This window comes from Streptomyces sp. NPDC002817 (assembly GCF_053592055.1).
On sequence record NZ_JBSFUY010000024.1, the window covers coordinates 1 to 56,605 of the forward strand.

The 56,605-nt window shown below is 71.4% G+C and carries 47 protein-coding genes and 2 pseudogenes (1 of these 49 cut by a window edge); 20 read left to right on the forward strand and 29 right to left on the reverse strand.

From position 1 onward, the window contains the following. From ACWD3I_RS33955 to ACWD3I_RS33980, 6 genes and pseudogenes are all read left to right on the forward strand, one after another. Positions 1-171 (forward strand): annotated as a pseudogene (locus ACWD3I_RS33955) (sulfate adenylyltransferase subunit CysD); the annotation flags it as partial. Between the two features lie 2 nt (positions 172-173). After that, complete coding sequence (locus ACWD3I_RS33960; RefSeq protein WP_365397761.1) at positions 174-1,502, forward strand: sulfate adenylyltransferase subunit 1; 1,329 nt, start codon at positions 174-176, stop codon at positions 1,500-1,502. 222 nt (positions 1,503-1,724) lie between these two features. Then, positions 1,725-2,828, forward strand: a complete 1,104-nt coding sequence (locus ACWD3I_RS33965; RefSeq protein WP_365397758.1) for an aliphatic sulfonate ABC transporter substrate-binding protein — start codon at positions 1,725-1,727, stop codon at positions 2,826-2,828. 35 nt (positions 2,829-2,863) lie between these two features. After that, positions 2,864-3,649, forward strand: coding sequence for an ABC transporter ATP-binding protein (locus ACWD3I_RS33970; RefSeq protein WP_365397755.1), 786 nt, complete (start codon positions 2,864-2,866; stop codon positions 3,647-3,649). Beyond that, complete coding sequence (locus ACWD3I_RS33975; RefSeq protein WP_365397752.1) at positions 3,636-4,520, forward strand: ABC transporter permease; 885 nt, start codon at positions 3,636-3,638, stop codon at positions 4,518-4,520. Before ACWD3I_RS33970 ends, ACWD3I_RS33975 begins: the two co-directional genes overlap by 14 nt. A gap of 7 nt (positions 4,521-4,527) precedes the next feature. Then, positions 4,528-5,277: a sirohydrochlorin chelatase gene (locus ACWD3I_RS33980; protein WP_365397749.1), complete on the forward strand. Its 750-nt coding sequence runs from the start codon at positions 4,528-4,530 to the stop codon at positions 5,275-5,277. Between the two features lie 95 nt (positions 5,278-5,372). On the opposite strand, the gene ACWD3I_RS33985 is transcribed toward ACWD3I_RS33980, so the two are convergent. Further along, positions 5,373-6,356, reverse strand: coding sequence for an ArsR family transcriptional regulator (locus tag ACWD3I_RS33985; RefSeq protein WP_365397746.1), 984 nt, complete (start codon positions 6,354-6,356; stop codon positions 5,373-5,375). Positions 6,357-6,412: 56 nt separating this feature from the next. On the opposite strand from ACWD3I_RS33985, the gene ACWD3I_RS33990 reads away from it, so the two are divergent. Next, a complete protein-coding gene (locus ACWD3I_RS33990; RefSeq protein WP_365397743.1) occupies positions 6,413-7,696 on the forward strand; it encodes an MFS transporter in 1,284 nt (427 codons plus the stop codon). A 48-nt stretch (positions 7,697-7,744) separates the two neighbouring features. Here ACWD3I_RS33990 and ACWD3I_RS33995 read toward each other — a convergent pair whose 3' ends face one another. Beyond that, positions 7,745-8,752, reverse strand: coding sequence for a ketopantoate reductase family protein (locus ACWD3I_RS33995; protein WP_365397740.1), 1,008 nt, complete (start codon positions 8,750-8,752; stop codon positions 7,745-7,747). A gap of 57 nt (positions 8,753-8,809) precedes the next feature. On the opposite strand from ACWD3I_RS33995, the gene ACWD3I_RS34000 reads away from it, so the two are divergent. Beyond that, positions 8,810-9,655, forward strand: a complete 846-nt coding sequence (locus tag ACWD3I_RS34000; RefSeq protein WP_365397737.1) for a transglutaminase-like domain-containing protein — start codon at positions 8,810-8,812, stop codon at positions 9,653-9,655. Here the strand turns inward: ACWD3I_RS34000 and ACWD3I_RS34005 are convergent. Beyond that, positions 9,624-10,172, reverse strand: coding sequence for a DUF1697 domain-containing protein (locus ACWD3I_RS34005; RefSeq protein WP_365397734.1), 549 nt, complete (start codon positions 10,170-10,172; stop codon positions 9,624-9,626). The genes ACWD3I_RS34000 and ACWD3I_RS34005 overlap by 32 nt on opposite strands. Before the next feature lie 254 nt (positions 10,173-10,426). Between ACWD3I_RS34005 and ACWD3I_RS34010 the strand changes: the two genes are divergently transcribed. Next, complete coding sequence (locus ACWD3I_RS34010) at positions 10,427-12,691, forward strand: MMPL family transporter (RefSeq protein WP_365397731.1); 2,265 nt, start codon at positions 10,427-10,429, stop codon at positions 12,689-12,691. A 123-nt stretch (positions 12,692-12,814) separates the two neighbouring features. Then, positions 12,815-13,777, forward strand: coding sequence for a hypothetical protein (locus ACWD3I_RS34015; protein ID WP_365397729.1), 963 nt, complete (start codon positions 12,815-12,817; stop codon positions 13,775-13,777). Here the strand turns inward: ACWD3I_RS34015 and mgt are convergent. The 4 genes and pseudogenes from mgt to ACWD3I_RS34035 form a co-directional block, all read right to left on the reverse strand. Next, positions 13,774-15,040, reverse strand: a pseudogene (gene mgt / locus ACWD3I_RS34020) (macrolide-inactivating glycosyltransferase). The gene ACWD3I_RS34015 and the pseudogene mgt overlap by 4 nt on opposite strands. Further along, the gene (locus ACWD3I_RS34025; protein ID WP_365397726.1) at positions 15,030-16,310 is read right to left on the reverse strand and encodes an ABC transporter substrate-binding protein; all 1,281 of its coding nucleotides are present in this window, start codon (positions 16,308-16,310) and stop codon (positions 15,030-15,032) included. The pseudogene mgt and the gene ACWD3I_RS34025 overlap by 11 nt, the downstream one beginning before the upstream one ends. Then, positions 16,310-17,143 carry a carbohydrate ABC transporter permease gene (locus tag ACWD3I_RS34030; RefSeq protein ID WP_365397723.1) on the reverse strand — a complete coding sequence of 278 codons (834 nt, stop codon included), beginning with the start codon at positions 17,141-17,143 and terminating at the stop codon, positions 16,310-16,312. The genes ACWD3I_RS34025 and ACWD3I_RS34030 overlap by 1 nt, the downstream gene beginning before the upstream one ends. Next, the gene (locus ACWD3I_RS34035; protein WP_451084256.1) at positions 17,140-18,069 is read right to left on the reverse strand and encodes a carbohydrate ABC transporter permease; all 930 of its coding nucleotides are present in this window, start codon (positions 18,067-18,069) and stop codon (positions 17,140-17,142) included. The genes ACWD3I_RS34030 and ACWD3I_RS34035 overlap by 4 nt, the downstream gene beginning before the upstream one ends. Before the next feature lie 233 nt (positions 18,070-18,302). Between ACWD3I_RS34035 and ACWD3I_RS34040 the strand changes: the two genes are divergently transcribed. Beyond that, positions 18,303-19,166, forward strand: coding sequence for a phosphotransferase enzyme family protein (locus tag ACWD3I_RS34040; protein ID WP_365397720.1), 864 nt, complete (start codon positions 18,303-18,305; stop codon positions 19,164-19,166). 18 nt (positions 19,167-19,184) lie between these two features. On the opposite strand, the gene ACWD3I_RS34045 is transcribed toward ACWD3I_RS34040, so the two are convergent. The 4 genes from ACWD3I_RS34045 to ACWD3I_RS34060 all read right to left on the reverse strand — a co-directional run bounded on the left by ACWD3I_RS34045 (position 19,185) and on the right by ACWD3I_RS34060 (position 23,556). Further along, complete coding sequence (locus tag ACWD3I_RS34045) at positions 19,185-19,907, reverse strand: 3'-5' exonuclease (protein WP_365397717.1); 723 nt, start codon at positions 19,905-19,907, stop codon at positions 19,185-19,187. A gap of 97 nt (positions 19,908-20,004) precedes the next feature. Further along, a complete protein-coding gene (locus ACWD3I_RS34050) occupies positions 20,005-21,246 on the reverse strand; it encodes an SAV2148 family HEPN domain-containing protein (protein WP_451084265.1) in 1,242 nt (413 codons plus the stop codon). A gap of 103 nt (positions 21,247-21,349) precedes the next feature. After that, complete coding sequence (locus tag ACWD3I_RS34055) at positions 21,350-22,675, reverse strand: copper amine oxidase (RefSeq protein ID WP_365397714.1); 1,326 nt, start codon at positions 22,673-22,675, stop codon at positions 21,350-21,352. Between the two features lie 56 nt (positions 22,676-22,731). Beyond that, positions 22,732-23,556: a Tat pathway signal sequence domain protein gene (locus ACWD3I_RS34060; protein ID WP_266886650.1), complete on the reverse strand. Its 825-nt coding sequence runs from the start codon at positions 23,554-23,556 to the stop codon at positions 22,732-22,734. Positions 23,557-23,736: 180 nt separating this feature from the next. Between ACWD3I_RS34060 and glgX the strand changes: the two genes are divergently transcribed. Continuing rightward, positions 23,737-25,854 carry a glycogen debranching protein GlgX gene (gene glgX, locus ACWD3I_RS34065; RefSeq protein ID WP_365397711.1) on the forward strand — a complete coding sequence of 706 codons (2,118 nt, stop codon included), beginning with the start codon at positions 23,737-23,739 and terminating at the stop codon, positions 25,852-25,854. Between the two features lie 24 nt (positions 25,855-25,878). On the opposite strand, the gene ACWD3I_RS34070 is transcribed toward glgX, so the two are convergent. After that, positions 25,879-27,294 carry an MFS transporter gene (locus ACWD3I_RS34070; RefSeq protein ID WP_365397709.1) on the reverse strand — a complete coding sequence of 472 codons (1,416 nt, stop codon included), beginning with the start codon at positions 27,292-27,294 and terminating at the stop codon, positions 25,879-25,881. An 81-nt stretch (positions 27,295-27,375) separates the two neighbouring features. Between ACWD3I_RS34070 and treY the strand changes: the two genes are divergently transcribed. After that, a complete protein-coding gene (treY, locus tag ACWD3I_RS34075) occupies positions 27,376-29,736 on the forward strand; it encodes a malto-oligosyltrehalose synthase (RefSeq protein WP_365397706.1) in 2,361 nt (786 codons plus the stop codon). A gap of 361 nt (positions 29,737-30,097) precedes the next feature. Next, positions 30,098-31,348, forward strand: coding sequence for a M14 family zinc carboxypeptidase (locus ACWD3I_RS34080; protein WP_365397703.1), 1,251 nt, complete (start codon positions 30,098-30,100; stop codon positions 31,346-31,348). Positions 31,349-31,370: 22 nt separating this feature from the next. On the opposite strand, the gene ACWD3I_RS34085 is transcribed toward ACWD3I_RS34080, so the two are convergent. The 3 genes from ACWD3I_RS34085 to ACWD3I_RS34095 all read right to left on the reverse strand — a co-directional run bounded on the left by ACWD3I_RS34085 (position 31,371) and on the right by ACWD3I_RS34095 (position 33,873). Continuing rightward, positions 31,371-31,799 carry an SSI family serine proteinase inhibitor gene (locus ACWD3I_RS34085; protein ID WP_365397700.1) on the reverse strand — a complete coding sequence of 143 codons (429 nt, stop codon included), beginning with the start codon at positions 31,797-31,799 and terminating at the stop codon, positions 31,371-31,373. Then, complete coding sequence (locus ACWD3I_RS34090; protein ID WP_365397697.1) at positions 31,796-33,160, reverse strand: M14 family zinc carboxypeptidase; 1,365 nt, start codon at positions 33,158-33,160, stop codon at positions 31,796-31,798. Before ACWD3I_RS34090 ends, ACWD3I_RS34085 begins: the two co-directional genes overlap by 4 nt. Positions 33,161-33,321: 161 nt before the next feature. Further along, on the reverse strand, positions 33,322-33,873 hold the full coding sequence (locus ACWD3I_RS34095) for an FHA domain-containing protein (protein WP_046260753.1): 552 nt from the start codon (positions 33,871-33,873) through the stop codon (positions 33,322-33,324). 185 nt (positions 33,874-34,058) lie between these two features. On the opposite strand from ACWD3I_RS34095, the gene treZ reads away from it, so the two are divergent. Beyond that, positions 34,059-35,804: a malto-oligosyltrehalose trehalohydrolase gene (gene treZ / locus ACWD3I_RS34100; RefSeq protein WP_365397693.1), complete on the forward strand. Its 1,746-nt coding sequence runs from the start codon at positions 34,059-34,061 to the stop codon at positions 35,802-35,804. A gap of 47 nt (positions 35,805-35,851) precedes the next feature. Here the strand turns inward: treZ and ACWD3I_RS34105 are convergent, their stop codons facing one another. From ACWD3I_RS34105 to ACWD3I_RS34115, 3 genes are all read right to left on the reverse strand, one after another. Then, positions 35,852-36,787, reverse strand: coding sequence for an aminoglycoside phosphotransferase family protein (locus tag ACWD3I_RS34105; RefSeq protein WP_365397690.1), 936 nt, complete (start codon positions 36,785-36,787; stop codon positions 35,852-35,854). Positions 36,788-36,836: 49 nt separating this feature from the next. After that, positions 36,837-37,964: an aminopeptidase P family protein gene (locus ACWD3I_RS34110; RefSeq protein ID WP_365397687.1), complete on the reverse strand. Its 1,128-nt coding sequence runs from the start codon at positions 37,962-37,964 to the stop codon at positions 36,837-36,839. A 138-nt stretch (positions 37,965-38,102) separates the two neighbouring features. Beyond that, positions 38,103-38,636 (reverse strand): LysE family translocator, encoded by a 534-nt coding sequence (locus ACWD3I_RS34115; protein ID WP_365397684.1) that lies wholly within the window; start codon positions 38,634-38,636, stop codon positions 38,103-38,105. Between the two features lie 137 nt (positions 38,637-38,773). Between ACWD3I_RS34115 and ACWD3I_RS34120 the strand changes: the two genes are divergently transcribed. After that, the gene (locus ACWD3I_RS34120; RefSeq protein ID WP_365397681.1) at positions 38,774-39,517 is read left to right on the forward strand and encodes a phosphodiesterase; all 744 of its coding nucleotides are present in this window, start codon (positions 38,774-38,776) and stop codon (positions 39,515-39,517) included. Here ACWD3I_RS34120 and ACWD3I_RS34125 read toward each other — a convergent pair. Together ACWD3I_RS34125 and ACWD3I_RS34130 are read right to left on the reverse strand one after the other, a co-directional pair. Next, positions 39,510-40,094: a PDZ domain-containing protein gene (locus ACWD3I_RS34125; protein WP_365397679.1), complete on the reverse strand. Its 585-nt coding sequence runs from the start codon at positions 40,092-40,094 to the stop codon at positions 39,510-39,512. The genes ACWD3I_RS34120 and ACWD3I_RS34125 overlap by 8 nt on opposite strands. A 183-nt stretch (positions 40,095-40,277) precedes the next feature. Further along, on the reverse strand, positions 40,278-41,138 hold the full coding sequence (locus tag ACWD3I_RS34130) for a LysR family transcriptional regulator (protein WP_365397676.1): 861 nt from the start codon (positions 41,136-41,138) through the stop codon (positions 40,278-40,280). Positions 41,139-41,224: 86 nt separating this feature from the next. On the opposite strand from ACWD3I_RS34130, the gene ACWD3I_RS34135 reads away from it, so the two are divergent. After that, entirely contained in the window at positions 41,225-41,959 is a 735-nt protein-coding gene (locus ACWD3I_RS34135; protein ID WP_365397673.1) for a CTP synthase C-terminal region-related (seleno)protein, read from the forward strand. Here ACWD3I_RS34135 and phsA read toward each other — a convergent pair. Further along, positions 41,947-43,824 (reverse strand): O-aminophenol oxidase PhsA, encoded by a 1,878-nt coding sequence (gene phsA, locus ACWD3I_RS34140; RefSeq protein ID WP_365397670.1) that lies wholly within the window; start codon positions 43,822-43,824, stop codon positions 41,947-41,949. The genes ACWD3I_RS34135 and phsA overlap by 13 nt on opposite strands. A gap of 165 nt (positions 43,825-43,989) precedes the next feature. On the opposite strand from phsA, the gene ACWD3I_RS34145 reads away from it, so the two are divergent. Then, positions 43,990-44,796: a hypothetical protein gene (locus ACWD3I_RS34145; RefSeq protein ID WP_365397667.1), complete on the forward strand. Its 807-nt coding sequence runs from the start codon at positions 43,990-43,992 to the stop codon at positions 44,794-44,796. A gap of 19 nt (positions 44,797-44,815) precedes the next feature. On the opposite strand, the gene cyc2 is transcribed toward ACWD3I_RS34145, so the two are convergent. Further along, complete coding sequence (gene cyc2 / locus ACWD3I_RS34150) at positions 44,816-46,978, reverse strand: germacradienol/geosmin synthase Cyc2 (protein WP_365397664.1); 2,163 nt, start codon at positions 46,976-46,978, stop codon at positions 44,816-44,818. A 168-nt stretch (positions 46,979-47,146) separates the two neighbouring features. On the opposite strand from cyc2, the gene ACWD3I_RS34155 reads away from it, so the two are divergent. Further along, complete coding sequence (locus tag ACWD3I_RS34155) at positions 47,147-48,382, forward strand: endonuclease/exonuclease/phosphatase family protein (protein ID WP_365397661.1); 1,236 nt, start codon at positions 47,147-47,149, stop codon at positions 48,380-48,382. A gap of 28 nt (positions 48,383-48,410) precedes the next feature. Here ACWD3I_RS34155 and ACWD3I_RS34160 read toward each other — a convergent pair whose 3' ends face one another. The 4 genes from ACWD3I_RS34160 to ACWD3I_RS34175 form a co-directional block, all read right to left on the reverse strand. Further along, on the reverse strand, positions 48,411-49,160 hold the full coding sequence (locus ACWD3I_RS34160) for an ABC transporter ATP-binding protein (RefSeq protein ID WP_365397658.1): 750 nt from the start codon (positions 49,158-49,160) through the stop codon (positions 48,411-48,413). 47 nt (positions 49,161-49,207) lie between these two features. Next, positions 49,208-50,011, reverse strand: a complete 804-nt coding sequence (locus tag ACWD3I_RS34165; protein WP_365397655.1) for an ABC transporter permease — start codon at positions 50,009-50,011, stop codon at positions 49,208-49,210. Between the two features lie 101 nt (positions 50,012-50,112). Beyond that, entirely contained in the window at positions 50,113-50,907 is a 795-nt protein-coding gene (locus ACWD3I_RS34170; RefSeq protein WP_365397652.1) for an ABC transporter permease, read from the reverse strand. Next, positions 50,904-51,878 (reverse strand): ABC transporter substrate-binding protein, encoded by a 975-nt coding sequence (locus ACWD3I_RS34175; protein WP_365397649.1) that lies wholly within the window; start codon positions 51,876-51,878, stop codon positions 50,904-50,906. The genes ACWD3I_RS34170 and ACWD3I_RS34175 overlap by 4 nt, the downstream gene beginning before the upstream one ends. A 123-nt stretch (positions 51,879-52,001) precedes the next feature. Between ACWD3I_RS34175 and ACWD3I_RS34180 the strand changes: the two genes are divergently transcribed. Then, positions 52,002-53,258 (forward strand): cytochrome P450, encoded by a 1,257-nt coding sequence (locus ACWD3I_RS34180; RefSeq protein WP_365397646.1) that lies wholly within the window; start codon positions 52,002-52,004, stop codon positions 53,256-53,258. A 3-nt stretch (positions 53,259-53,261) separates the two neighbouring features. Here the strand turns inward: ACWD3I_RS34180 and ACWD3I_RS34185 are convergent, their stop codons facing one another. The 3 genes from ACWD3I_RS34185 to ACWD3I_RS34195 form a co-directional block, all read right to left on the reverse strand. Next, a complete protein-coding gene (locus ACWD3I_RS34185) occupies positions 53,262-54,428 on the reverse strand; it encodes a damage-control phosphatase ARMT1 family protein (RefSeq protein WP_365397643.1) in 1,167 nt (388 codons plus the stop codon). Positions 54,429-54,450: 22 nt separating this feature from the next. Beyond that, positions 54,451-55,098: a ScbR family autoregulator-binding transcription factor gene (locus ACWD3I_RS34190; RefSeq protein ID WP_365397640.1), complete on the reverse strand. Its 648-nt coding sequence runs from the start codon at positions 55,096-55,098 to the stop codon at positions 54,451-54,453. Between the two features lie 291 nt (positions 55,099-55,389). Continuing rightward, positions 55,390-56,605, reverse strand: partial view of a S8 family peptidase gene (locus ACWD3I_RS34195; RefSeq protein WP_365397637.1) — the 3' portion only. 587 nt of this gene lie beyond the right edge of the window; the window shows 1,216 of its 1,803 coding nt (coding positions 588-1,803); the start codon falls outside the window, past its right edge; the stop codon is at positions 55,390-55,392.

The following is a 56,605-nucleotide window of genomic DNA, read 5'->3' on the forward strand; positions in this document are numbered from 1 at the left end:
ACCGTCGGCGACATGTCCTGCACCGGCGCCGTCGACTCCGACGCGGTGACGCTGGACGACGTCATCGTCGAGATCGCCGCCTCCCGGCTGACCGAGCGGGGCGCGACCCGCGCCGACGACAAGATGTCCGAGGCCGCGATGGAAGACCGCAAGCGCGAGGGGTACTTCTAAGCATGAGCACGACCACGGAACTCTCCGAGACCACGCTCCTGCGGTTCGCCACCGCCGGTTCGGTCGACGACGGCAAGTCCACGCTGGTGGGCCGACTGCTGCACGACTCCAAGTCGGTCCTCACCGACCAGCTGGAGGCGGTGGAGCGCGTCTCCGCCTCGCGCGGCCAGGAAGGCCCGGACCTGGCGCTGCTGACGGATGGTCTGCGCGCCGAGCGCGAGCAGGGCATCACCATCGACGTGGCGTACCGCTACTTCGCCACCGCCAAGCGCCGGTTCATCCTCGCGGACACCCCGGGGCACGTGCAGTACACCCGCAACATGGTGACGGGTGCCTCCACGGCCGAGCTGACGGTGATCCTGATCGACGCCCGCAACGGTGTCGTCGAGCAGACCCGCCGGCACGCCGCCCTCGCGGCGCTGCTGCGGGTGCCGCACGTGGTCCTCGCCGTGAACAAGATGGACCTCGTCGACCACCAGGAGTCCGTGTTCGCCGCGATCGCCGAGGAGTTCACGGCGTACGCGCTCGAACTGGGCGTCCCGGAGGTCACCGCGATCCCGATCTCGGCGCTCGCCGGTGACAACGTGGTGGAGCCGTCCGCGAACATGGACTGGTACGGCGGCCCGACCGTCCTGGAGCACCTGGAGACGGTCCCGGTCACCCACGACCTGAGCCACTGCCACGCGCGCCTTCCCGTGCAGTTCGTGATCCGTCCGCAGACCGCCGAGCACCCCGACTACCGGGGTTACGCGGGCCAGATCGCCGCCGGTTCGTTCCGTGTCGGCGAGGCCGTGACCGTGCTGCCGTCGGGCCGTGGCTCGCGGATCGCCGCCATCGACCTGCTGGGCGAGCCGGTCGACATCGCCTGGACGACGCAGTCGGTGACGGTTCTCCTGGAGGACGACATCGACATCTCGCGCGGCGACCTGATCGTGCCCAGCAAGGACGCCCCGCCGACCACCCAGGACATCGAGGCGACCGTCTGCCATGTGGCCGACGCGCCGCTGACCGTCGGTCACCGGGTGCTGCTCAAGCACGGCACCCGCACGGTGAAGGCGATCGTCAAGGACATCCCGTCCCGTCTCACGCTCGACGACCTGTCCCTGCACCCGCACCCGGGACAGCTCGTCGCCAACGACATCGGCCGTGTGAAGGTCCGCACCGCGGAGCCGCTGCCGGTGGACTCCTACGCCGACTCCCGGCGTACCGGTTCGTTCATCCTGATCGACCCGAACGACGGCACCACGCTCACCGCGGGCATGGTCGGCGAGTCGTTCGCGTCCCCGGAGCCCGTCAAGGACTCGGCCGAGGACGACGGGTGGGACTTCTGACATGAAGGCCACCGACTACTACTCCACGTTCGCGAAGGAGGGCGGCCGCGTCGGCAGCGGTGCGCTCGGCAGCGGGCAGGGCGGAGTGGCGCGATGTGCGCTTTGACGTACGCGCACCGCTTGCGCGCCCTCACCCCCCACCGCCGTAGACGCAGACCTGCCGACCTCCCGGCCACGACCTGAGAGACCGTGACCGCCGGGCCTCCGAGAGGAACACCTCCCGTGCCTGCTACACCCGCTCTTCGTCGCACCCTCGCGGTCATAGCCGCGCTCCCCCTTCTCACCCTCGCCGCCTGCGGCTACGGCTCCGAGTCGAAGGACGAGGGCACCGCCAAGGTCGCCGCCGGGGCCAAGAAGATCGACGGGCTCGACTCCGTCAAGATCGGCTACTTCGGCAACCTCACCCATGCCACCGCGCTGGTCGGCAAGCAGAAGGGCTACTTCCAGAAGGCGCTGGGCGCCACGGAAGCGAAGTACCAGGTGTTCAACGCCGGTCCCTCCGAGATCGAGGCCCTCAACTCGGGCTCCATCGACATCGGCTGGATCGGCCCCTCCCCGGCGATCAACGGCTTCACCAAGTCCAAGGGCACCAACCTGCGCATCATCGGCGGTTCGGCGTCCGGCGGCGTGAAGCTCGTCGTCAACCCGGAGAAGATCAAGTCCCTGAAGGACGTCAAGGGCAAGAAGATCGCCACCCCGCAGCTGGGCAACACGCAGGACGTGGCGTTCCTCAACTGGATCTCGGACCAGGGCTGGAAGGTCGACGCCGAGAGCGGCAAGGGCGACGTGTCGGTGATCCGTACCGACAACAAGGTCACCCCGGACGCCTACAAGTCCGGTTCCATCGACGGCGCCTGGGTGCCGGAGCCGACCGCGTCCAAGCTGGTCGCCGAGGGCGGCAAGGTGCTCCTCGACGAGGCTGACCTGTGGCCGGACAAGAAGTTCGTGATCACGAACATCATCGTGTCGCAGAAGTTCCTCAAGGCGCACCCGAAGGCCGTCGAGGCGGTCCTGAAGGCCTCGGTCGAGGCCAACAAGTGGATCAACGCCAACCCGGACGAGGCCAAGGCCGCGGCGAACAAGCAGCTGGAGGCCGACTCGGGCAAGGCGCTCCCGACGGACGTCCTGGACCCGGCGTGGAAGTCCATCCAGTTCACCAACGACCCGCTGGCCACCACCCTCAACACCGAGGCGGAGCACGCGGTGAAGGCCGGTCTGCTGGAGGACCCGCTGCTGGACGGCATCTACGACCTCACGCTTCTGAACAAGGTCCTCGAGGCCGCGGGTGAGAGCACGGTCGACGACGCCGGTCTCGGCGTCAAGTAAGTCCTGACCCCCTAAGTCCCCAGGAGGTGACGACCATGGCCACCGCGGTTGCCAAGGCCGAGCAGGCCGAGTCAGTCGAGTACGCCGCCCGGATCGAGCATGTCTCGAAGTCCTTCGCGGGTCCCGCCGGGCAGCAGCTCGTCCTCGACGACATCACCCTCGATGTCGCACCGGGCGAGTTCGTCACCCTCCTGGGGGCCTCGGGCTGTGGCAAGTCCACGCTGCTCAACCTGGTCGCGGGTCTCGACGACCCGAGCGCGGGCAGCATCAAGACGGACGGGCGCCCTGCCCTGATGTTCCAGGAACACGCTCTGCTTCCGTGGCTGACGGCGGGCAAGAACATCGAACTCGCCCTCAAGCTCAGGGGAGTTCCGAAGAACGAGCGGCGCGAGAAGGCGGAGTCGCTGCTCGAACTCGTGCGGCTGCAGGGCGCGCACGGCAAGCGGGTGCACGAGCTGTCGGGCGGTATGCGCCAGCGCGCGGCGCTGGCCCGGGCTCTCGGCCAGGAGAGCAGCCTGCTGCTGATGGACGAGCCGTTCTCGGCTCTCGACGCCATCACGCGGGACGTGCTGCACGACGAGCTCACCCGTATCTGGCAGGAGACCGGGGTCTCCGTCCTGTTCGTCACGCACAACGTGCGCGAGGCGGTGCGGCTCGCGCAGCGCGTGATCCTGCTGTCGTCGCGGCCGGGCCGGATCGCCCGCGAGTGGACGGTCGGCATCCCGCAGCCGCGCCGCATCGAGGACGCCCCGGTCGCCGAACTGTCCCTTGAGATCACCGATGTACTGCGTGGGGAGATCCGCCGTCATGGCCAGCACTGACACGACACCGGTCCAGGACACCGGGAGCGTAGAGGCGGGCCTCGACGCGCTGGACACCCAGGTCACGGGCCGGCCGCCGTTCCGGCAGACCTTCCGCGAGAAGATCTTTCCGCCGCTCGTCGCGACCGCCGTGGTCCTGGTGATCTGGCAGGCGCTGATCTCGTTCGACATCGTCACCGACCCGACCAAGCTGCCCTCTCCCGGCGATGTGGCCGCCGAGTTCAAGGACGCCTGGCTGGAGGGCAAGCTCCTCGGCTACATCTGGACCAGCGTCGAGCGCGGTCTGCTCGGCTTCCTGCTGGCGCTGGCGATCGGCACCCCGCTGGGTCTGGTCGTGGCCCGGGTGAAGTTCATCCGTGCGGCGATCGGACCGGTCCTGTCGGGTCTCCAGTCGCTGCCGTCGGTGGCGTGGGTGCCGCCGGCGGTCCTGTGGCTGGGCCTGAACAACTCGATGATGTACGCCGTCATCCTGCTCGGTGCGGTCCCGTCCATCGCCAACGGTCTGGTCTCCGGCATCGACCAGGTGCCGCCGCTGTTCCTGCGGGCCGGCCGCACGATGGGCGCGACCGGATGGAAGGGTGCCTGGCACATCGTCCTGCCTGCCTCGCTGCCCGGCTATCTGGCCGGTCTGAAGCAGGGCTGGGCGTTCTCCTGGCGCTCGCTGATGGCGGCGGAGATCATCGCCTCCTCGCCCGATCTGGGCATCGGTCTCGGCGCGCTGCTGGAGAACGGCCGCAACGCCAGCTCCATGCCGATGATCTTCGAGGCCATCTTCCTGATCCTGTTCGTCGGTATCGCCGTCGACCTGCTGGTCTTCAGCCCTCTGGAGCGGCGGGTGCTGCGCAGTCGCGGTCTGCTGGTGAAGAGCTGAGGTTCGCATGCACGACAAGCCGGTCCGCCCCGTCCTTCTGGTGATCGCCCACGGCAGCCGTGATCCACGGCACGCCGCGACGGTGCACGCCCTCGTCCGCCGGGTGCGCTCCATGCGCCCCGGTGTACGGGTGGAGACCGGCTTCCTGGACTTCAACGTCCCCTCCGTCCAGGGGGTGTTGGAGTCGCTCGCGGCGGAGGGCGTCCGTGATGTGGTCGCCCTCCCGCTGCTGCTGACCCGCGCGTTCCACGCGAAGGCGGACATCCCCGCGGTCCTCAGGGACGCTCCGCCGCAGCTGCGGATCCGCCAGGCGGAGGTGCTGGGCCCGTCCCCGCTCCTGCTGTCGGCGCTGGAACGGCGTTTGTTCGAGGCGGGGTTGACGCCCGCCGACAAGTCCTCGACCGGGGTCGTACTGGCCTCGGCGGGGTCCACGGACCCGGAGGCGATCGCAGTGATCGCAGCAATCGCGCGGGAGTGGCGGCGCACCGGTTGGTGTGCCGTGCGGCCTGCGTTCGCCTCCGCCGCGTTGCCCCGCACGGAGGACGCGGTCCGCGAACTCCGTTCCCTGGGCTGCCCCCGGGTGGCCGTCGCGCCGTACGTCCTCGCTCCCGGCTTCCTGCCGGACCGGATCGCGCGGGGCGCGGCGGAGGCGGATGTGCTCGCCGATGTGCTCGGCCCGTCGCCGGAGGTGGCGCGGGTGTTGTTGGAGCGGTACGACGAGGCTCGGGTGCCGACACTGGCGGTAGTGGGCGCGTAGCCGTCCGCGGGGCGGTGGGGGCTGGTCGCGCCCACGCGGCGGAGCCGCAAATCGATACAGCCCCGCGCCCCTGGGCAGGTGCCGGCGGAGTCCGCTCAACGGCACAGGTCGTCTCCGAGCCTCGTGCGCGCATACCGGACGACCCTCCCGCTGCGTGTCCTGCTGAGCAGTCCCGCGTCGTAGAGCACCGCGAGATGCTGACTGACCGCACCCGGCGTGACGTTCAGGCGGTGGGCCAGTTCGGTCGTCGAGGCGGGTTCCGCGAGGAGCAGCAGGAGTCCGGCCCTGGGGCGGCCCAGCAGACGTGTCAGGGCGTCGTCGGTGACCGGGGGCGGTTCCTCGGAGAGGGTGGCGCGGCCGCGGGCCGGGTAGACGAGGGTCGGCGGGCGGTCGGGGTCGATCAGGGGCTGGGCGCCGCGGGCGAACATGGTCGGCAGCAGTACGAGGCCGCGTCCCGCGATGCTGGTGTCGCCCCATGGCGCCTGCTGCATGAAGTCCTGTGTGGACAGCGTCAGTCGGCCGTCGGTCCAGGAGAGCCGCCGGTCGAGGTCCTCGAACATCGCGCCGGCGCCCTGCTCCGCCAACACCCGCCCGTAGTGGGCGAGATCGGCCTCCAGGATGCTCTGCACGCGCGGCCACCAGTCGGTGACCAGGCAGGTGTGCCAGTAGGCGGCGAGTGCGTCCGCGACCCGGGCGAGGAAGGCCTCCGGTTCGGCGAGGCCCCGGGCCACGACGGGCGGCAGCGCGTCCTCGGTCCGGTAGGCGGCACGGAAGTCGGCCTCCAGGACGTCCCGGGGCGTACGGCGGACCCGGTCCAGTTCGTCCGCGAAGGCGGGGCGGGCCCGTTCGGGGCGCGGGGTGAGGAAGTCCGGCACCCACAGCCAGGGGGTGGTGAGGGCGGTGAGGAGTTCGTGGTCGAGGCCTTCGAGGCGAGGGCGCATCCGGCGCAGCCACGGCCGGTGGTGCGGGTAGCGGGCCGGGTCGTGCAGACAGCGCAGCGAGAACACCGTCTCCTGGAGCGGGGAGTACGCGAAGGAGGTGGTGGCGAGGTCGCCGACCTCGAAGCGGAACTCAATCATTTAGTGCCACGCTAAATCATTGTCGGCGCGGGCCGGCCGCCGGGTGGGATGTCCGCATGACCACGACACCCGCCGCCGTGCCCGCCTCCGCCGGCCGGGAGCTGCGTCCCTCGCGGCTCCCCACCGACCCGACGCTGCGCCGCGCCGCCCTGCTCACCGCCGTCAACTCCCTCGGCAACGGGCTCTACTTCCCGCTCGGCGTCCTGTACTTCACCCGCGTCGTCGGCCTCGACGCCACCTCGGTGGGGCTCGGGATGACGGGCGCGGGCCTGGTCGGGGTGGCGGCCGGGGTGCCGGCGGGGCGGGCCGCGGACCGGTGGGGTGCCCGGCAGGTGGGGGCGTGGCTGTGGGCGGGGACGGGGGTGGCGACGGCCGCGTACGTCCTGGTGCAGTCGTACGTCGGGTTCCTTGTCGCGGCGGTCTGCGCGACGGGGCTGCAGATGGCGAGCCGCGGGGTGCAGGGCGCGATCTACGCCGATGTGCTGCCCGCGGCGACCCGGGTGGAGGCGCGGGCCTATCTGCGGATGGTGACGAACGTCTTCATGGGCGTGGGCGGCGTGTTCGGTGCGATCGCCCTCCAACTCGACACCCGCGGCGCCTATATGACGGTGATCGTGGTCAACGCCCTGTCGTTCGCGGGCCCCGCCCTGCTGCTCCCCCGGCTGCCGCTGGCACCGCACGCCCTGGAGCGGACGGCCCATGCGCCGGGCGCCCCGGCCGCCGACCGCTGGCGGGCGGTGCGCGACCTGCCGTTCCTCGCGGTGACCGTGCTGAACGCGATCCTGGTCGCGCAGTACACGCTGAGCGAGGTCGGGTTGCCGCTGTGGATCGTCGAGCGGACCGAGGCGCCGCGCTGGACGGCGGCCCTGCTGATGATCCTCAACTGTGTGCTGGTGGCACTGCTCCAGGTACGGGTGGCCCGCCGGGCCTCCCAAGTCCCGTCCGCGGTACGGGCGATGGGCTTCTCGGGGCTGCTGCTCTCGGCGGCCTGTGCGGTGTACGCGCTGTCGTCGGGCCTGTCGCCGGTGTGGGCGGTGCTCGCGCTGAGTGTCGGCGCGGTCGTGCAGGTCTTCGCCGAGGTGCTGTCCGCGGCGGGCGGCTGGACGCTCGGCTACGAGCTCGCCGATTCCCGCGCCCACGGGGTGTACCAGGGGGTGTTCGGCGCGGGCATGTCGGCGGGCATGATGGCCGGCCCCGCGCTGGTCACGGTGACCGCGATCCAGCACGGTTCGGCGGGCTGGGTGGTGCTCGGCGTCCTGTTCGCGGCCGCGGGGCTGGCGGTGGCACCCGCCGTCCGCTGGGCGCAGCGCAACGGTGAGTGGCGCGGTGACAAGAGCTGACGTATCCCTCCTGTCGCGGTCGAGGCGCCGGGCGGCACCGCCCGGTCTTCAGCGTTCCGCGTCGTCGGCCAGCCGCATCAGCTCGGCCACCGGCATCGCTCCCGCCGCCCGGCGCTCGCGGGCGAAGGTGTTGGCGAGGCGCTGGAGCAGGTCGTTGAGCGGGGTCGGTAGGCCGTGGAGGCGGCCGAGAAGGGCGATCTCGCCGTTGAGGTAGTCGGCCTCGATGGTGCCGGTGCCGCGGGTGAGGGACTGCCAGGAGGAGCCGCCGCCGCGCGGGGTGCCGTGGAGCGGGACGAGGAAGACCTTGTCGCCGCGGACCGCCTTCTGCTCCTCGGTGTCCGCGTACGGGATCCCGGCGGCTTCGAGGACGGCCGCGCCCTCGGCCTTCACGCGCTCGAAGAGCGCCACCGCCTCCGTGCTCTCCATCGGCCCGGTGACGGCCTCCAGCGCGTTCCCGAGGTTGGCCAGCAGCTTGGCGTACTGCCAGCGCGCCACGTCCGGCGTGACCGGCGCCTCGAAGTGCGACTTCTCCAGGTCGGCGGCTACCAGCCGGGCGGTCTCGTCGGTGCCGTGCGGGTAGCGGCCGAGGTGGAGGATGCCGGTGAGCGGGCTGCCGGCGGCGCTGACGACGCCCGGTTCGATGTAGGTGCAGGGCAGCCAGACGCAGACGCCGTACACGTTCCGGAAGACCCGCAGGGCGAGCCGCTGGCTCTCCACGCCGTTCTGGGCGCACAGGAGCGGCAGCCGCTCGGCCGCCGTACCGCCGCCCGCGACCGGTGCCGGGCCCCAGATCTGGAGGGCGGCCGCGCTGTCCTGGGTCTTCACGGCGAGGACGAGCACGTCGTCGGCGCGCAGCTCACCGAGCCCGGTGGGCTCCTCGACGACCGGCAGCCGGTACGTCAGCTCACCCTCCGGCACCCTGAGCCGCAGCCCGCCCTCCTCCAGCGCCGCACGATGGGCGCCACGCGCGACCAGGACCACCTCGTGCCCCGACCCCGCGAGCCGCCCGCCGATGGTCCCGCCGACCGCCCCTGCTCCGATGATGATGTAACGCATGGGACGAGCCTCGCACGCTTGACCTTGTCCTTGGGTAAAGGCCGAGGCTCCCCGGCCATGGACAGCTACCTGCACCAGACCCCGTACAGCGACCCGGGGAACCTGGACCTCACCGGCCTGCCGCGCGATCCGGCTGAACTCACCCGTCTCGTACGGGATCTGATCATCCATCGGCTGGAAGGCCGGCGCTTCGGGTACACCGTCCCGGAGGAACGGCTGCACGAGGACGCCGAGTCGCGGTACGTCACCGAGATCCTGCGGATCCTGCGCGAACGCCGGGACGCGCCGCTCACCGAGGCCCGCGCGCCGCACGAGCGGTTCGTGGGCACCTGCCGGGACTTCTCCCTGCTGTTGTGCTCGCTGCTGCGGGCGACGGGGACGCCCGCGCGGATCCGCGGCGGCTTCGCGACCTACTTCGTGGCGGGGTTCCACGAGGACCACTGGGTCACCGAGTACCGCCTCCCGGACGGGAGTTGGCGGCTGGTCGACCCGCAGGTCACGCACCCGTCGTACGGCATCCCCTTCGACCCTCTGGACGTACCGCGCGATCGCTTCCTCCTGGCCGCGGACGCCTGGCGGGCGTGCCGCGACGGGGCCGCCGATCCCGCGACGTTCGGGTTCTGGAGCGTCGCGGGGCTGAGGGGGCTGTGGCTCGTCCGGGCCAGGCTCCTCCAGGATCTCGCGGCCCTGAACGGCGTGGAGCCGCTCCCCTGGGACGGCTGGGGCCCGCGGCAGGTCATGGACGACGCGGATCTCACCGCCGACGACCTCGCCCTGATGGACGCGGTCGCCGCGGGCGAGGTGCCCGACGGGATGTCGTCCGTGCCGGACACGGTGACCTCGTACACCGTCCACTCGGGTCCACGACAGGTCACTCTGCGGCGGTCATCTCCACCAGCTTGACGACGGTGTTCCAGTTGCGGGTGGTGGCGATCAGGCCCTTGTTCACGCGTGGCTTGGCGAGCTGTTCGGAGAGTTTGGAGCGGCCCAGGCCGGTCGGCGCGTAGAGATAGAGGGCGCGGTCGCCGAGCCTGAACTCCTCGGGGAGGAAGGCGCCTTGGTCGATGGCGGCGAAGCGGTCCGCGTCGACGGGCCCGGAGAAGTAGGTGACGTGGAGCTGCTTGCCCTCCAGTTCGGCGGCCGGGAAGGGGCAGGCGTCGGCGATCGCGGCGAGATAGGCGTGGTCGCGGACGATCACGTCGACCGAGAAGCCGAAGTGCTTCTCGACCGCGGCCGTGAGCTCGGCGGCGAGGGACTCCTCGTCGCCGTGGCCGGCGGTGAAGACGGCCTGGCCGCTCTGGAGGTAGCTGCGCACGCCGCCGTGGCCCAGGCCCTCGATCAGCGTGCGCAGTTCCACCATCGGGACCTTCTTGGCTCCGCCCACGTTGATCCCGCGCAACAGCGCCGCATACGTCGTCATGGGCACACCCTAGGGCGGCCTCTCCCCGATGGCCTCCCCGCAGAGCCGCCGTTAGGTGTAAGGGTCACCCTCCTCCTCAGTGAGGAGGGTCCGGGGGGTCCGAGCGGACGATCCCGCCCACCTCACTTCACCAGGCAGAACGACGAGATGGCTTTATCCGCGCCATACCTTCGAATCGAACGGTGTGCGGCACGGGTCGCCATCGTCTCGTGGCGGCAGGGGGCCGTCACGTCGATCAAGGGGGCAAGCCCGTCATGGGGAACGGAGAAACACGCGTACGGGGCCTCGCGGCCCGGGCCGGCGGCTGGAGCGCCCGGCATCGCTGGGCAGCGGTCGGCATCTGGGTGCTGTTCGTGGTCCTGGCGATGGGACTCGGTTCGGCGGCGGGCCGGGTCGACGTCGACGAGAGCGAAGGCCTGAAGGGCGAGACGCACACCGCCGCGACGATCATCAAGGACGCCGACATCGAGGAACCGGCCGGTGAGACGGTCCTCGTCCAGGCGAAGGGCAGCGGGCTGAAGGCGACGGACGCCGAGTTCCGGGCCGCCGTGGACGCGGTCGTCAAGGCCGTCGACGCGACCGGGAAGGTCACGGACGTCCAGTCGCCGTACACCGCCGACACGATCTCGAAGGACGGCCGCAGCGCGCTGGTGCAGTTCGACATGCGCGGCGACGCGGAGACCGCGGCCGAGCGGGTCGAGCCGGTGCTGAACGCGGTCGAGAAGGTCCAGCAGGAACACTCCTCGGTGCGGATCGAGGAGATCGGCAGCGCCAGCATGCAGAAGACGTTCGACGACGCGTTCGGCGACGACTTCAAGAAGGCCGAGTACTCCGCCCTGCCCGTGGCCCTCGGCATTCTGCTCGTGGCCTTCGGTGCCCTGGTGGCAGCGCTCGTGCCGGTGCTGCTGGCGATCACCGCGATCATGGCGACGATGGGTCTGATGGGCATCGTCAGCCATGTGATGCCGATGGGCGATGTCGCCAACTCGGTGATGCTGCTGGTCGGTCTGGCCGTCGGTGTCGACTACTGCCTGTTCTATCTGCGCCGTGAGCGCGAGGAGCGCGAGGCCGGCCGGGACGCCCAGACGGCCCTGCGCATAGCCGCCGCCACCAGTGGCCGCGCGATCATCGTCTCCGGTGTCACGGTGTGTGTGGCGATGGCCGGCATGCTCTTCACGGGGATCGCCGACTTCGAGGCGATGGGCCTGGCTTCGCTGATCGTCGTCGCCGTCGCCATGGTCGGCTCGGTGACCGTGCTGCCGGCGGTGCTGTCGCTCCTCGGCCATCGGGTCGAGAAGGGCAAGATCCCCTTCCTGCACCCGGAGAGCCGCCTTCGCCGCAACCGCGGGCGCGTCAACCGGGAGAGCCGGTTCTGGACGGTCGTCCTCGACGGCGTGCTGAAGCGTCCCATGGTCTCGGTCGTCGTCGCGGCCGGTGTGCTGCTCGCGATCGCGGCTCCCGCGGTCGGCATGAAGACCCAGAACCTCACGCTGGACCAGGAGTTCGGCGACTCGCTGCCGATCGTGCAGACCTACGACCGGGTCAACGAGGCCTTCCCGGGCGGCTCGGAGCCCGCCGAGGTGATCGTCAAGGCGGACGACATCAACGCCCCGGAGGTGACGAACGCGCTGGCCGCCTTCAAGCAGGAGGCGATCGCCTCGGGTGCCTCGCGCGGCCCGGTGGAGATCAAGCTGCACGACGCACAGAACCTCGCCTTCGTGTACGTCCCGCTGGTCGGCGGCTCCGACCTCGACAAGGCGGGCGAGAGCCTGGAGAAGCTGCGGGACGAGGTGCGGCCCGCCACGCTCGGCAAGGTGGACGGTCTCGAGGCACCGATCACCGGGCAGGTGGCCGGTTCGAACGACTTCAACGAGCAGCTGACCGGCGCGGTCGTCCCGGTCTTCGCGTTCGTCGTGGTCTTCGCCTTCCTGTTGATGCTGCTGTCGTTCCGCTCGCTGACGATCGCGATCACCTCGATCGTGCTGAACCTGCTGTCGGTGGGTGCGGCGTACGGCATCCTCGTCGCCGTCTTCCAGCACGGCTGGGGCGCGTCCCTGGTGGGCGCGGAGGGTGTGGGCGCCATCATCAGCTGGCTGCCGCTGTTCCTCTTCGTGATCCTGTTCGGGCTGTCGATGGACTACCACGTGTTCGTGGTCTCCCGGATCCGCGAGGCCCGGCTGCGCGGCCGTACGACGAAGGACGCGATCCAGCACGGTGTGGTCACCACCGCCGGTGTCGTCACCAGTGCCGCGGTCATCATGGTCGCCGTGTTCGGGATCTTCGGCACGCTGTCCATGCAGTCCATGAAGCAGATGGGTGTGGGCCTGGCGGCCGCGGTGCTCATCGACGCGACGATCATCCGGGGTGTGCTGCTCCCGGCGGTCATGGCACTGCTCGGTGAGCGCAACTGGTATCTGCCCAAGTGGCTGAACCGGCTGCCGGACCTCACGCACGACGAGGCGCCCGAGGCCGTGGTGGAGTCGGCGCGGGACGACGAGGGCGATCGCGTCCCTGTCTGAGTCCGCCCGTTGACTGAAGGCCCGTTGGTGTCCCGGGGGAACCAACGGGCCTTCGCCTGCCTCTAGTCTCTGGCCGAACACGGGCGTTCGAACACGGGGTCCGATCACGGGGGAGGTCACCACATGGACAGGCGAGGCCTGTTGAAGGGCGTGCTGGCGGGGGCGGTGGCCGGGCCGGCCGTCGGGCTGGCGGGCGCGGGGCCGGCGAGCGCGGCACCGGCACAGTTCGACGTCCTCATCGGGGACGTCAATTCGGGAAAGATCTTTCTCTTCGACCGCAACAAGCCGTTCACCGACGCCAACATCAAGTGGTCGCTGAACCCCGCCGGTTCGGGCCACCCCATGGAGCACCGGTTCCGCGACACGAACGGCGACGGCCGGATCCTGCTGGCCGTGACGGGTACGCCGACCAGCGGCACGGCGAGCATCTACCGCCGCTCGGACAAGAGGAAGCTGTGGGAGGCGAAGGTCCCGAACTACCCGCACGCCATCGAACGTGCCCGTGGCACCGGCGTGGTCGTGGTCGCGGGCCGCAGTCACGGCAGCGGCGGCGGCTCGGCGACGGGCGGCAGCCTGCATGTGTTCCGGCCGACGGACAGCCACAGCGGCTCACTGGTGAAGGCCGGCAGCCCGGTCCCGTTCCACCAGGCGCACGGCCTGCTGTGGGACCCGCAGTCGGAGCGGATGTGGGTGACGGGCGGGAAGCGGCTGACGGCGTACCGGATCGTGACGACGGGCGGCACGGCCAAGCTGGTCGAGGACACCGACCGTCGCCTGGACGCCTTCACCCGCGCCCACGACCTCCAGCCGGACCACCGGAACCCCGGCCGGCTGCTCGTCACGGACACCTACGGCGTGTACGCCGTCGACAAGGCGACCATGACCAAGAGCGCCCCGCTGCACAGCCGCCGGCTGGTGAAGTCGTACGTCCACCACTCGTCCGGCGAGCGGATGTGGACGGGTGCCGTGGAGGGCGGGAACGCCTTCGGCACCCAGTACGTCCACTTCGATGTGAGCGGGGTCGCCCGGGCCCGCAACGGGGCGATCGTCTACAAGGCGCGTCTCGACACGCCGAACTACCTCTAGCGGGTGGGAAGTTCGGCCTCGATGAGGTCGGCGGCCCGCTGGGTGCCGCCCTCGTCGGCCATCCGGGTCTGGATGTCCTTCAGCTTCCGCGCGACCTCGGGGTCGTCCACGAGGGCGAGGGCGGCGGTCCGCAGGGTCTCGGCGGTGGCCTCCTCGGTGGGGATGTGCCGGGCGACGCCGAGCGCCTGGAGCATGTCGGCGTTGCCGAACTGGTCCACGGCCTGCGGTACGGCGATCATCGGCGTGGCGGTGGCCAGCCCCTCCTGGCTGCCGCCGGCGCCGGCGTGGGTGACGAACAGGTCGGCGTGGCGCAGGATCGCCAACTGCGGGACCCAGGCCCGTACTTCGACGTTCGCGGGGATGTCGCCCAGTTCGGCCGGGTCCACGCTCCTGCCGATCTGGAGCACCAGATACCAGCCCGGCAGGTCACCGAAGGCCTTCAGGCACTCCCGGTAGAAGCCGGGCTGCTTGGTGAAGGACGACCCGAGCGACACCAGCGCCACCTTCTCGGCGTCCGCGGGCCGCTGCCAGTCGCCCTCCGCGCCGCGGTCGCCCTGACAGGCGCCGACGAAGCTGTGAACGGTCTCGTCGACCCGGTCGGCGTTGGGCTGCAGCGCCTCGGGGATCAGGACGATGGAGCGAGGAGGGCGGCCGGCGAAGTCGTCGGGGTGCTGGGTGATCCCGTTCTCCTCCAGCCAGGCGTGGAAGCGGGCGTAATAGACCTGTCCACGCTCGGTCTTCTTCGGCTCCGCCCACATCGGCTCGGCGACCTCCTCCTCGTAGCCCTCCCAGGCGACGAGGTTCGGCGAGAGCGAGACGGCGGGCACGCCCCAGCGATGGGCGAGGACGCGGGCCGGGTACGAGGTGATGTCGTGCAGGACGAGATCCGGCTCGTCCCCGTCGTACGCCTCGATCAGCTGCGGGAGCGCCTGGACGGCATCGGCGAGGAACGGCTCCACGTTGTCCAGCAGTGTGCTGCCCCACACCTCCGGGTCGGCGCCGGGGCCGGGCAGGGTGGAGTTCCAGAGCTTGGGCTCGGCGCCGGTCTCGGCGACCTTCTCCGCGAAGACCGGCGGGATGGCGTAGGTGACGCGGTGGCCGCGCGCGACGAGCTCCCGGATCACTTCCAGGCTCGGGTTCACGTGGCCGTGGGCGGCGATGGAGAACATGGCGATGTGTGCGGGAGTGGTCATGGCGTCGACCGTAGGCGAGACGATACGTCTCGTGCAACCTCTTTTCGTGAGCCTCACAGCTAGCGCTGATAGCGGGCGAGCACCAGATTGCCGTCCTTCTCCAGCCGCTCACGCAGCTCGTCGAGTCCGATCGCCCCGCTGTAGTACTCCTGGAAGGCCGGCGTGGCGACCTTGTCCTTCCACTCGGGGTAGCCGCGCACGGACTGGGCGGGTGCCGAGCGCAGCCGGCCGGCGAGCGCGGTCCCCGTGGCCCAGTCGTTCTCGCTCGTGCGCAGGGCCGGGTCTTTCAGAGCCTCGGTGCCGGTGGGCAGCATCCAGTCGCCCAGCGCGAGGCGCACCATGTTCTTCGGCCGGAGCAGGAAGTCGACGAACTCGACCGCCGCCTTCTTGTGCGGGCTGTCCTCGGCGACGGAGAGGGTCTGCGGGCTGACGCCCTGACTGAGCCCGTCGGCGCCGGCCGGGGCGGGCAGCACCTGCCAGTCGAAGCCCTTCGGTGCCTGCTGGACGATCTGCTGGCGGTAGGAGAAGCCGAGCGGGACCATCGCGTACTTGCCACCGAAGAAGCCGGGCAGGGTGTCCGAGCCACCGCTGCCGAGAGTGGTGGGCGAGGCGCTGCGGTCGGTGTTCGCCTGGTCGTGGACGGTGCGCGGCACGACCTCGTCGCCCTCCTCGAACCGGATCGTCACCTTGCCGTCGGAGCCCCGGTGGAAGAGCTGTCCGCCCGCCGACAGGGACAGGTTGAGCGTGGCCGAGACGGGCTCCTTGAGCGGCCAGGCGACGCCGTACTTCCCGTCGCCGCTCAGCTGGTCGGTGATCTGCCGGAACTCCGGCCAGGTCCAGGGGTCGTCGGGGGTCGGGATCCGTACGCCGGACTCCTTCAGCCACTCGGCGTTGGCGATCAGCACCCGCGGCTCCTGGAGGAAGGGCACGCCGTAGACACCGTCACCGAAGGTCGTCGTGTCCCAACTCCGCTGCGGGATGTCCGACGTGAGCCGGGCGGGCAGCAGGTCGGTCAGGTCGGCGAGATAGCCGCCGTACGCGAAGTCCGCCAGGTCGTCGGAGGCGTCATGGATGATGTCCGGCGCCTCGCCGCCCTCGAAGGAGGTGAGGAGCTGGTCGTGGACGCTGTCCCAACTGCCCTGGACGTACTCGACCTTGACGTCCGGGTCGGTCGCGTTCCACTCCTTCACCAGCTGCCGGTTCGCCGCTACGGACTCCTCCTGCCAGGCCAGGGACTGGAAGCGGAGGGTGACGGTGCCGTCGTCGTCGCCTGCACCGCCGCCGGTGCAGGCGGTGAGCAGCAGGGTCAGGCACAGGGCGACGATCCATCGCGTTCGCATCAGCTCTTCACCGCCCCGGTCAGCATGCCGCCCGTGATCCGCCGCTGGATGATCGCGAAGACGACCAGGGAGGGCAGGGTCGCCAGGAACGCGGCGGCGGCCAGCGGGCCCAGGTCGGCGACGCCCTCCGCGCCGATGAAGTGGGTGAGGACGACCGGCAGGGTCTGTTTCTCCGGGGTCTTCAGCAGGACCAGCGCGAAGAAGAACTCGTTCCACGCCGTGATGAACGCGAACAGTGCCGTCGCCACGATCCCCGGCGCGAGCAGTGGCGCGGTCACCGACACCAGGGTCCGCAGCCTCCCGGCCCCGTCGACGGCCGCCGCCTCCTCCAGCTCGACCGGCACCGCCCGGACGTATCCGACGAGCATCCACAGCGCGAACGGCAGCGCCCACACGACGTACACCAGCACCAGTCCGAACAGCGAGTTGATCAGCTGAAGGTTCTTCAGCACCAGGAACAGCGGGATGATCACCAGCACCAGCGGGAACGCCTGGCTGACCACCACCCAGCCGGTCGCCGCCCGCGCGAGCAGCGTGCGGCGCCGGGCCATGACGTACGCCAGCGGGGTCGCGATCAGTACGGCGACGAGGGCGGCGCCGAGCGCGGCGAGCAGGGAGTTGCCCGCGGCGCGCAGCAGCGGCTGTTCGTCGAAGGCCTGCCGGAAGTTGTCGAGGGTGGGGTCCTCGGGGATCCAGGTCGGGTGCAGACTGCCCAGTTCCCGGGGCGACTTGAAGGCGGTGGAGATGAGCCAGAGGAACGGGAACGCGAGGAAGACGAGATACGCGAGCAGGGCGGCGTACTGTCCGACGCGGCCCGTGGTGCTGGTCCTCATGCCTTGTCACCTCCCCTGATCCGGCCCACCAGGAAGACGGCGAGGAGCAGGGAGATCACCGCGACCATCACACATCCCATGGCCGCCGCGTACCCGAACTGCCCGTAGCGGAAGGCCTCCTCGTAGGCGAAGAGCATGGGCAGCCGGGTGCGGCCGCCGGGTCCGCCGCTGGTGAGCACGTAGACCAGGGCGAAGGAGTTGAAGTTCCAGATGAGGTTGAGCGCGATCATGGAGAGGGCGACCGGCCTCAGGGCGGGCCAGGTGACCGTCCGAAAGCGCCGCCAGGCACCGGCTCCGTCGACCGCCGCCGCCTCGTGCAGTTCGCGCGGGGTGTTCTGCAGACCCGCGAGCAGGGCGACCGTGGTGGTCGGCATGCCGGCCCAGATGCCGACGACGATCACCGCGGGCAGGGCGGTGCCCAGACCGCTGAGCCAGTCACGGCCGTCACCGAGTCCGAGGTCGCGCAGGGTCTCGTTGAGGACGCCGGCGTCCGGGTTGTAGACGAGACGCCACATCACACCGACGACGACCTCGGGCATGGCCCACGGGATGATCGCCAGCGCACGGGCCAGCCATCTCAGCCGCAGGTCCTGGTTGAGCAGCAGGGCGAGCCCGAGGGCGAGCAGGAACTGCGGCACGGTCACCCCGACGGCCCACACCAGGCCGATCCGGAACGACTCCCAGAACAGCGTGTCGTGCAGCAGGTCCTGGAAGTTGAGGGTGCCGATCCACTGCGTGGAACGGGTCCGGCCGGACTGGGCGTCCGTGAACGCCAGCAGGATGCCGTACAGCAGCGGGCCGACGCTCAGCACCAGGATGGGGATCAGCGCGGGCAGCACCAGGAACCAGGCCCCGCGGTCCACCACCCGCCGGTCCGCGCCGGCGCGTGGCGCACCCCGCGTCGACCGTTCGGTCACGGTTGTCACGTGATCGGCTCCTTCGCACGGCTCGTGACGGGGACCGGCCAGGCCCCGCCCCCGGTGGGCCTCCGTCATGGTCGTGAAGGGGTTATGGGTCGTCAAGGCACAGCGCACACCGTCCGACCTGTACGAATGCGAGACTGGCCGACGGATGGCGGGAAGTCGACGCCGTGTGCACGAGCACATCGGCATATCCGGGACATCCGGCACGGGCAGGGTCGAGGAGACGGAGGCGGACGATGGACGAGGCACGGGCGCGGGACGTACTGGCCGCGGCGGGAGTGCTCCCCGGGCCGGTCGCCGAGGCACGGCTGCTCGCGCTGGGTGAGAACGCGGTGTTCGCCTCCGGTGACCTGGTCGTCAAGGTCGGCCGGGACGCCGAGCTCCTGGACCGGGCCCGCCGGGAGCTGGACATCGCGGCGTGGCTCGCCGAGGCGGATGTGCCGGCGGTGCGGGCGGCCGAGCCGAAGGCACTGCTCGTCGAGGGACACCCGGTGACGGTGTGGCACCGGCTGCCCGATCCCGTACGGCCCGCCGAGCCCCGGGATTTGGCCGAACTCCTACGGGTGGTCCACGCTCTCCCCTCCCCCGCCTTCACGCTTCCGCCCCGCGAGCTGCTGGGCGGTGTGGAACGCTGGCTGCGTCTCGCGGGCGAGGCGATCGACCCCGCGGACGCGGCGTACCTCCGAGAGCGCCGGGACGGTTTCGCCGCGGCCGCGGCCGCACTCACCCCGCAGCTGCCGCCCGGCCCCATCCACGGCGACGCACTCCCCCGCAATGTGCACATCGGCCCCGACGGCCCGGTCCTGGTGGACCTGGAGACGTTCTCCGCCGACCTGCGCGAGCACGACCTGGTGGTGATGGCCCTGTCCCGCGACCGCTACGGGCTGCCCACCGCGGCCTACGACAACTTCACCGAGGCCTACGGTTGGGATGTGCGCGAGTGGGAGGGCTGTTCGGTCCTCCGGGGCGCCCGCGAGACGGCGAGCTGCGCCTGGGTGGCGCAGCACGCACCCGTCAACCCGGAGGCGCTGACCGAGTTCGAGCGTCGGGTGGCGTCTTTGCGGGACGGGGACGAGACGGTGCGGTGGTATCCGTTCTGAGCCGTTCGCCCCGAGGGGTCAGACCGTTTCGTCCGCCAACTCCCTGAGCGGCCACGTCCCGTCGACCACCGCGTCCGTCTCGCCCTTGCGGCGCAGGAAGCTCTGGAAGTCCGCCGCCCACTCCGCGTACCACTCGATCTGTCGGCGGTGCAGTTCCGCCGGGCCGAGGGAGGCGATCTTGGGGTGGCGGTCGGCTATCGCGTGGGCGAGCCGGGCCGCGGCGAGGGCGTCCGCCGAGGCGTTGTGGGCGGCGTCGAGCGGGACTCCGTACTCCCTGCACACCGCTTCGAGGTTGCGCTTGCCGCGGCGGTAGCGGTCGACGGACCGGTCGATGGTGTACGGGTCGACGACCGGGGCCGGATCGACGCCGCCCAGGCGGTCCCGCAGCGAGGGCAGGCCGTGTCGGCGCAGCTCCGCCGAGAGCAGGGTCAGGTCGAAGGCCGCGTTGTAGGCGACGACCGGGACGCCCGTCTTCCAGTAGGTCGCCAGGACGTCGGCGATGGCGTCCGCGACCTGGTCGGCCGGGCGGCCCTCCGCGGCCGCGCGTTCATTGCTGATCCCGTGGACCGCCACCGCGTCCGCGGGGATCTCCACGCCCGGGTCCGCCAGCCATTCGCGGTGCCCTATGGGCTGTCCCGCCCTGACCTCGATCACGGCCCCCGTGACGATGCGCGCCTCGCGCGGATCGGTTCCGGTCGTCTCCAGGTCGAAGCCGATCAGCAGCTCCTGGTGCCAGCCCATGCGGCGGCCCCCCTTCTTGGTGGTGCTTTCCCCCAGTGGTCTCCACGATCCCATGCGCCACTGACAATCAGAGGACCGCGTTCCACTTAGGGAACTTTCAGGACACCGGTCGTGAATCCACCCAAGACGTCTCGAACTCCTCGCGGTAGGTCGGGAAGAGTCCACTGTCGTCGATCTCGCCCGGCTTGACCACTTTGTTCCCGTTGCGCAGCACCAGCACCGGCGCCTCCATGCCCCGCGACCGCCGCAGATAGGACTGCACGACGGCGACCCCGTCCGCGCCGTCCCCGTCGACGAGGTAGGCGGTGAAGCGCGGTGTCTCGTCGTACACCTGGATCTCGAAGGCGCCCGGGTCGCGCAGCCGGGACCGCACCCGGCGCATGTGCAGGATGTTCATCTCGACGGCACGGCTCAACTCACCGCGCTTGATACCGAGTTCACGCTCGCGCCGTTTGACGGCACTGGACGCCGGGTTCAGGAACAGCAGCCGCGCCCGGCACCCGGCCTCGGCGAGGCGCAGCAGCCGGCGGCCGGAGAAGTTCTGCACGAGCAGGTTGAGGCCGATGCCGACGGCGTCGAGACGGCGGGCGCCGCCGAAGATGTCCTCGGCGGGGAACTGGCGCAGCAGCCGTACCCGGTCGGAGTGGACGGCGACCACGTCCGCGTACCGGTCGCCGACGAGGTCCTCGACCGCGTCCACGGGGAGCCGGCGCGCGGACGGCACGTCGCCGCCGGCGCCGAGTATCTCCAGCAGTTTCGCCGAGGCCCGCTCGGCCTGGCCCAGGACGGCCTCGGACAGGGCCCGGTTGCGCGAGACGACGTTCCGGGTCACTTCCAGTTCGTCCAGGGCGAGTTCGACGTCCCGGCGCTCGTCGAAGTAGGGCTCGAAGCACGGCCAGTGCTGCACCATCAGCTCGCGCAGCTGCGGCAACGTGAGGAAGCTCAGGACGTTGTCGTCGGCCGGGTCGAGCAAGTAGCCCTTGCGGCGGCTGACTTCGCGTACGGCGACCGCGCGCTGCACCCACTCCTGGCCGGCCGGTCCCGCGGCGGCGACCACCCAGTCGTCGCCGTGGACGGGTTCGTAGATGGGACGCAGGACAGCGGCCACGACCGCGCGCAGCCGCTGTTCGACGAGGTTCAGCCAGATGTAGGCCCGGCCGGCTCGCTGGGCGCGCGTACGCACCTCGCGCCAGGCGTCGGCGTCCCAGTCCAGCTCCGGCCCGATGGAGCCGGCGGCGTCCATGGGCCGTGCCAGCGACACCGTGCCGGGCGGGACCTCTGCGGAGTTCCCCTCGTGACCCTCGTCACCAGGGGGCAACTCCAGCCCTCCCGAGCCCACCCGCGCACCGCCTTCCGCTCCCCCGAGCACTGCCCTTGCCAACGATCAAGGAAGGGTACTCCGGGAGCGGTCGGCGGTGCAGCCGGATGGACAGGGTCGTTTCTCAACTACCGCGGTTCCAGTCGCCGTTCTGCCCGGCGAGGGCCGCGGGAGTGAGCGGATTCATAGCCGTGACGTCGCGCGGGGCGATGGAGAAGCCCTGCCAGTGGACCGGCATCGGCTGCTGGTCCTCGTCCCGGGCGATGTGGTGGAAGCCGATGTTCATCCAGACCACGGGGTGGGTGAGGGCCTGTCCGTTCACGAACTTGTCGACGGACGAGCCCGATCCGGTGGCGCAGCCGGGCTGGTTCTCACTGGCGTACTTCTCGCACTTCTTGTACTCGGTGAAGTACACGTCGTGCTTGGTGAAGGGGCGGCCGGAGTACTTGCTGGTGGGTCCGGGGACGAGCTCGTACGAACGCGGATGGCCGTCCTTGTTCTTGCCCGCCGAACTCACCACGCGCCACCAGCGCATGTTCTTGCTGTCGCCCGCCAGTTCCTTGGTCACCGTGGTGCGGGTGGTCTTGGCGGTCGGGCCGTTTCCGGCGCCGGCCGGGGCGGTGACCTTCGAGTCGTACTGCTCGACCTTCGCCTTGGAGGAGCCGTCGAGGGCGAAGTCGAGCTTCCAGAAGACGTTGTGGCTGTGGCTGTCCGCCTTGGCCGCCGCGCCCTTGCCGATCGGCCAGCTGCGGCCGTCACCGGCGTCGTAGTCGTACGGCGAGAGGCTGCCGGTGGCGCCGACGTTCATGTTGACGGTGCCGTCGTCCTGGAAGCGCCACTCGGTGATGTACTCGTACCAGTCGACCTTGTTGACCGTGTAGACGAGCAGGTCCTTGCCCTGTGCCTGGTAGACCGTGTTGTTCTGGTCGTAGTTCATGAGGCGGTAGGCGTGGCCGCGGGTCTTGGTGGTGGTGCACAGGCCCTTGATGTTCGGGTCCTGGTAGTACGAGGTGTTCTTGACCTTGACCGTCTTGATCGTGCCGCCCGGGCACTCCGCGGCGGTCATGTTCATCAGACCGTCGCCGAAGTTGTACGTCGTCAGGTCGTTGTACTCGCTCCTGCCGTCGTCGTACGGCACGTGGATCTGGGCGAGCCTGGCGCTGTTGAGGACCTTGATCGGCTTGGTCTCGCCGGGCGGCTGGTAGGAGATGTCCTCCAGGACGATCCCGGCCTTGCTCTCGAAGCGCCAGCACATCCGCCAGGTCGTGCCGGAGGCGAGCTTCTTCTCTATCTGGTACGCCGTGCTGCAGTCGGCGGCCGCCGCGGCGGGGGCGGCCTTCGGCTGGGCGATGGCCGGGCCCGCACCGGTGGTCACGCCGGCCGCCAGGGCCATGACGGCGACACCCAGGAGCGTCCGCCTGCGGGCACGGCTCATTCTGTTCACACGCATGAAGAAATGACTCCCTTACAGGAGGTGCGAAGGGGAAAAGTGAACGGGCGGGCGGCTCAGCCGCGGACGATCTCGACGACCTTGCGGGTGCTCAGGTCGATGACCAGGTCCCGGGTGTCGATCCACGGTCCGTTCTTGACCTTCGGGGTGAGCGTCGCGCAGCGGTGCTCGCCGCAGGCCGTGAGCGCGGCGGGCCTGATCCCCGGGTTCGCCCTGAAGACCATGCTGTTCAGCTGGAGCTGGTCCGGCGAGGTGAGCTCCTTGCCGGTGGCGTCCTTGTAGTCGCCCTTCAGCCCCGCGGACAGCGGGTCGGCGAGCAGCAGCCGGGCCGCCTCGGCCGTCTCGGCCCGGCTCAGCGGCGGCTGCACGCCGTGGCTGGTGGAGGTCCCCTCGACCTTGCCGGTGTCGAGATTGACGGTCCGGGTGACGAGGGTGTCGTCCTTGTAGTCGTAGTACGTCACGTCGGCGCGCCGCGGCGCGTTCGGGTCGTCCAGCTCGCTCGTCTCGGGGTCGGCGAGGTCGATGCCGAGCTGCTGCGGGCCGCGGTCCCCGTCGACGTCCTCACTGGCGTTGAACAGCTGCCGGTTGAGGGCGAGTTTCGCGACCCGCTCCATCTCGTCGTCGGTCAGCGGGTCGCGGCCCTTGCCCTTGTCGCCCTCGGCGGGGGCTTCCTCGACGACGCCCGGCGCGGCGGCCGAACCCTGCGTCTCCTGGTCCTGCTGCTGCCCGGCGGCCGCCTGCCCGCCCCCCTTGGTCCCTCCCGTTTCGTCGGCCCCGGCCGTGCCCGGCAGGGTGATTCCGACCATCACGGCGGTCGAGGCCACCGCGATGGCCGCACCGGCCACCACCTTGCCAAGGTGGCGGCGCACTATTTCGCGCACGTCTTTCCCCCTACTCCCCCTGGTCACGGGAGTATGTGATTGCCCCACAGGTCTGTGCACACCACGTATGCACCGGTCGATCGGTAAGAGGGGCGTAAGTCATAGGTGGTTCCATCACTTTCGGGGAGACTCAAGTCCAAGGCGCCCCGGCGGCGGGCACGAGCTGAAAGAGTCGTATCCATGCAGGTCTGGCCTGGAGAGGCGTATCCACTCGGTGCCACGTACGACGGCGCCGGCACCAACTTCGCGGTCTTCACCGAGGCCGCGGACCGAGTAGAGCTGTGTCTGCTGCACGACGACGGCTCGGAGACGGCGGTGGAGCTGCGGGAGAGCGACGCGTTCGTCCGGCACGCGTATCTGCCCGGCGTGATGCCGGGCCAGCGCTACGGATTCCGGGTGCACGGCCCGTACACCCCGGAGCGCGGACAGCGCTGCAACTCCGCGAAGCTGCTCCTCGACCCGTACGCGCGCGCGATCAGCGGGGCCATCCAGTGGGGCGAGGAGGTCTACGGCTACCACTTCGACTCGCCCGACAAGCGCAACGACCTCGACTCCGCCCCGCACACCATGAGCTCGGTCGTGGTCAACCCGTACTTCGACTGGGGCGACGACCGCCGTCCGCGCACCGACTACCACCACACGGTGATCTACGAGGCCCATGTGAAGGGCCTCACCATGCGCCACCCCGGCCTGCCCGAGGAACTGCGCGGCACCTACGCCGCCCTCGCGCACCCGGCGGTCATCGAGCACCTGACGGAACTGGGCGTCACCGCGCTGGAGCTGATGCCGGTCCACCAGTTCGTGAACGACCACCGGCTGGTCGACATGGGCCTGAACAACTACTGGGGCTACAACACCATCGGCTTCTTCGCCCCGCACAACGCGTACGCCTCCTGGGGCGACCGCGGCCAGCAGGTCCTGGAGTTCAAGTCGGCGGTCCGGGCGCTGCACGAGGCCAATATCGAGGTCATCCTCGACGTGGTCTACAACCACACCGCCGAGGGCAACCACCTGGGCCCGACGCTGTCCTTCCGCGGCCTGGACAACGCGTCGTACTACCGCCTCACCGACGATCCCCGCTACTACATGGACACCACGGGCACCGGCAACTCCCTGCTGATGCGGTCCCCGCACGTCCTCCAGCTGATCATGGACTCGCTGCGCTACTGGGTCACCGAGATGCATGTCGACGGCTTCCGCTTCGACCTCGCGGCGACCCTGGCCCGGCAGTTCCACGAGGTGGACCGGCTGTCGTCCTTCTTCGACCTGGTGCAGCAGGACCCGGTGGTCTCCCAGGTGAAGCTGATCGCCGAGCCGTGGGACGTCGGCGAGGGCGGCTATCAGGTGGGCAACTTCCCGCCGCTGTGGACCGAGTGGAACGGCAAGTACCGCGACACCGTGCGGGATCTGTGGCGCGGCGAGCGGCGCGCGGTCGCGGAGTTCGCGTCCCGGCTGACGGGCTCCTCCGACCTGTACCAGGACGACGGGCGGCGCCCGTTGGCCTCCATCAACTTCGTGACCTGCCACGACGGGTTCACGATGCACGACCTCGTCTCGTACAACGACAAGCACAACATGGCCAACGGCGAGGAGAACCGGGACGGCGAGAGCCACAACCGGTCCTGGAACTGCGGAGCCGAGGGCGAGACCGACGACCCGGACGTGCTGGAGCTGCGCGCCCGACAGATGCGGAACTTCATCGCCACCCTGATGCTGTCCCAGGGCGTGCCGATGCTCAGCCATGGCGACGAGTTCGCGCGCACGCAGCGCGGCAACAACAACGCCTACTGCCAGGACAGCGAGGTGGCGTGGGTCCGGTGGCCCGAGGAGGGCGAGGTCTTCGGCGATCTGCTGGCCTTCACGCGCGCGATGGTGTGGCTGCGCCGGGACCATCCGGTCTTCCGCAGGCGGCGCTTCTTCCACGGGCGGCTCGTGGAGGGCACCCATGACGAGCTGTCGGACATCGCCTGGTTCACCCACGAGGGCGAGGAGATGACCCAGCGGGACTGGGACCGGGCGCAGGCGTCGGCCATCTCGGTGTTCCTCAACGGCAACGCGATCTCCGAACCGGGCCCGCGCGGGGAGCGCATCGGCGACGACTCGTTCCTGCTGATGTTCAACCCCTCGCACCGGACGCTGGACTTCGTGGTGCCGGTCAACCACGGCCGGCAGTGGGAGGTCGTCGTCGACACCGCCCTCCCCGACGGCGCGCCGCCGGGCACGGGTCCCAAGGTGCGGGCCGGGGACCGGCTGACGCTGGTGGACCGGAGCATGACGGTGTTGCAGCGGCCGGTCTAGGAAGGTCCCGGTCCAGGTCTGGGTCTAGGGACTGCCGGTGGGCACGCGCGCGTGGAGGGTGCTTGCGGTGACTCGGTCGTACGACGTCGGCCTCGCCGTCAGCGCGATCGCGCAGGCGAGCGCGGCCGCCACGCTCGCCGCGCCGAACGCCGCGGCGGGGCCGTACGACTCGGCGAGTCGGCCCGTGCCGGCGATCGCGAGGGCCTGACCGCCGACCAGGGCGCTCGTCGCGAAGGCCATCGCCTCGGCGAGCCGCGTCGGCGGCACCGCCCGCTCGGTGAGCCCGAACACCGTGATGAGGTGCGGGGCGTAGGCGACACCGAGGACGGTGACGACCACGTAGAGGGTGGCCAGGCCGTCCGTCCACAGCAGGGGCAGGGAGAGCGCGAACGCGGCGGCCGTGGCGACCCGCCAGCGGGTCGCGAGCGGTATGCGCGCGGGAACGGCGGCCATGGACAGGCCCGCGACGGCGCTCATCACCCCCATGGCGGCGTACACGAGCCCCGCCTGGTCGGATTGGCCGAGGCGCTCGGTGAGCGCGGTGATGCCGGCCTGGCAGGCACCGAACATGGCGCCCTGGAGGGCGAGGGCGGCGCGCAGGGCGTGGACGGAGCGGGGCATGCGGGGACGGGCCGCGTCGGCGGGGGACGTCGGGACGGGTACGGACCGTTGCGTCGCCGACGTCGGGACGGGTACGGACCGTTGCGCCACCGGCGTCGGGACGGGTACGGACCGTTGCGTCGCCGACGTCGCGACGGGACCGTTTCGTCGTGCTGCGGACGTCGGGACGGAACCGGGGCGTTGAGCCGCGGGCGTATCGACGTGACCGGTCCGTCGCGTCGCCGTCGGATGCAGCGCGAAGCCGCTTCCGCACACGGCCACCGACACCGCGGCGCCGCCCAGTGCGTGGGCCGGGTGGGCCAGGACCGCGGCGAGGCCGACCAGGGCGGGGCCGAGGACGAAGGAGATCTCGTCCAGGGTGCTCTCGAAGGAGAGGGCGGTGGCGACCGTGGTGTCGGGGGCGTCCGCGCGGCGGGCCAGGGCGATCAGGCGGGCGCGGGCCAGGGGCCCGATCAGCGGCACGGTCGCACCCGCCGTCGCGCCGAGGACCGCGAGGAGCGGTGTGGACAGGCCGGCCAGTGCTCCGGCGACCAGCGCCGTGATCGCCAGGGCGTTGACGAGGGAGAGGACGAGCACGACCGTCCGCTGACCGTGCCGGTCGGCGAGCCGGCCCACCAGCGGACCGCAGGCCACCTGACCGAGCGCCAGCGCACCGCCGGTCAGCCCCGCGGCGGTCAGCGAGCCGCTGGTGCGGGCGACGAGCAGCACGCTGCCGAACTGGATGGTGGCCGTCGGCAGTCTGCCCAGGAAGGACACGACCGGCAGCAGTGGCCCGGTCAGACCGATGACCTCACGGTAGGTGCGTCCCAGGGTCCCCATCGCTCGAAGCTAGCCACGCGCGCGAGGGGACGTGCACAGGCCGATGACACGAAAGACGGTGGGGCGGGTACGTAGGTTTGCATGACACCTGAGCGACCCGACCCGGTGGTGCCGACCGCCACGTACCGGCTGCAGCTGCAGCCCGAGTTCCCCTTCGCCGCCGCGGCGGCCGCCGTGCCGTACCTGGCCACGCTCGGCGTCTCGCATCTGCACCTGTCCCCCGTCCTGGAGGCGGTCCCGGGCTCCGCGCACGGCTACGACGTCGTGGACCACGCGCGCGTACGGGCCGAACTGGGCGGCGAGGAGGGCCTGCGCGCGCTGGCCGTCACCGCGCGGGAGCACGGGCTCGGGCTGATCGTGGACATCGTGCCGAACCACATGGCCATGGCCCCGCGCCACAACCGGGCCCTGTGGGAGGTGCTCAGGGAGGGCCCCAAGTCGCCGTACGCGCGATGGTTCGACATCGACTGGGAGGCACAGGGCGGACAGGTGCTGCTGCCGGTCCTGGGCGGCCCGCTCGGCTCGGTCATCGGTGACCTGCGGGTCGACGGCGACGTCCTGCGCTACCACGACCACGCCTTCCCGTTGCGCGAGGGCACCGGGGAACTGCCGCTGCCGCGGCTCCTGGACGCCCAGTGGTACCGCCCGGTGTGGTGGCGGCTGGCCCGCACCGAGCTCAACTACCGGCGCTTCTTCAGCATCTCGGAGCTCATCGGGGTGCGGGTGGAGGACCCGGAGGTCTTCGAGGCCACCCACGCCAAGATCCTCCAGCTGCTCCACGAGGGCGTCGTCGACGGGCTGCGGATCGACCACCCCGACGGTCTCGCCGACCCCGACGCGTATCTGCGCAGGCTGCACGAGGCGACCGGCGGCCGCTGGACGGTGGTGGAGAAGATCCTGGCGGACGGCGAGCCGCTGCCGGCGTCCTGGCCGGTCGCGGGCACCACCGGGTACGACGCCCTGCGGCACATCGACGGCGTGCTCACGGACCCGGCCGGGTTCGGTGAACTCCTCGGCCAGTACCGGCGGTTCGCGGCTCCGCAGACGGACCGGGGCGGACAGTGGGAGGCGACGGTGCGGCGGGCGGCGTACAAGGTGCTCGCGCACGAGCTGGCCGCCGAGACCGAGCGGCTGACCCGGGTGGTGGTCCGGCTGTGCGCCACGTCCCCGGAGCCCGCGCTGCGCGACCGGGCGCCGTGGGCGCTGCGCACCGCCCTGCAGGAGCTGCTGGTCCGCATGGAGGTCTACCGGCCCTACGGCTCCGTCGACGCCGCCTCCGTCGTCACCGAGGAGGCCGCGGAGGAGGCCCGGCAGGCGTTCGTGGTGCCCGAGGAGGCCGGTGCGGTGGACGTGGTCCGCGCTCTGGTGCTGGGGCAGGCGGGTGAGGGGCCCGAGCACGTGGAGTTCGGGACCAGGTTCGCGCAGACCTCGTCGGCGCTGCGGGCCAAGTCCGTGGAGGACACGGCGTTCTACCGCTATGTGCCGCTGCTGTCGGCGACCGAGGTGGGTGGGAATCCGGGCGCACCCGCGGTGTCCCCGGACGACTTCCACGCGTACTGCGCGCGCGTGCAGCGCGACTGGCCGGCGACCGGCACGGCCGTGTCGACGCACGACACCAAGCGCAGCGCCGACGTACGGGCCGCGCTGGCCGTCCTCACCGAGTGCCCGCAGCGCTGGGCCGACGTCCTGGCCGAGGTGACCCGCACCGGCGAGGGGGTACCGGACGCGCAGGTGGCGTGGGCGGCCTGGCAGACGGTGTTCGGGCTCGGCCCGGCGGATGCGGAACGGGTGCAGCAGGCGCTGCTGAAGCATGTGCGTGAGGCCGGGCTGTACACGAGCTGGACGGAGCAGGAGCCGCCGTACGAGGAGGCGGTGGCGGCCTTTGTCGCGGCGGGGCCGTCCGGGGCGCCGGGCGAGCACGTGGCCGCCTTCCGGAGCGCGCTGGGGCCGTCCGTCCGGGCGAACATGCTCGGCACGGCGCTGCTCCACCTGACCATGCCGGGGGTGCCCGACATCTACCAGGGCACGGAGGCCGAGTACCGGGCCCTGGTGGATCCGGACAACCGCCGGCCCGTGCGGTTCCCGCCCGGGAAGCCCGGCGAGAAGGGCGCGCTCACCGCGGCGGCGCTGCACCTGCGCGCACGACGCCCGGCCGCGTTCGGCGACTCGGCGACGTACGCCCCGCTGACCGCCGAGGGCCCGGCGGCGGCCCACTGCCTGGCGTTCGCGCGCTCCAGGGATGTCGTCACCGCCGTGACCCGGCTGTCGCTGCGGCTGGCGGAGGCGGGCGGCTGGCGCGAGACCCGGTTGCCGCTGCCACCGGGCCGATGGGCCGATGTCCTTTCTCCGGGACGGGAGTTCACGGGGCACGTGCGCGTGGCGGAGCTCTTCGAGGGGCTGCCGGTGGCGTTGCTGGAGCGGGTGGAAGCGGAACGCGACTGAACCCGGACCCGCGAACTCACCTTGGGCGCGGGCATCTTCACCGCACGCCGTCGTACGGCCCGGCCCCCGGCTCGTGACCGCGTGCGCTCCCGGAGCCCGGGCCAGGCGTCCGGCGCGCGGTGACGGGCGGCGGCGCGCGCTCGATCGAGGCCGTGAACGGCCACCGGAAAGGGTCCGGACGTGCGCGTCGGCGTCCGGGCACCGCACCGTCCGACCCCGGCACCCCCGCTGGCACCAACGGCTCTTCCAGCTGGCGGTAAATGCATCTGGGCGCCCCCTGGAGGCGCCCCCGTCGCACGCTTGACACTTCACAGAGGGCGTGGGGTACTGCGGATTGCGAAGCCGGGCGGATGTGTCGGGGGTGAGTCTCCTGCCGGAGCTGCGCTACCCCACAGTGTCCGAAGTCATCACGTCCGCAAGGGCGTTGGCCGCTCGTCGGCCCGCTCTCTGCACCCTGCGCCAGATCGGCCGGTCCCGGGCGGGCAGACCCCTGCATCTGCTGTCCGTGGGACATGCCCGGCGTGCCGTGCTCGTCGTCGCGGGCGCCCACTCCAACGAGCCGACCGGCGGTGCGACCCTCCTCGATGTCGCCGAACGTGTGCTGAACGAAAGGGAGTTGAGGCTGGGAACGTCCTGGCACTTCCTGCTGTGCGCGGACCCCGACGGGGCGAGCCTGCACATCACGCCCGCACCGCGCAGCCTGTTCGACTACCACCTCGGCTTCTTCCGGCCCGCCGGCCACGAGCAGCCGGAGTGGTCCCCGGCGGTGCTGCCGCCGGACCGGCTGCCACCGGAGACCCGGGCCCTGACCGGTGTCATCGACGAGTTGCGCCCCTACCTCCAGGTCACCCTGCACGGCACCGACCTGGGCGGCAGCTGGGTGCAGTTGACGAAGGACATCCCGGGTCTCGCGGAGCCGTTCGCCAAGTCCGCGGCGGAGCTGAACATCCCGGTGGAGACGGGCGCCTCGGACGCCGCGGGCTGGCCCGCGTCCGGGCCCGGGGTGCATGTGATGCCCGCGCCGGGCGCGGGGGCGGCGTACCCGAGCATGCCGGACGACGCGCGCAACAGCACCTGGTACCACGCGCATCGGTACGGCGGGCTGACCGCGATCGTCGAGGTGCCGATGTGGGCGAGCGACCTGGTCGACGACCCGGCACCGCATCCGGCCCCGGCCGTGGCGCTGCGGCGCCTGGCGGGGCGGCTGCTGCAGGACGCGCGGCAGGTGGAGCGGGTGCTCGCCGACGCCACGCCGCGTCTGCCGGACGTCGAGGGGCCGCTGCTGCGGGCCTCCAAGTGGGGCCTGGAGCTGGTGCCGGGGCTGGCCGCGGACTGGATGCACACCCCGCCCGCCGACAACACGCGCGCGTACGTGGGCAGCGTGGACGCGTTCGCGCGCCGGCTGCCGCTGCGGGCGGCGTCGATGCTGCTGCGGGTGCTGCTGGAGCACGACGACCGTGCGGCGCCCCGTCTGGAGCGGTTGGTGGCGACCTGGAGCGAGGCCTTCGCGGACCGTTTCCGGGCCCGCTGGGTGCCGTTGGAGCACCAGATCGAGCACCAGTCCCGCACGGTGGTGGCGGCGGCGATCCACGCGCGCGCGAGGGCGGCCTGAGTCCCGCCGCCACCGGCCGGACTCAGGTGGCGAGGCCGTCGAGGGCGAACACCGATCCGGTCCGCCCGGCCATCACACAGCTGTTGGAGAAGGTCTCCGCGTAGTCGACCGGCCGCCCGTTCCACTGCCCCTGCGCGCGTGCGGTGACCGGGGCGTAGTTCATCGGGCAGTAGGTGTTCTTCGTCGGCAGGGCGGCGAGGTCGCCGGTCGCCGTCTCCAGTTCCGCGCAGGCCTCGGCCGCTTTCCCGTGTCCCTGGGGCGGGTCGCACAGCAGCAGGGTGCCGCGGGTGTCGCTGGACCGGGCTTCGCCCTTGGCGACCGTGAGGAAGAGCCAGTTGTCGGTGCGGAAGTCCTCGGGCGCCGCCTGCGCGGGGGCCGTGGTGGCGACGAGCAGGGCGGCCGCGGCGAGCAGAGTGCCTCGTAGCGCCTTCGATGCGGTGCAGTTCTTCATTCCAGATGCATCGGCACGGCGGCCTGGGATCCCCACCCCGACTCACCCGAACGGGAGCTCACGCGCGCGTGCCGCCCGGCCAGTTCGAAAACGGTCTGCACCACCCGCGCCTGGTACTCCACCTGGCGTGCGACGGGGATCCAGCGTGCCCCGCAGCCGTCGCGGTAGTCGGCGCACCACTCGTCGATGAGGCGGTCCAGCTCGGGCAGGGCATCGACCGGATCGGTCCCGGCGGCCCTCACGAGCTGGTGCAGCAGGCCGGCGGTGCGCAGCGTCAGGCGGCGGCCGGAGATCCGCAGGGCGGCCAGGTGTGCGGCGCTGAGGGGCGGCAGCGGATGGGAGCCGTCGTCGACATCGGGATCCCAGGAGTCCGCGATGCCGGGACAGACCAGTAAATAGTCGTCGACCGGTGCGAGCAGCCGCTCCGCGTCCGGGGCGGCGGTGACGAAGGGGCGGACGCGCGCGAAGAGGCGCTCCAGGCGCTGGGTGTCGTGGCGCAGGGTGCGGCTGACGCCGCGCAGTACGGCGGCCGCGTCGGTGGGCGGGGAGCCGTCCTCGACGGCGGTCACGCCCCACATGGGCGCCTCGACGATCGCGGTCACGGTGCCGTACCGGTGCGGGTGGTACCAGGTCGACTCGACGGCGGCCTCGGTGATGGCTGCGGCCAGGTCGCCCCGGCGCGGCGGCGGGATACGGAAGACGGCGGGCCCCAGGGTCGGCCAGTACAGGGTGTCGTACGGGCCGAGTTCGCGCGGGATGCCAAGACGGGCCGCGTGGTGGGCGACGCGGCCCGCGAGGCCCGGCAGGTCATGGGTCAGCTCGACGAAGCCGCCGCCCACGTCGACGCCGTGCAGGGAGCACTGGAGGAAGGGCCGCAGTTCGTCCTGGACGTCGAGCAGGGCGCGGGTCTCCGGCAGGGTGACGGCGTCGGCGCCGTCGGGCAGCCACTCGGGCTGTTCCAGGAAGCCGGGCCGGAAGAAGTTCCGGAAGTGCCGGCCGAGGGTGTACGGACCGTGCAGCCAGCCCTCGTTGCGGCGCAGACCGTCGGGGTCGAGGCTGAGCAGCAGATTCCAGGTGGCGTCGGCGCCCTCGGTGAGCAGGGGGTCGGCGAGGGCGCGTTCGGCGAGCCGCAGGACGGTGCCGCCGCCCACGGGTTCGTTGGCGTGCGGGCCGGCGACCACGAGGGCCTGGCGGGTGCCGTGGCCGACGGACAGCAGCCACAGCGGTGTGCCCGCGCGGGACGTGCCGACCGTGCGGAGTCTGGCGTCGCCGGGGTGGCGGGCGACGAGTGCGGACGCCCGGGCGCCCAACTCGTCGACGGTCGGGTAGCGGAGGAGTGGCGGCAGGGCACACCTCCACAAATATGGTGCCGTCGGTTCACCTGATGTGCATGGTGTACGCACAGTGAGTCACGACTTGTGGGGTACGTCAACACCGCAGTCGGCAAAGGGATCTGAGCTCTCGACAGGACGTAAACCCCAGGCCAGAGCTAAGGTTCGGCTCAGTTCACGGACGCCCCGGCTCAGTCGGCGGAGAGCCGGAACCACATCCGTCCGAAGCCGATCTGGTCGCCCTCACGGACCACCGCGGCCCCGATGACACGCCGCCCGTTCACCGTCGTGCCATTGGTCGAACCGAGGTCCCGCAGCACCCACATGCCGCCCTGCCGGCTCAGCTCGGCGTGCACCCGGGACACCGTCTCGTGGGTCAGCCTCAGTCCGTTGGCGGGGTCGCGGCCGATCCGCAGCGGGTATCCGTTGCCGGGGTGCGGCAGCAGCAACTTGGGCAGCCGCTCGGCCTGCCAGGCGCGGCGCAGCCGCTGGGTGAAGCCGGAGACCGCCTCCACGGAGCCGAACACCAGCCGGGAGAAACGCCCTTCCGAGGGCAAGTCGGCGGTGAGCGCCGCGAGTTCGTCCGAGCGGCGGGCGGCGAGCGCCAGCTCCATGCGCCGGATGAACGTGTCGTGCGACAGCCGACCCATCGCGACGCCGTCACGGAGCACGTTCAGCGCCTTGTCGCGCTCCGCGTCGGAGAGCCGCGCGGGGTACGTGTTGAACTCGAAGGACGACGTCACGTTCGTGATTGTCGGGCAGTGAACGCCGGGTGTCCAGAAAACGTGAGAACAGCCGCCACGCGCGTGCACCTGACGCCACCTGCCACGACACCCGCCGCAAAAGGGAAGATTCAAAAGCGGCTCGGTCCTGTTTGAAGCACCATGGAAGGGCTACATCACGGTGAACAGACGAAGGGGAACCGTCCGTGCAGTTCGAGGTGTGGGCACCGCAGGCCGACCGTGTGACGCTCCAGTGCGACGGCGCCACGCGCGCGTTGGAACGCGATCCGGAACGGACCGGATGGTGGCGAGGTGAGGCGGAGGCGCAGGACGGCTCCCGGTACGGCTTCGCGCTGGACGACGGCCCCGTGCTGCCGGACCCGCGCTCGCGCCGGCAACCCGACGGCCCGGACGGGTTGAGCGCGCTCGTCGACCAGGGGCGGTACACCTGGCGCACGGAGTGGGCCGGACGGCCGCTGCCGGGCGCGGTCCTGTACGAGCTGCACGTGGGCACGTACACGCGTGAGGGCACCCTGGAGGCGGCCGCCGAGCGCCTCGGGCACCTCGTCGAACTCGGCGTCACCCACGTCGAGTTGATGCCCCTGTGCCCCTTCCCCGGCCGGCACGGCTGGGGGTACGAGGGCGTCTCGCTGTGGGCCGTGCACGAGCCGTACGGCGGGCCCGAGGGGCTGAAACGGTTCGTCGACCGGGCGCACGAGCTCGGTCTCGGGGTGGTCCTGGACGTCGTGCACAACCATCTGGGGCCGTCGGGCAATTACCTGCCCGCGTTCGGGCCGTACTTCACCGACACCCACCACACACCGTGGGGTTCCGCGGTGAATCTGGACGCGCCCGGGTCGGACGAGGTGCGGGCGTATCTGCTCGGCAGTGCGCTGGCGTGGCTGCGGGACTACCGGATCGACGGGCTGCGCCTGGACGCGGTGCACGCGCTGGCGGACACGCGCGCGTTCCACTTCCTGGAGGAGCTGTCGACCGCAGTGGACACGCTCGCCGCCGAGGCGGGCCGGCCGCTGTTCCTGATCGCCGAGTCCGACCTGAACGACCCGCGGCTGATCACCTCCCGCGCGGAGGGCGGATTCGGGCTGCACGCGCAGTGGAACGACGACTTCCATCACTGCCTGCACACCGCGCTGACCGGCGAGTCCCAGGGCTACTACGCCGACTTCGGCCGCGCCCCCCTCGCCGCGCTGGCGAAGACGCTCACCGGCGGGTACTTCCACGACGGCACGCACTCGGGTTTCCGGGGCCGCCGGCACGGGCGTCCGCTGGACCGTTCGCGGGTGGCCGGGCACCGGCTGCTCGGCTACAGCCAGACCCACGACCAGGTGGGCAACCGCGCCCAGGGCGACAGGCTCGCGGCGTCCCTCTCCCCCGGTCTGCTGGCCTGCGCGGCGGCGCTGACGCTGACCGCTCCGTTCACGCCGATGCTGTTCATGGGCGAGGAGTGGGCGGCGGGGACGCCCTGGCAGTTCTTCACCGACCACACCGATCCCGAGCTGGCGGAGGCCGTACGGCGGGGCAGGCGGCGGGAGTTCGCCGAACACGGCTGGAAGGAGGAGGACGTGCCCGATCCGCAGGACCCGGCGACCCGGGACCGCTCCTGCCTCGACTGGTCCGAGCCCGCACGCGAGCCCCACGCGCGCGTACTGGACTGGTACCGCCGGCTCCTCGCACTGCGCCACGAACAGGCCGACCTCACCGACCCGGACCTCGCCGACACGAAGGTGGCGTACGACGAGCGGGGGCGCTGGCTGGCCTTCCGGCGCGGGGACGTGCGGGTGGCGGTGAATCTGGCCGAGGAACCCGCCGCGATCCCTCTGGGGCCGCGGCAGGCACGTGTACTGGCCGCCTGGGAGCCCGTGGAGGGGCCCGGCGCGGACGGGGTGCTGCATGTGCCCGGGGAGTCGTGCGTGGTGCTTCTGCAGGAGTGAGGGCCGTGATGGTGAGGGGTCCGGCACGGCTCAGTGGCCCGGCACGGCTACTCCTCCTCGTCGCCCTCCCGCAGCTCCGTCACCCGCTCCAGCAGGATCGCCTCCCAGGCGTGCCGCAGCTGCACCCGTAGCTCCGGGAGCGGTGTGGCGCCGCGGCCCTCCAGGCGTTCGGCGAGGCGGACGACCGCGTCGCAGCGGGCGAGCCACAGACCGCGCAGGCAGGGGCGGGCGCCGTAGCCGGCGAGGGTGGCGGCCCGGACGGCGGCGGGGGAACCGACGGCGAGGGCGAGCCCCGCGATGTCCTCGGCGGGGTCGCCGACGATCGCCTCGGCCCAGCCGAGCACACCGCGTACCCGGCCGTCGGCGCTGACCACGAGGTGGTCGCCGGTGAGCCCGTGGTGGACGAGGACGGCCGTGCCGGGCTGGGCGGCGAGCTGGACGGCGGCCGCCGAGGTGAGCTGGTGGAGGCGACCCGGGTCGAACTCGTCTGCGGCACCGAGGAGTTGGGCGAAGCGTTCGGCGGCTCGGCGCAGTGCCTCCAGGGAGCGCGGGGCGGTGCGCGGAACGCCGAGGGTCTCGGCCTGCCGGACGGGCACCTCGCGCAGACCGGTGAGCAGCGCGGCCAGGTCTGCCTCGCCGACGGCGGAGACGTCGTGCTCGCGCGCCGAGCCGCCGGGGAGCAGGGCGTCGAGCGTGTAGGTCAGCCCTGGCGTCCACTCGCCGTGGGCCACGCTCGTCGGTACGGCGGCCGGGACATGCGGGCGGACGAGGTCGCGCAGCCGCAGTTCGCGGCGCTGGCGCAGGGCGGCCTCGCGGTCGGGGGCCAGGCGCAGCACATGGCGGGTGCCGACCCACCAGGTGGCGGGCTCGGCGCTCTCGGCGACGGGCCGGACCTCGGGTCCGGCGCCGGCCGAGGCGTCCTTGAGGAGGGAACGGATCAGCCGGCGGACGGTGTCCGCGGTGGGTGTCGGTGCCTGGGTCATGGTCGCGCCGTAGTCACTCGGGGGGTGTGCCGGGGCTCCTGATGGCTGCTCAGTCCACTATGACCATGTCGCGGGTCGTGTCGTTGAGGCGGCGGCCGCCGTCCACGGTGACCGTGACGATGTCCTCGATGCGCACCCCGAAGCGTCCCGGCAGATAGACGCCGGGCTCGACGGAGAAGCACATGCCGGGGACGAGGGGCTGCTGTTCGCCCTCGATCATGTACGGCGGTTCGTGGGTGGTGACGCCGATGCCGTGGCCGGTGCGGTGGATGAAGTACTCGCCGTACCCGGCGTCGGCGATGACCTTGCGGGCCGCCCGGTCGACCTCCTGGCAGGCGATGCCGGGGCGCACCGCGCGGAAGCCGGCCTCCTGGGCCTCGCGCACGAGGTCGTGGACCCGGCGTTCCTCGTCGGTGGGTTCGCCGACGTGGACGGTGCGGGAGGTGTCGGAGCCGTAGCCGTCCTTGAGGCCGCCGAAGTCGAGGACGACCATGTCGCCGCGCTCGATGACCCGGTCGCCGACCTCGTGGTGCGGGTTGGCGCCGTTCGGGCCCGAGGCGACGATGGTGAAGTCGACCTGGGAGTGTCCGAAGCGGCGCAGCAGAGCGGCGAGGTCGGCGGCGACCTCGGACTCCCGGCGACCGCCGAAGGGAACCTTGCGGATCTCCTCGAACGTCGCGTCGGCGGCCGCTCCCGCGGCCGCCAGCAGCTCCAGCTCCGCCGTGTCCTTGACGGCCCGCAGCATCGGCAGGGCGTCGGTGAGGGAGGCGTACGAGGTGCCGGGGAGCGTCTTCTGCAGGTTCAGCAGGTGCATCGCCCAGGTGTTGTCGCTGACGCCGAACCGGCCGCCGGAGTCCAGGAGGGCGGCGGTGGCGGCGTAGGGGTCCTTGCCGTCGGTCCAGTCGCGCAGGGTCAGCGCGGGCGCGCCGGTGGCGTGGGCGGCGTCCGGGGCCTCCAGGGCGGGGACGACGAGGACGGGGTCCTGGCCGGCGGCGAGGACCAGCAGGGTGAGCCGTTCGGTGATCGCGGTCGGGGTGTAGCCGGTGAGCCAGACCAGGTCAGGGCCGGGTGCCACGAGGATTCCGGCGAGTCCGGCGTCGGCGGCCGCCCGGGCGGCGCGCTCCATGCGGGCCCGGTAGTCGTCGGCGGTGAAGGGCGCGAGCGTACTGCCGGTCATCCGGGCCTCCCTGGGCGGACGAAGGGACAACGAGGGCTACGGGCAGCATCCTGCCCGGACAGCGGGGGCCGCGCGAGCCGGTTCGCGGTGTTTTCCGAGGATGCGGCGGGTGTGTGCGGGGGCCTGTCGGCCATGGCGTCAGTTCTCCAGGGCCAGGCGGACACCGAGCAGGAGCAGCACGCCTCCGGAGACCTGCTCCAGGCGCCGGCGTACTCCGGCACGGGACAGCACGGTGCGCATCCGGCCGACGAACCACACGTACAGGCCGTAGTAGCCGACCTCGTAGACGGCCCGGAGCGCGGCGAGTCCCACCGTCGTGGGCAGGTGCGGGGCACCTTCCGGCACGAACAGCGGCAGGAAGGACATGGCCAAGACGGCCGCCTTGGGGTTGGCCAGGTTGAGCAGCAGCCCGCCACGGCAGGCGGCCCAGCCGCTCTTCTCACCGCCCGCCCAGCCCTCGTCGGCCCGGCCCGCCGTGCTCCGGCGGGACTGCCGCAGCGCCTGGACGCCGAAGGCGACGAGGACGAACACGCCGGTCTCGTTGCCGAGCACGGTCAGAAAGCCGGAGCGTCTGCTGCGCAGCGACTGCTTGATGATCAGTACGGTGCTCGGTCCGGGTGAGGCCGCGACGAGTGTGCGGGCCCCGAGGAAGGCGATGAGGGTGCTCGGCATGGGGCTCGTCGTGGCCCGCGTCGCGGCAGCCGCCCACTGGTCTTCTCGCCTTAACGGTTATGGATTGCTCAAGCATTAAGCCTAATGCTTAGATTCGCGTACGCCATTAGAGTCGATCTCAGGGGAGGCATCCGACCGTGCTCGTACTCGCGCACATCAGCGATCTGCATCTGGACGGAAGCGAACGGGCCACGGAGCGCGCGGAGCGGGTGCGCGACCGGCTGTGGGACCTGCCGGGGCGGGTGGACGCCCTGCTGGTGACGGGGGACATCGCGGACCACGGCGCGGAGGCGGAGTACGAGGAGGTCGCGCGGATCCTGGGCGACGCACCGTTCCCGGTGCTGACCTGCCCGGGCAACCACGACAGCCGCGCCCCGTACCGCAAGGCCCTCTTGGGGCTGCCGGCGACGGACGGGCCGGTCAACAGCGTGCGGGGCTTCGACGACGCCGCGGTACTGATGTGCGACTCCAGCGTCCCGGGGAAGGACGAAGGGGCCCTGGAGGAGGAGACGTACGACTGGATCGAGGCGACACTGGACGGACTCGGCCGGGAACGGCGCGCGCTGCTCGCCTTCCACCACCCGCCGGCGGCGCTGCATCACCCGATGCCGGACTCGTACCCGTTGCGGGAGCCCGACCGGCTGGCCGCGCTGCTCGAGCGCCGCCCCGAGATCGCCGGGATCATCACCGGTCACGCCCATACGCCCGCCGCGACCACCTTCGCCGGGCGGCCGCTGGTGGTCGGCCCGGGGGTGACGTGGACGCTGCGGATGCCCTGGGAGGGCGAGCGGATCGCGGACCGGGACGCGCCGGTCGGGTTCGCGTTCCACATCCTCGACGACGCGGGGCGGCTCACCAGCCACTTCCGGGTGGTCATGTGACGATGCCGGGCACGGCGGTCAACTGCTGGTATCCGCCGCTCTGATGACGGACCGTCAACTTGATCTCCTTGCCGGGGCGGGTGCCGGCGACGACGCGGGCGAGGTCGGCGGCCGAGTCGACGCGGGCCTTGCCGACCTGGAGGAGTACGTCGCCCCGGACCAGGCCCGCCGTGAAGCCGGGGCCCGGCACATGCACGCCGACGATCAGGGCGCCCGCCTTCTCGGCGTCGACGGCCTCCACGCCGAGGGCGGCCGTGGGCGGGGCCGGCGCGGGGGCGGGCGACGCGGAGGACGGCGAGGGCGACGACGGGGCGGAGCGGGTCGAGACGGGCGGGGTGCGCTCCATCTGCCGCTGCATCTCGGCGAGTCTGCTCATGCCGATCACCGTGGCGCCGACCGTGCCGAGGCCGACGCCGGACAGGACCAGGACCGCTCCGACGAACAGCCCCAGCAGCAGGGTCCGCAGCCTTCGGCCGCGGCGGGGCGCGGCGTGCGGATGCCGGGCGGCACGGGGTCTGCTGCCGCCGCCGGGCTCCTGGCCGGGCATCGGCTTCGGACGCAACGCGGTCTGTTCCATGGCTTGCCTCCGGCTGGGGGCACCGCCCACGCCCTTGAGGCAGTGGGGGAACGGGGTCGCTCCCGGCTGGTGCTCTACCCGGGACAGCGGCGCCGGACGAGCCACGAACGAGTGAGACTGACTGGCGGTCAAGAACGGGAAGCCATGGGTGTTCGGGCCGATCGACAATACGCACGTTCGAGCTCAACCTGACAGCACGTCCGCCAGCGCCGCCGCCGCTCCCCGCAGCACCCCCGCGTGGACCAGTTCGGTGCGATGGACGACTCGCGGCTCGGTGACCGGAACCGCGACCGTGCCGGGAACTCCCGTCGCCGCCGAGCGGGGCAGCAGGGTCAGGCCCCGCCCCGCCGCGGCCAGGGCGGTGAGGGTCCGGACGTCCGTGCCGTCGTAGCGCAGTGCGGGGCGGAACCCGTGGCCGCCGTTGGCCGCGCGGAGATGGGTCAGGGGCAGGCCGGCGTCGGGGGCGTCCAGCCAGCGGGCGTCGGCGAGGTCGGCGATGCGCAGGCCGGGGCGGCGCGCGAGCGGATGCGTGTCGGGCAGCAGCACGCACACGGGCTCCTCGCCTGCGCCGCGCGTGGTCAGCGGCGCCACGTCGGGCAGCCGCAGCGGGTCGCTGGGGGCGGCCAGGCCGTCGACCAGGCCCAGGTCCGCGGTACCGGTGGCGACGGCCACGGGAACGGCCTCGCGGGCGAGCACCCGCAGGGTCACGCCCGCGGCCGGAAGCGCGGCCAGGACATGGGCCCCGAGCGCGGTAGGGGCGGCGGCGAGGGCCAGCCCGTGCTCGGGCGCGGCAGCCATCCGTACGACGTCCGCGCGGGCCGCGTCCAGACGCAGCAGCAGTGGGCCCGCGTGTTCGAGGAGCCGCTCGCCGGCCGCCGTGGGCAGGACGGGACGGCGGGTCAGCAGCGGGGCGCCCAGGTCCTGTTCGAGGGCCTGGATGTGCTGGGACACGGCCGACTGGGTGTAGCCCAGCTCGCGGGCGGCCTCGGAGAAGGAGGCGAGGCGGGCGACGGTGACATAGGTGCGCAGGAGGTGCGGGTCCATGCCCCCAGGGTCCCATCAGCTCTGCTTATCGGGAGTGCAGAAATCATCGTTGGACGCGATCCGGTGTCCGCGCCCAGGATGAGGCCATGACGAACTCAGCAGCCGTGACCGCCCGGATCGCCCTGGTCGGCGACCGCTCCCCCAGCGTCGTGTCCCACACCCGCATCCCCCTTCTGATGGACTCGCTCGCCGAACGCGACCGGATCGTCCTCGACGCCTACTGGATCCCGTCCGAGGACGCCGAGACGGAAGGCGCCGTCAGCGGGTTCGACGCGGTGTGGGTGGTGCCGGGCAGTCCGTACCGCAGCGAGGAGGGCGTGCTCGCGGCGATCCGCACCGCGCGCGTGGAGGGCATTCCGTTCCTCGGTACGTGCGCCGGGTTCCAGCACGCGCTGCTGGAGTACGCCCGTGACGTGTGCGGCCTCGTGCGCGTGGCGCACGCCGAGACCGACCCCGACGCCGAGGACCTGCTCATCGAGCCGCTGGCCTGTTCCCTCGTCGGCCACGAGGGCGTGGTCACCATCGAGCCGGGCTCGCTCGCCCAGTCCGTGATCGGATCGGAGCGCACGGTCGAGCGCTACTTCTGCGCCTACGGCGCGTCCCGCCACCTCGACACGCTGCGCGCGCACGGACTGCGCTTCTCCGGGTACGACGAGGACGGAAACGTCCGGATCGCCGAACTGCCGGGCCACCCCTTCTTCCTGGCCTCACTGTTCCAGCCCGAGCTGGCCGGCGACGGCTCGCGCCCGCACCCGATGGTCCGGGCGCTGGCGCGAGCCGCGGTGGAGCACGCCGTGCGGTACCGGGCTCAGCCGGTGTGACCCTCCCCGTGCCCGCCGTGGTGACCGCCGCCGTGGTCGAACTTCAGGGCCTCGGGCGGCATGACGACGAAGGGCCGCATCATGCCCATGTCCTCGTGCTCCAGGAAGTGGCAGTGGTACATGAACCGGCCGTACGCCCCGTCGAACCTGCCCATGATGCGCAGCATCTGGTTGCCCGGGACCCGGTAGACGTCCTTGTAGCCCAGTTCGTTGGGCGCCGGCGGAATCGTCCTGGTCGGGTCGTACGCGATCGGGGTGCGGGTGCCGCCCGCCGTCGGGTCGAAGCCCGTCACCACGTACGGGTCCCGTCCGAGCGCCTGGAAGTCGGCCAGGTGGATGTGCATCGGGTGCGGAATCGGCGCGAGGTTGAGGAAGCTCCACTGTTCGTGGCTGCCCTCGGCGATGGTGAAGCCCAGGCCGTCGTTGAAGGTCCGGGCCGTGCGCCGGTAGGTCTTCGTGGTGCCGTCCGGACCGGTGACCTGGATGATCCCCTCGGCGGGGAACCGGATACCGCTCGCGTCCTCGACCTCGGCCGTCTCCCAGATCTCCGGGTGTCCGCCGCCGCCCTTGGTGCCGGGCGGCGTGAGCACGATCAGCCGGTGGCCGTGCGCCACGTCGTGCGTCATCCGGCGGAAGGAACCCGAGAGCATCTCCGGCAGCTCGAAGGTGTCGGTCTCGCAGGACTCACGGACCCGGAACTCCATGACCGCCGGGTAGCGCACATCGCCCACCGGGTCGGGCACGCCCACGGGCTGGTTGGGACCCTTGTTGACCAGCCGGAGACTGCGGCCCGCGAGGCCCCGGAAGTCGACCAGCAGGTCGAAGCGCTCGGCCGGGGCGGCGGTCAGGGTGGGCAGCGCGCCGTCGAAGTCGATCGGCACGGGCCTCGGCAGCAGCCCGCCGTCGCTGCCGATCTGCTGCACGATGCCCGGCACCGGGTTGTCGTCCTCGTCCACCAGGACCAGGTCGTAGATCCGCGCGTTCGACGCGTTCACCAGGCGGAAGCGGTACCAGGCGTCGTCCACGTCGGCGTACGGCCAGATGCGGCCGTTGACCGTGGTGTACGGGCCGAGGAACGGTGTCGTGACCGGCTTGCCCGTCTCCGGGTGGGACGGGTTCACCACGATCGTCTTGTGCAGCAGCCGGCCGTTGAGGAGGCCGTCCTCGTCGGTGTCGAGGTTGCGGTCGGCGAGCAGGAGCGGGATCTCCCGCTCCCCGTAGGGGAGATGGAGCGCGTCCTCCTCCTCGTCACGGACCAGGTAGGTGCCGTACAGGCCCGCCATCACGTTCCACCGCGTGATGTTCATGGCGTGGTCGTGGTACCACCACTGGACCGCCTGGTGGTCGTTGGGGTACTCGGAGAGCTGGGCGTCGCCGAAGCCCACGGCGTTGTCCGCCCAGCCGTCGTTGCCACCGCCCGTCTGGGCGCCGTGCAGATGGGTCACCGACCAGGCCGGCAGGGCGGCCACGTCCGCGTCGGGCTTGACGCCGCCGCGGCCGGGTTCGGTGCTGGCGGGCGGGGTGCCCGCCGGGCGGACCGGCACCTCGACGGCGGTGACCGGATATTCGCTGCCTTTGGGAACGTGGTTGGTCCAGGCGATGCGGAGCCGCTGTCCGCGCCGCACCTCGATGGTCGGGCCGGGCACCAGTCCCTCGTACCCCCACATCAGGGTCGGCGGCAGTTGCGGATGCAGCCGGACCCAGGTCGGCTGCAGGGCGATCTCCGTCTCACGCAGCACATCGCCGGTGGCGGGCCGCAGGACGGGCGGGACGGGCAACGGCGCGACATACGGCGCCAGTTCGCCCGGCACCGCACTCCGCTCCCCCTTGTCGCTCTCCGTGATCCTCTCGATGATGTCGGTCAAGGTCGAACACCCCCGTGTGTTCTGCGGTCTTGAGTCCCTCACCCCGGAAGACTCCTGGCGCATCGCCGAAGTTCCCTGAATATCCCGTTCCGCACGAGAAGGTCCGAAAATCACGTATGGACGCGCGAACTCCCGTTGACAGTGGCGGCTGTTACGTTCAGTGACATGTCTGATCACGCTCTTCGGCTCCTGCGCGAGAACCCCCGGCTGGCCGCGCTGGCCGAGTTCCCGTTCGACTTCTCCCTCGACCGGGCGGAGTACGGCCATGGGGAGCCGGTCCGCCTCGTCTCCGGCGGCTCCCTGGAGGTCGTGGCCGGGGACGCCGGGGGCGGTACGTACTTCGTGTGCGAGGACGGCTCGGTGCTGTACGCCGACTCCGAGGGCTCGGCCGGGCTCGTCGGCTCCGGCTTCGACGAGGCGTTCGAGATCCTGATCGGCCTGGGAGGCGAGGACGATCTGGACGAGGAAGAGGAGGAGGAGTACGGCTATGAGGCCGCGCGGGCCGAACTGCGGGCCGCGCTGGGCTTTCCGGAGCGCTCCCGCGAGGAGCTCGAAGCGCTGCTGGCCGCCGCGCAGGCGCGTACCTGGCCCGACTTCCTGCTGCTCAACGCCGAGGAGGGGTGCGCCTACGAGCTCATCGGCCCGCCCCCGCCCCCGCTGTGGGAGCGCGTGCCGGTGCCCGACGGCTTCGAGGGCGACCCGGCCTCGGAGCCGCTGTACACCTGGACGGACCTGGCCCTGGCTCAGGGCCGCACCAACCTCGCCCGTGCGGCGCTCATCCAGCGGTTCGACGCGATCCACCTGGACCAGGGCCTGCTGCGGCGGGCGGACGACCCCACCCGGCTCGACACGGCCGAACTGACGCTGCTCGCTGCCCACTTGGAGCGCGTCGGCGAGCCGCTCCCGGCGGAGCGCGCCCGGCGTCTGCACGCGGCGCTGCGGGAGACGCCGGACGGCTCCGGGACACCGTGACGGAGCCCGGAGCGTCAGGTCAGCCGACGAGCGGCAGGGTCAGGGCCGGCGGCCGGTCCGGCAGGAAGCCGTGGGAGCGGCGGGACAGGTACTCGGCCTTGTAGCGGTCGACGGTGCGGTGCCAGTGCAGGATGCCCGCCATCCAGTTCCGGAGGTCGGTGACATAGTTGCCCATGATCTCGCGCACCTCGTCCGAAAGGCCGAAGTCGTCGTAGACGATGGGCAGTTCATGCGCGGCGACGTGCTGGAACTGCTGCATGCGCTGGGTCATCAGGTCGTGGACGACGTCGAGCGCGGTCGGGTAGTCGACGCCGAAGAAGTTCTGCACGACGAGGATCGCGTTGTGGACCTCGCCCTCGTACTCGATCTCCTTCTGGTACGAGAAGACGTCGTTGATGAGCATGCCGTAGTCGATGGCCGCGTTCTCCAGCGAGCGGACCGGGCCGCTGCGGTAGACCTCCGGCGGGACGGCGGGGCCGTGGCCCGTCCGGCACATGCTCAGGGTGAGGTCGGAGCCGAAGGTGGCGCGGCGCATCTCCAGGTAGTCGACCGGGTCGGGGATCCGGTTCTGGAGCTGGTTGGAGAGCTCCCAGACCCAGCTCTCGGTCATCACGTTCACGGAGTCCTTGAAGGAGCGGCGCTGGTCCGGCGTCATCTCCGCCGTCGTGCGCGGCCACAGGTCGATCAGGCCGCGCTCCATGCCGTTCAGGGGCGCCGGGACCTGCTCGCCCGCCACGGGCATGCAGTCCGACAGCCGCTGGGTGATCAGCCGGGCGGCGGCGAGGTCACGGCGGTGGCCGAAGACGAGCGGGTAGTAGTCGTCGCCGTACGTCCCCCAGGCGAGCCACTGGGCGCTGAGGTCGAGGGCCTCCGGCGTCGCGTCCGGGTCGAGGCCCGCCGAGCACAGCGGCAGGTCGGCCGCGGCCAGCCGGTCCTCGTCCCAGACGCCCTCCTGGAGCATGCCCATCCGGTGCATCCACTCGGTGAGCCGGGGGCGGGCGGCGGGCAGATGCGGGCTGAGCTCGACCTGGAAGGGCATGAAGAAGTCGGGGAGGCGGGAAGGACCGACCTTCTGGTACGGGACATGCGTGTACGCGCGCAGCCGTTCCGCACCGGCCGAGGCGAGCAGGGCGCCGATGTCGGCGGCGGAGGTGCCGGGGCCGGTGAGTCCGTGCCAGGGCGAGGTGGAGGTGGCGCCCTCGTTCATGTAGCGGCTGGAGCGCAGGTGCCACTCGTGGCCGCCGGACTGCCAGTCCTGAAGTCCCTTGGTGTAGGCGGCGACCGCGGCGATGTCGCCCGGGGCGAGACCTTTCTCCAGGGCGAGCGCGGGCACCTCGGTGAGGGCGGTGTGCTCGAACTGGTGGAGCCGGGAGGTGAGGATGTCGTTGACGGTGTCGGCGGCCTGCTGGGTGGTGCAGCCGAAGAAGGTCTCCAGGACCAGCACGCCGTTGCTGTTCTCGCCCTCGTCCTCGACCTCCCGCTGGTAGGAGAAGAGGTCGTTGCGCAGGTGGACGGCGTCGGAGAACGTCTCCATCAGGACCCTGAGCGGCCTCGACTCCGCGACGGACACCGGGACTTCGGCGGTCGCGTACTCGACGAGCCCCGACGACCAGGGGGCGCCGCCCACCTTGCGGCGCATCTCGATGTACTCGACGGGGTTGGCGATGCGCCCCTCGTTGATGTTGGACAGTTCCCACAGGGACTCGTTGAGGAGATGCTCGGTGGCGACGGCGAAGCGGCGGCGCCAGTCGGCCGACATGGCGGGCACGGTCCGTGTCCACAGGTCGGCGAGGCCCGCCTCGACGGGGTTCTCCGGCTCGGGCATCGGCGTGGCGAGGTCCATCGGCATGAACAGCGGCAGCCGGTCGAGGTAGGCCTTGCCGCCGGCGCGGTCCTGGGTCCGTTTGAAGATCTCCAGGAAGTGGTCGTCGAAGAAGAAGACCCACACGTACCAGTCGGTGATCAGCGAGAGGGCGGGGCCGTCGCAGTCGGGGTGGGTGTAGGCGCAGAGCAGACCGTAGTCATGGGCGTCGAGGTCGGACTGCTCCCAGACCCCGGATCCCTCCAGCATGCCCATGTCGCGTGCCCACCGGCCCGAGTGGGCGCGTGCCTCCTCGACGTGCGGGTTCAGCCGCGCGGGATACGGCATGTAGAAGTGCGGGAGTTCGAAGGGCTGCGTCATGGGCGGGGCCCTACCCAGGCCCTTCCGGGGGCATCCGCGGCGCGGCACATGATCACACCATCGCGTGAATCGGGGCTGAACTCGGGAGTTCTCGACGGGTCTTGTGGCGTTCATCTCTACGCGCGCAGACTTCACCCGTTCACGTGTCCCCTCCTCACCGGAGTCCCGATGAACCACGACCACAGAGCCTTCTCCCGCCGGACCGCGCTCGCCGCCGTCGCCGGCGCGGCACTCGCCGGGTCCACCGCGGTCCCCGCGTCGGCGACCGGCCGCCGGACCGTCCGTTTCGCCACGTTCAACGCGTCCCTGAACCGCGGCACCCAAGGCGCGCTCGTCACCGACCTGTCCACCCCGGACGACGTCCAGGCGCGCAACGCCGCCGAGACGATCCAGCGGGTCGACCCGGACGTGCTGCTGATCAACGAGTTCGACCACGACGACACCGGTACGGCGGCCCGGCTGTTCCTGCGGAACTACCTCGCCGTCGGCCAGAGCGGGGCGGCCCCGATCGGCTTCCCGTACCGGTTCACCGGGCCCGTCAACACGGGCGTCGCCTCCGGCGTGGACCTCGACGGGCGCAACGGCGCGGTCACCACGCCGGGTTCGGACGCGTACGGCCAGGACGCCTTCGGGTACGGCTGGTTCCCTGGGCAGTACGGCATGCTCGTGCTCTCCAAGTACCCGATCGACGCCCGCGCGGTGCGTACCTTCCAGCACTTCCTGTGGAAGGACATGCCGGGTCATGTGATGCCGCCGGGCTACTACAGCGACGAGGCCCGCGCGATCCTCCGGCTGTCCTCCAAGAGTCACTGGGACGTGCCGGTGCGCGTCGGACACTCCACCGTGCACTTCCTGGTCTCCCATCCGACACCCCCCACTTTCGACGGACCCGAGGACCGCAACGGCCGGCGCAACCACGACGAGATCCGTCTGTGGGCCGACTACATCTCCGGGCCCCGCCGCGGCTCCTACCTGTACGACGACAAGGGGCGGCGCGGTGGTCTGCGGCCGGGGTCGCGGTTCGTGATCGCGGGCGACCTCAACGCGGACCCGTTCGACGGGGACAGTTACGACCACGCCGTACGGCAGTTGCTGGAGCACCCGGCGATCCGGCTGCCCGCCGCACCGCCGGCCAGTGCGGGAGGGGTGGAGGCGGCGCGGTTGCAGGGCGGTGCCAACGCCTCGCACCTCGGGAACCCGGCGTACGACACGTCCGACTTCAACGACAACGCGCCCGGGAATCTGCGGGTCGACCACGTCCTGCCGTCCAAGGGCCTAGAGCCGTCGGGGAACGGGGTGTTCTGGCCGACGCCGGACGATCCGCTCTACCGGCTGGTCGGGGGCGGGACGAATGTGCCGACCTCGGACCACCGGCTGGTGTGGCAGGACGTACGGGTGGCCTGACCGGGCGGCCGGGATCCCCGCCGCCCCGCTAGGTGCCCCGTACCGCCCGCCCCACCTCCGCTCTGAGCGCCACGAACTCCGGGAGTGCCCGGGTCCCGATCTGCTGCCGCTTGCCCGGCAGTGCGACGGGCAGGTCGAGGACGATGCGGGAGCCGGGGCCCGGGGACAGGACGACGACGCGGTCGCCGACGTAGACGCTCTCGTCGATGTCGTGGGTGACGAACACGATGGTCGTGCCGTCGGTGCGGTGCACCTCCAGGAGGAGGTCCTCCAGGTCCTCGCGGGTCTGGGCGTCCAGGGAGCCGAAGGGTTCGTCCATGAGCAGCAGCGAGGGACGGCAGACCAGGGCGCGGGCGATGGCGACGCGCTGCTGCATGCCGCCGGAGAGCTGCCAGGGATGGCGTCCGGCGGCGCCGTCGAGGCCGACGCGTTCCAGGATGCCTTCGGCCTCGGCGCGGCGCTCGGCCCGGCCGAGGCCGCGGCGGCGCAGTGGGAGGGCGACGTTGTCGCGGACGGTGAGCCAGGGGTAGAGGGAGCGGCCGTAGTCCTGGAAGACGACCGCGAGCCGGTCGGGCACGCCGGTGACGGGGGTGCCGTCGACGGTGATCTCGCCCTCCCGGACGGGCAGCAGTCCGGCGACGGTGCGCAGAAGGGTGGACTTGCCGCAGCCGGAGGGGCCGACCACGCACAGGAGTTGGCCGTCGGGGACGGTGAGGGTGAGGTCGGTGAGGACCGGGTGGTCGCCGTAGTACTGGCCGACCGCGTCGAGGCGGAGCATGTGCGTGTGTCACCTGGCCCGGGGGTCGTGGGGTGGCTCGGTACGGGTCATGCGGTGCTCCTCCCGCTGCCGACGAGGCGTTTCTCGACCGCGAGCAGGCCGGTGTTGAGCAGGTAGCCGAGGGCACCGAGCAGGACCAGGGCCGCCCATACGGTGAGCAGGTCGGAGCGGGTCTGGGCGTCGGTGAGGGTGAAGCCGATGCCGTTGGCGGTGCCCGGGAGCAGCTCCGAGAAGACCATGAGGATGAGGGAGAGCGAAAGGCTCAGTCTGAGGCCCGCGAAGATGCGGGGCAGCGCGGAGGGGAGGATGAGGAAACAGAGCCGTTCGACGGGGTTCAGACGGAGCACGGCGGCGACGTCGAGGCGCAGCGGGTCGGTGTTGCGGGCGCCTTCGGCGGTGTTGATGAGGACCGGCCAGACGGCGCTGAAGGCGATCGACGCGATCTGCATCGGCGTACCGAAGTCGAGGACCACGACGAAGACCGGGACCAGCGCGGGGGGCGGGACGGCGCGTGCGAACTGCAGGACGGGGTTGCACAGGGCGTATGCGCGCCGCGAGCGGCCGACCGCGACGCCGAGCGCGATCCCGGCGACGGCGGCGAGCCCGAACCCGGCGCCCATCCGGCCGAGGCTGGGCAGGATGTCGGCGACGGCGGCCTCGGAGAGGAACACATGGCGGACGGGGCCGGAGAACCACAGCTCGTGGGCGTGGCGTGCGATACGGCCGGGGGGCGGGAAGTAGACGCTGCCGTGCGCCCGGGCGGCCACCTCCCAGAGGGCCACGGCGACGGCGAGGACGAGCCAGCGCAGGAGAGCGTGACGCAGGCCGGTCGGGGGGCGCCTGCGTGGCACCGCTTTCGAGGACCGGGGCTCGGCCGTCCCGCCCGGTGGCCTCCGGCGGGTGGAGCCCGGCAAGCGCGACCCCCCGGGCGGTGGACCGGCAACCCGCCGTCTCATGACGTCACCCCGGTCCCCCGGTGCGCCGGTGTCCACGGGAACAGCTTCCGCTCTCCCCACACCAGCACCCCGTTGATGACGAGCCCGAGAGTCCCGGCCCAGACCACGCCCGCGAGGACATCCCGCGTGCCGTCGGTGGCGAGGCCTGCCTGGGCGATGTAGATGCCGAGGCCCTCGCCGAACCCGGCGAGGATCTCCGTGGCGACGGCGAGGATGAGGGCGACCGCGGCCGAGATGCGGATGCCGGCGGCGATGAAGGGGGCCGTGCCGGGGAGTTCGACGCGCAGGAGTACCGACAGGCGGCCGAAGCCGAAGGCGCGCAGGGTGTCCTTGGCGAGGGGGTCGGTCTCGCCGAGGCCGTAGACGGTGTTGAAGAGGATCGGCCACACGGAGGCGTAGGTGACGAGCGCGACCTTGGTCTCGGTGCCCGAGCCGAGCAGCAGGGAGACCAGCGGGATCAGTGCCACGGAGGGCAGCGGCCGCAGGAACTCCACGATCGCGCGTACGGCGGCGTCGACGACCGGCACGCTGCCGAAGAGCAGGCCGAGCGGGACGGCGATGGCGCAGGCCAGTCCGAGGCCGAGCGCCCAGGCGCGCAGCGTGGCGCCGACTCCGTCCAGGAACACGCTGTCGCCCGCCAACTCCACGGCCCGGGCGAGAACTTCGGAGGCGGGTGGGAAGTAGCTGCGCCGGACGATCCCGGCCCGGCTCACCGCCTCGCACACGCCGAAGGCGAGCAGTACGCCGAGGGCGCCCAGCCACCACTCCCGCAGCCGCCCCGTCCGCTTCACCGCACCAGCAACGTCGCCGGATCGATCGGCTCGCTCAACATCCCCTGCTTCTTCATGAGTGCGGTGAGCCGGGCGATCTGCGCCGCGTCCATGGTCGCCGGGAAGACCGGCAGGTCGATCGACTCCGCCTGCTTCCCGGTCACCTTGGTGTAGGTCGGCAGCACCTTGCGCACGGCCTCGGGATCCGCCTCGGCGATCTTCACGGCCGCCTTGAGGGCCCGCTGGAACGCGGCCAGCGAATCGGCGTTCTCGGAGGCGTACTTCTCGGTGGTGAGGTATCCGCTGAGCGGGATGGACTCGACGGGCGCGGACGCCCCGTCCACGAGGACCCGCGCCCCCAACTCGTCCTGGATGGCGCTGTCGTAGGGCTCGACGGCGTGCACGGCGTCGACCTGCCCCTTGTCCAGGGCGGCACCCATCTGCGGGAAGGGGATCTGCCGGTAGACGGGCTTACCGGGTGCGCCCTGTTCCGCGACGATCTCGTTGAAGGTCAGCGACTGGACGTTGTTGAGGACGTTGACGGCGAGCTTGCGGCCCGCGAGGTCGGCGACGGACTTGATGTCGGAGTCCTTCGGCACCAGCACGTCCATCATCTTCGGCGCGGCCCTGATCGACTCGGCGACGATACGGATGTCGAGGGTGCCCTTGTCGTGGGCCTGGAAGTAGGTGACGTAGTTCGCGCTCGCGACCATGTCGATCTGCCCCTTGGACAGGGCCGGCAGCGCCTGGAGGCTCTGCTGGATCTGCTGGACACGGACGTCCAGGCCCTCCTTCTCGAACAGGCCCCGGTCCCGCGCGATGTAGAGCATGGCGCAGTCGACCAGGGGCAGCGCGGCCACGGTGACCGTGTGCCGGTCGCCGTCCGAGGACGCGGAGTCGTTGTCGTCGCCGCAGGCCGTGAGCGCGAGCGCGAGGGCGATCGCGGCGGCCGCCGCCTTTCCTCTTCCCGAACACCATGGACGTGACGCCATCCGCGCATGATGACGCTCCGCTTGGCATGATCACTACACACAAGCAAGCCAACAATCCGCCACCCACGGCCATGCGCCGTACGCCGCCTTGCCGCGCGCCTCCTCCCGGGTCACCGTGGTCGCATGACCCCTACCCTGGCCGGGCTCGACGTGTTCGATCCGCGACGGTACGCCGACGGTGTGCCGCACGGCGCCTATCGCGCGCTGCGCGACCGCCACCCCGTGGTGCGCCAGGACGAGCCCGAGGTCCTGGGGTGGCCGGCCGGGCCCGGGTTCTGGGCGGTGACGCGGCATGCGGATGTCGTCAGGGTGCTCAGGGACTCGGCGACGTACTCGTCGTCGCTCGGCGCGACCCAGATCCGTGATCCCGATCCGGAGGATCTGCCGTTCATCCGGCGCATGATGCTCAATCAGGACCCGCCGCAGCACGGGAGGTTGCGACGGCTGGTCAGCCGGGCGTTCACGCCCGGGCGCATCGGCCGGTTCACGCAGATCGCCGAGGAACGGGCCCGGACACTGTTCGCCCACGCCCTTCGGACGGCCGGCGCCGGGGACGGCACCGTCGACCTCGTCGCCACGGTGACCGACGACTACGCCCTGCTCAACCTGGCCGATCTGCTCGGCGTCCCGGAGACGGAGCGCGGGCTGCTGCTGCACTGGACGCAGCGGGTCATCGGCTACCAGGACCCCGACGAGGCCGGCGCCCCGGTGCTGGACGCGGCGGGCAAGCCGGTGAACCCCCGGTCGCCCGCGATGCTCAAGGACATGTTCGCCTACGCCCGCCGACTCGCCGCGTACAAGCGGCGCTACCCCGCCGACGACGTGCTGACCACGCTCGCGCACGACGCCGAACTCGCCGACGCCGAACTGGAGATGTTCTTCTTCCTGCTCACCGTCGCCGGCAACGACACCGTCCGCAGCGCGGCACCCGGCGGACTGCTCACCCTGGCCGAGCACCCGGAGTCGTACGAACGACTGCGCACCGGCAGCCACCAACTCACCACCGCTGTCGACGAGTTGCTGCGCTGGCACCCACCCGTGCTCACCTTCCGCCGTACCGCCGTGCACGACACCGAGCTGGCCGGGCGGCGGATCCGCGCGGGCGAGAAGGTGGTGGTCTTCCACGCCTCCGCCAACCGGGACGAGCGGGTCTTCGAGGCCCCGGACCGGCTGGATCTGTCACGTACGCCGAATCCGCACGTGTCCTTCGGGGACGGTCCGCATGTCTGCCTGGGCGCGCACTTCGCCCGGCTGCAGTTGCGGGTGCTCTACGCGGAGGCGCTGCGGGTACTGCCGGTCCTGCGGACGGCGGGACCGCCCAGGCGGCTGGTGTCCAACTTCATCAACGGACTCAAATCGCTGCCGATACAGGTCGGTTGAGCGCTAGGGGCGCACCTGGATCAGCGCGTGCGTGCCCCCGGTCCGCCATCGCTGTCCCTCCGCCGCCACCAGCGCGGCCTCCGTCGCCGGGGCGAGGCCGGTGATCACGTCGGACTTCAGGGTGCGCAGAGCGGCCACCGGGCCCGGGAAGCAGGCCGTCACGTCGGCGAAGGAGGTCGTGGGCGGCCACATCCGATCACCCACCAGGCGACGGTAGTTGAGGTCGCCCTTGACGACGGTCAGCGCGGCTCCGGCGAACTCGGCCCGGAGGTCGTCCGGCATCGCCTCGTACGGCAGCGGGGCACAGGAGAAGGGGTGGGCGCGCACGGTGAGGCTGCCGTCCGCCATCGCCGACCACAGATCGCGCCCGTGATCGGCCGCCGCGCCCGGCGCCCGGGTCAGCCGGCGCACGGCGTCGACCACATCGGCGGTCGTGGCGTCGGAGACGTAGTACGGATACGACTTGACGTGCAGGATCGCCCGACGGACGCGTCCCTGGGCGAGGAGGTGGGCGATCAGGAGCAGGTCCGGGACCAGTTCGCGGCCCGCGTTGTCGGCGACGAGACACAGGGTGTCCGCGCCGTCGAGAAGCGACCAGAGGACGGCGCTGTCGTCGGCGACCAGCCCCGGGACGGCGTCCCGGCCCTCGGCGTCGGCGTCGGACAGGCGGAAGCCGAGGTCCGCGCGGTTGCCCCACAGGGAGCCGTGCAGCAGGGCCGCGGCCTGTTCGTCGGCGGGCCGGCCGTCGAGGGCGTCGAGCGCGGCCAGTTCCTCGTCGGTCTCCGGGGCATCGAGCTCGGCGAGCTTGAAGGGACGGAAGGGGTCGATGCCCTGCCAGGGGCCGGAGCCGAAGTAGCCCACCGCTTCGAGGAATTGGCGGTAGAACCAGCTCTCCGACCACAGCCACGGCACATCGAACCAGGAGCGGCCGGTGTACTCGTCCGCTCCCCAGGCAGCCCATACGGCGCGGTCCGGCGCGGTGGCAGGGAGCGGTTCGACGACACCCTTGGTGCAGTTCTCCAGCAGCGCGTCGAGGGCGCGGTGCTGCTCGGGGCCGTAGGGAAAGGCATCCCGCACCTGCCGGATGATCGCGGGATGCCGCTCGGCGAGCACGCTGTACGGGAACGAGCCGGGTTCGGCGGCGAGGATCACGGGCGGGGTGTCGGACATGGGCGCCACGGTACCGCGCGGGTCACGCGACTCTGAGCTCCCGCTCCAGGTGGGTGACGAGGCTCAGATAGCGGGCGCGGCGGGGCACCGGCACCATGCCGCGGATGAGGATGTGCCACAGCCCGGCCAGCCGGTGGGGGTGGCGGGTGACGGGTTCGAGGGAGTGGCCCACGACCCGGGTGCCGACCAGGGACGCGACGAGGGAGTGCGCGGCGGCGTCGACATCGATGTCGGCATGGAGGTCGGACTCCTTGACCGCGTCGCGGAGTCTGCGGGCGGCAAGGCCCAGGCACTGGGTGAAGGGGTGCGGAAGTTCGGGCGGCAGTTCCAGGCCGCCGGTGGCGAGCCGGAGGCCCGCGCTCGGCAACGGCCCTTCCAGGGACAGCCGCGCCATGCCGAACGTGGAGCGGATCAGGGCCTCGAGCGCGGTACAGCCGCGGCTGTCCATCTCCTCCGAGAGCCGGTTCAGGTTTCTGTACTGGATCTCCAGGATGGCGTGCGCGAGATCCTGCTTCGCCGCGAAGTGGAAGTAGAGGGCGCCCTTCGTGACTTGGGCATGATCGACGATGTCGCTGAGACTCGTCGACTCGTATCCGCGCCGGTCGAACAGGTCCGCGGCGGCGGCGATGATCGCCGCGCGGGTCTGTTCGGCTCGTAATTGCCTGGCCATAGGCGAGTCTCTCCTGGGGGCGAGAGCGCATGCCCTGAAAAGAACAGGCCATGCCGTTTGTTTCTTACTCCCTGTACACGATATCTCACCGTCCGACGCCCACCACCGGGTACCCCAACTCCGTCCAGTTTCCAGGCCTCCCACAACTTGTAGATCACTTGTGCGCGTACCGCAGGCACCGGCAGGAGAAACCGGGCGGGCGGCACAGAAAAGGCGGGCCGACCGGTGCCCCATCCGCACCGGTCGGCCCGCCTGTTCAGGGCGCGCTCAGAGAGTTCGAGACCCAGAAGCTCAGAAGGTCAGCTTCCAGCTGTTGAGCGTGCCCGTGTCCTGTGCGGCCGTGTCCTGGACGCGCAGCTTCCAGGTGCCGTTGGCCGTCTCGCTCGAAGCGTTCACGGTGTAGGTGGTGTTGACGTTGTCCGCGGAGTCCGAGGAGCTGGCGGACTTCAGGGTGTACACCGTGCCGTCCGGGGCGACGAGGCTGACCACCAGGTCACCGCGGTAGGTGTGGGTGATGTCCACCGCGACCTGGAGTGCCGAGGGGGCGTTGCCGGTGCGGCCGGTGACGGCGATGGAGGACTCGATCGCGGAGCCGTTGTCCGGGATGGACGCGGCGGTGGTGTTGGAGAACGTCGTCCCCGTGCTCGTACCGCCGCTCACGGCCGCGACCGTCTTCGCCGCGTCCGCGAGACCCGCGCCGCAGCCGCCCGAGCAAGCACCCGGCAGGGCACGGGCGTTGTTCTTGATGGCGGTCTCGATCTGGGCCGGGGTCAGCGAGGAGTTGGCCGACTTCAGCAGCGCGGCGAGGCCCGCGATGTGCGGGGTGGCCATGCTGGTGCCCTGGTAGTAGGCGTAGCTCTCGGTGGACGCCGTCGTGGCGCCGGAGTTCAGCGTCGACAGGATGCCGTTGGCGGTGCCGGTGCTGGTCTGGCCGCCGGGCGCCGAGATGTCGACCAGGGCACCGTAGTTGGAGTACGACGCCTTGGCGCCGGTGCGGCTGGTCGCGGCGACGGATATGACGTTGTTGCAGTTGCCCGGCGAGTGGGCCGAGACGTTCTCGTTGTCGTTGCCCGCGGCGACGGCGACGACGGTGCCGCGGCTGACGGCGTTGTTGATCGCCGTCTGGGTCGCGCTGGTGCAGGCACCGTCGCCACCGAGGCTCATGTTGATGACCTTGGCGACATTGGTGTTGGCGGGCACACCGGAGACGGTGCCGCCGGACGACCAGGTGATGGCGTCGATGATGTCGGAGTCGTAGCCGCCGCACTTGCCGAGGACGCGGACCGGGGAGATCTTCGCGCCGTAGGCGATGCCCGCGATGCCCTTGCTGTTGTTGGTGACCGCGGCGATGGTGCCGGCCACGTGCGTGCCGTGCCAGGAGGAGTTGGACGCCGGGATGCCGGAGCCGCACTCGTTGGCCGCGTAGTGGTCGCCCGGGTCGGCCGGGTTGCTGTCGCGGCCGTTGCCGTCGACGGAGACCGCGGTGTCGGCGATGAAGTCGTAACCG

Coding starts and splice junctions, on each gene's coding strand:
- ACWD3I_RS34185 (WP_365397643.1), bottom strand. CDS start 54,428: ATGTCCGACACCCCGCCCGTGATCCTCGCCGCCGAACCCGGCTCGTTC.
- ACWD3I_RS34110 (WP_365397687.1), bottom strand. CDS start 37,964: ATGACCGGCAGTACGCTCGCGCCCTTCACCGCCGACGACTACCGGGCC.
- ACWD3I_RS33985 (WP_365397746.1), bottom strand. CDS start 6,356: ATGATTGAGTTCCGCTTCGAGGTCGGCGACCTCGCCACCACCTCCTTC.
- ACWD3I_RS34005 (WP_365397734.1), bottom strand. CDS start 10,172: ATGACGACGTATGCGGCGCTGTTGCGCGGGATCAACGTGGGCGGAGCC.
- ACWD3I_RS33980 (WP_365397749.1), top strand. CDS start 4,528: ATGCACGACAAGCCGGTCCGCCCCGTCCTTCTGGTGATCGCCCACGGC.
- ACWD3I_RS34015 (WP_365397729.1), top strand. CDS start 12,815: ATGGACAGGCGAGGCCTGTTGAAGGGCGTGCTGGCGGGGGCGGTGGCC.
- ACWD3I_RS34030 (WP_365397723.1), bottom strand. CDS start 17,143: ATGAGGACCAGCACCACGGGCCGCGTCGGACAGTACGCCGCCCTGCTC.
- ACWD3I_RS34105 (WP_365397690.1), bottom strand. CDS start 36,787: ATGACCCAGGCACCGACACCCACCGCGGACACCGTCCGCCGGCTGATC.
- ACWD3I_RS33995 (WP_365397740.1), bottom strand. CDS start 8,752: ATGCGTTACATCATCATCGGAGCAGGGGCGGTCGGCGGGACCATCGGC.
- ACWD3I_RS33970 (WP_365397755.1), top strand. CDS start 2,864: ATGGCCACCGCGGTTGCCAAGGCCGAGCAGGCCGAGTCAGTCGAGTAC.
- ACWD3I_RS33975 (WP_365397752.1), top strand. CDS start 3,636: ATGGCCAGCACTGACACGACACCGGTCCAGGACACCGGGAGCGTAGAG.
- ACWD3I_RS34145 (WP_365397667.1), top strand. CDS start 43,990: ATGTCTGATCACGCTCTTCGGCTCCTGCGCGAGAACCCCCGGCTGGCC.
- ACWD3I_RS33990 (WP_365397743.1), top strand. CDS start 6,413: ATGACCACGACACCCGCCGCCGTGCCCGCCTCCGCCGGCCGGGAGCTG.
- ACWD3I_RS34115 (WP_365397684.1), bottom strand. CDS start 38,636: ATGCCGAGCACCCTCATCGCCTTCCTCGGGGCCCGCACACTCGTCGCG.
- ACWD3I_RS34180 (WP_365397646.1), top strand. CDS start 52,002: ATGACCCCTACCCTGGCCGGGCTCGACGTGTTCGATCCGCGACGGTAC.
- ACWD3I_RS34160 (WP_365397658.1), bottom strand. CDS start 49,160: ATGCTCCGCCTCGACGCGGTCGGCCAGTACTACGGCGACCACCCGGTC.
- ACWD3I_RS33960 (WP_365397761.1), top strand. CDS start 174: ATGAGCACGACCACGGAACTCTCCGAGACCACGCTCCTGCGGTTCGCC.
- treY (WP_365397706.1), top strand. CDS start 27,376: ATGACACCTGAGCGACCCGACCCGGTGGTGCCGACCGCCACGTACCGG.
- ACWD3I_RS34175 (WP_365397649.1), bottom strand. CDS start 51,878: ATGGCGTCACGTCCATGGTGTTCGGGAAGAGGAAAGGCGGCGGCCGCC.
- ACWD3I_RS34085 (WP_365397700.1), bottom strand. CDS start 31,799: ATGAAGAACTGCACCGCATCGAAGGCGCTACGAGGCACTCTGCTCGCC.
- ACWD3I_RS34125 (WP_365397679.1), bottom strand. CDS start 40,094: ATGGAACAGACCGCGTTGCGTCCGAAGCCGATGCCCGGCCAGGAGCCC.
- ACWD3I_RS34135 (WP_365397673.1), top strand. CDS start 41,225: ATGACGAACTCAGCAGCCGTGACCGCCCGGATCGCCCTGGTCGGCGAC.
- ACWD3I_RS34010 (WP_365397731.1), top strand. CDS start 10,427: ATGGGGAACGGAGAAACACGCGTACGGGGCCTCGCGGCCCGGGCCGGC.
- ACWD3I_RS34000 (WP_365397737.1), top strand. CDS start 8,810: ATGGACAGCTACCTGCACCAGACCCCGTACAGCGACCCGGGGAACCTG.
- ACWD3I_RS34070 (WP_365397709.1), bottom strand. CDS start 27,294: ATGGGGACCCTGGGACGCACCTACCGTGAGGTCATCGGTCTGACCGGG.
- ACWD3I_RS34190 (WP_365397640.1), bottom strand. CDS start 55,098: ATGGCCAGGCAATTACGAGCCGAACAGACCCGCGCGGCGATCATCGCC.
- ACWD3I_RS34155 (WP_365397661.1), top strand. CDS start 47,147: ATGAACCACGACCACAGAGCCTTCTCCCGCCGGACCGCGCTCGCCGCC.
- cyc2 (WP_365397664.1), bottom strand. CDS start 46,978: ATGACGCAGCCCTTCGAACTCCCGCACTTCTACATGCCGTATCCCGCG.
- ACWD3I_RS34045 (WP_365397717.1), bottom strand. CDS start 19,907: ATGGGCTGGCACCAGGAGCTGCTGATCGGCTTCGACCTGGAGACGACC.
- ACWD3I_RS34040 (WP_365397720.1), top strand. CDS start 18,303: ATGGACGAGGCACGGGCGCGGGACGTACTGGCCGCGGCGGGAGTGCTC.
- ACWD3I_RS34130 (WP_365397676.1), bottom strand. CDS start 41,138: ATGGACCCGCACCTCCTGCGCACCTATGTCACCGTCGCCCGCCTCGCC.
- ACWD3I_RS34025 (WP_365397726.1), bottom strand. CDS start 16,310: ATGCGAACGCGATGGATCGTCGCCCTGTGCCTGACCCTGCTGCTCACC.
- ACWD3I_RS34055 (WP_365397714.1), bottom strand. CDS start 22,675: ATGCGTGTGAACAGAATGAGCCGTGCCCGCAGGCGGACGCTCCTGGGT.
- glgX (WP_365397711.1), top strand. CDS start 23,737: ATGCAGGTCTGGCCTGGAGAGGCGTATCCACTCGGTGCCACGTACGAC.